This window comes from Hanamia caeni (assembly GCF_003721595.1).
In the GTDB taxonomy this organism is placed as follows: Bacteria; Bacteroidota; Bacteroidia; order Chitinophagales; family Chitinophagaceae; genus Ginsengibacter; species Ginsengibacter caeni.
Map to the genome: position 1 here is coordinate 288,358 of NZ_RJJR01000005.1, position 57,671 is coordinate 346,028.

Genomic DNA, 57,671 nt, shown 5'->3' on the forward strand with positions numbered 1-57,671 from the left:
TTTACCTGGCACAAGTTCCTATCTTTTTAAATTCTTTTTATGATTGTTGCGATCTTTATTTAGAAATTATTTTCTAAATAATATGATTAGTTTACTTCTAAACCATCCTTATCAGGCAAAGCCGGAAAAGTTCCGTGTGGCTCTGTCTGGTACCAAAAAACAGTGGAGGCGATATCGTCCTGCAATGGAAGATAGCGGCCACCGCTACGCCAGCCGAGTGCCTGTATAGTGACCTTTAAATCTTTGTCGAAGCGGATTGGATCGGTAATATGCCAGCGGTATAATCCAAATCTTTGCATCACCTGGTAATGTCCATCTCCTTTTATAACCTGCGGTAAACCGGAATAGGGGGTGCTAAATTCTGTATAATTCACTTCTTCAACGCCTGCCGCATTCCTCTTCCTGGTATCAAAATCGTAAGAGCCGCAGAAATAATCTTCAGTGCCGGTGCCATTGATGGTTGGATATTTTGTATCGCCATCTATATAAAACTTAATTTCGCCTTCGCCCCACCAGCCATTGTTGTGAACGCCCCATGCCATATATGTACCTACATACTGACCTTTTCCTTTTATACCATCTACTAAAGTATATACGCCTTTATATGGTAACGGATTTACACGGCGGAACTGCGCATGAAAGTAAGCTGCATCAGAAGGCACATCAGTTAAGGTGTAGTCCACCTGGTAATATAAAACCATGTCCTTGTCATCAATATTCTCCATGGTTATCCTGCATTTTTTTCTGAATGGCATCGGCCAGTAACAGTTGAATGCACTACCGGGATTTACGCATACGGCGAGCGATTGCAGGGCGGCATATTGGCCCCAGCCCATGCAGAAAAAATCTCCGACAGGTGCTTCCACTGAAGGTGTTTTTTCATCATCCCAATAAAATCGTAAAATGGAATTGCGCCACACCCCGGTCGGTGTCATCCAGATATGCTGGATTGAACCCGGACCATCAATTTCAGCGACAGTAAATGTGGTATGAGCTTTAATAACTACGCTTGGACTTACTTTCCAGCCCTGCCCCAAATCTCTTGAAGCGTTTTTGCCGGTTCCTTCAGTTGCCATTCCGCCTTGTCCTTTAGCACCATTAAAATTTTCGGGGCTGATGGAACGCGTCTTTGCATCAGACAACCTGTAAATATTGCTCATATTAGTTTCAAGACCATTGAATTTTTCCTGGGCGAGCGCCGCGGCGCAAATAAAAAAACTGATACAAAAGCATCCGAATAATTTTTTTTTCATGATGTTGATTTAGTTTGATGAAAATTATTGATTAGTATAAGCTTAAGCGATTAAACAAGTTAAATAAAAAATGATATCATTAGTATTTTGTTTTTACAGTTAATAACGATGCACGTCCAAAGAATAGCAATACATATGTTTCAATACAAAAATGAAGATCTTTACGAGTTTAAACGTTTAAGTCTCTTTGAATTAAAAATCACATAATCTGACTTTATTGAATTTCCTTCCGTTTTAATCGATTAAGCAATACCACCAATAAAAAGGAACTTTTGGAGTTCCTTGAAATTAAGCCTCACATGCCTTTTTTCACAAGTTTTTTTGGACTGCCAATTAAACGATTAAGCAACACGTAGACGAAAATAGAAACAATTTTCTAAAACAAAAAATTTTTTTTAAAAGCTTCGAGCGATGAAACTTTTGGGAGATATTGTAATTCTGTTTGATTTCAGATTTTCATCCAATCCGAGTTTTAAATTGCAAAGAAAATTGAATCTTAAATGTCGCGACTTTTCCTTTTACAGGATATAGCCTTTTTTTAATAATTTCAAGGTTTCTTAGAAATCACCCGTTACGAATTAATAATTTGAACGCAACATCTAAATAAACAATATGATATCATTCATTTTTGAGAAATTGATTTTCCGCAAAAAAACAAAGGCGTTGACAATTTTTCTTTTTTTTCTTTTAATTAATTCTATGTCGTCTGCACAAAAAATAATTTCTCTCTACGAAAGTATTCCGGGTAGTAAAACTGCAATTGATTATGTGGAAAAAGCAGATACTGGTGCTGATGGAGTTATCCGGATAAGCAAAGTGTATGTTCCTCAAATCGAAATTTTTAAGCCGGCAAAAACTGCATCAGAAACTCCGGCAGTAATTATTTGCCCGGGCGGCGGGTATGCTATTCTCGCTTATAACCTCGAAGGCACAACGGTTGCACATATATTGAATAATTGGGGAGTAACAGCAATCGTTTTGAAATATCGCCTGCCTAGCGATGAGATTATGGAAGACAAATCAATCGGGCCATTGCAGGATGCGCAACGAGCGATTCAGTATGTTAGGGAAAATGCCAGGCAATTGAATATTGACCCGCAAAAGATAGGAATAATGGGGTTTTCAGCGGGCGGACATTTGGCCTCAACAGCATCAACTCATTTTAACACAGAATACATTTCCAATCCAAAACACATTTCATTGCGTCCCGATTTTTCCATTCTCGGGTATCCCGTAATCAGTATGATTGACTCTGTTACTCACAAAGGCAGCCGTAATAATCTTTTAGGAACAAGGCCTTCACCAGAAATGGTCAATAATTTTTCAAACGAATTGCAGGTATCCGGAAATACCCCTCCCACTTTTCTTGTGCTTGCCAGCGACGACAACGGTGTTGAACCACGCAACAGCATCAGTTATTATGAAGCATTATTGAAACACCATGTGCCCGCAGAATTACATATTTATCAAAACGGCGGCCATGGCTTTGGAACACTTATTCTTGAAAAAAATGATAACTGGATGGATTTATTGCGAGTATGGATGTATCATAATGGAATTTTAAAATGATTTCTTCCAAAAGAAAAAAGCCGGATATTTTTTCGTTGACTGTTAACAACTTTTCGCAATGGATTTAAATTAATATTTTGCTTTATTTGCCAAACTTTTTTCGCAGAACATTTATCGCATCTTCTATCGAAGCACTTTCACTTACTGAGACTTTTTGTTGATGTGAAGATTTTGAAACGCCATTTCTTTGATCACGTTGTTTATGCTGACGTTTGTCCGACGCTTGCTGCGTTTGTTTTATCGACAAAGCAATTCGTTTTCTTGCCAGGTCAACTTCGGTTACTTTGACGAGCACTTTATCATTTAATTTTAAAACCTCTGCCGGATCGGAAATATATTTATGAGCAATTTCTGATACGTGAACAAGTCCGTCCTGTTTTACTCCAATATCTATAAATGCGCCAAAGCGGGTTAAATTAGTAACCTGGCCGGGCACTATCATCCCTTCTTTTACATCTTCAATAGAATAAATGTTGGCAAATTCAAATGCCTGTGCTTCTTCACGCGGGTCAATGCCAGGCTTTTTTAATTCCTTTAAGATATCATCAATTGTGTGTAAGCCTACATTTTCGTTTATATATGATCGTGAGTCTACTTGCTTTACCATTTTTTCATTGCCAATAATTTCCTTTATTTCAACGCCGGCATCCCGAGCCATTTGCTCAACGATTGTATAAGATTCAGGATGCACACCGCTTTCATCCAGCGGATTTTCTCCGTTTTTAATTCGCAAAAATCCTGCGCATTGCTCATAAGCTTTTTCTCCGAGCCTCGATACCTGTTTTAATTGTTGCCTGTTTGTGAAACGCCCTTTTTCTTTACGGTAATTAACAATATTCTCAGCTATAGACGGCCCAAGGCCGCTGACATAGCTCAACAGATATTTACTTGCTGTATTTAGATTTACACCTACTGCATTTACACAACTCACTACGGTTTGATCCAGCTTTTCCTTCAGCCTGGTTTGATTTACGTCGTGCTGATATTGGCCTACTCCAATACTTTTAGGATCAATTTTTACGAGTTCGGCAAGGGGATCCATTAACCGTCTTCCAATGCTTACTGCCCCGCGAACTGTAATGTCGTGGTCCGGAAATTCTTCTCTTCCTATTTCTGAAGCGGAATAAATAGATGCGCCATCTTCGTTCACTAAAAAGACAGGAAGGGCGGTGTTCAATCCTTTTATAAATTGTTCAGTTTCTCTTCCTGCAGTTCCATCGCCAATAGCAAAAGCTTCAACCGAAAATTCTTTTACGAAGTTTTCAATTGTATGTTTTGCCTCATCAATTTTATAATTTTTTTCATGTACAAAAATTACAGCAGTTTTTTGGAGTTCTCCTTTTTCATCAAGCACAACCACTTTGCAACCGGTGCGATAACCAGGATCGATAGCCAGAATTTTTTTGCTGCCCAATGGAGAGGAAAGCAGAAGCTGACGAAGGTTTTCGGCAAATACACTAATCGCTTCCTCATCGGCTTTTGTTTTTAATGCCAGCCTGAATTCGCTTTCAAGGCTTGGCTGTAGCAACCTCCGGTATGCATCTTTGATGGCTTTTTTTATTTGTTGAGAAGATTCGTTATCCGTTTTAATATATTGTTCCTCTATTTTTGCAAAGGCCAACTCTTCCTCTGGTGCAATGGCCATTTTCAAAAATCCTTCCGAAAAACCACGCATGATTGCGAGGATTCTGTGAGAGGGGATTTTATTGATAGGTTCATAAAAATCAAAATAATCTTTATACTTTATTCCTGCTTCCTGTTTATCAGTTAATATTTTACTTTGAATTGTGGCTGTTTGCTCGAACAACTTTCTCATTTTAGCACGTAATTCAACGTCTTCATTTATTATTTCAGCAATAATGTCCCTCGCGCCTTGCAATGCCATTTCTACATCAGTTATTTTTTCATTTAAATAAGATTGCGCTACTGTTTCAGCAATAATGATTTTTTGTTCAAGTAATAATAAAGCCAAAGGTTCCAATCCATTTTCCCTGGCTGTTTGTGCCTTCGTTTTTCTCTTAGGTTTATAAGGTAGATAAATATCTTCCAACTCATTTAAGGTAGTAGCTTCATTTATTTTTCCCTGTAAAAAATCTGTCATTTTTCCCTGCTCAGAAATTGTTTTTTCAATGAACAATTTTCTATCGGCAAATTCCTGTTGAAACTTTGCTTCTTCCTGTATTTTCTGAATCTGCACCTCATCCAGTGCACCGGTCTTGTCCTTTCGATACCGGGCGATAAATGGAATTGTAGCTCCTTCAGATAATAAATCAAGGACAACAATAACTTGCTTTTCAGGAATGGCCAATTTAGCTGCAACCGGTGCTGTATAGTTTTTCATAGTAAATAAAAGTTCAATTTTTTGAGGCGGCGAAGGTAGAAAATTATGCAGGGCATCTGAATTTTTTTAAAAAAAGTTATGGAAAATTTTAGTTTAAAAAAACGTCCGGCACCCGGTGCAGTAAACAAACAAATAATTATATTTTTTATTTTTTATTCTTCTCTTTCTCCACTCGAAAGATTTAATAATTTTCCCTTATTCCATGCTTTCAATTCTATATTGTAATTCTTTTTATTTTGTTGGGTAAGATGTGGATCATCCATAGAAATCAGGTTGGGACTACCTCCATTCACCCATGCCGTGTACCAATAAGAAGCCACGTTATAAATTGATAAGCGTAATTGATTTTCCACCATTCCTCCCAAAGCTTTATTAAATTCCTTTTCATATTCATAAGAAAAAACCGGCGAATTGTAAAACATTACCACGTTTCCTGCGCTGTCTTTCTTATACATATTTTCTTTCGAAAACCTGCTTCTTACTTCTTTTTCCTTTGCCAAAAGCGTATCTACCAAAGAATGAGATTGCTCAATCATTTTGAAAGTTTCCTCCGGAATATTTTTTATATATCTTGCCGGCTTCGTTTTAAAATTATAGGTGCTTCCAAAAGTTTCAGGCAAGGCCGATTCCCATAAAGAATGTATTCCATTTTGCCCGGTAAACTGCCCGTTGTAGTTGGCAGAAGTGTGCAAAGGCATGTGTGCATCGGCAATGTAATGTGATAATTCAGAAGAAAGAAAAAGTATCTCTGATTTATCTCTCCTTTTAAATGCAGAAGTTAATTTATCAGTAAGCTCCTCAATGTACCAGGGCAAATATCCATTCTTCTTCAAGAAGCTGCTGTCGTATTTTTTAAAAGCTTGCTTAGGATCTTTGGGCAAATCGTTCACCGCGGCTTTAAAGTTTTCTACATCAATAAAATGGCGGGGCGGCTCATTTTTATCATTAATCAGCGCTCTTCTTAAATCAGGAATTACCGCACTCTCTGTGATGAAATCAATGTGATTGTAATAAAATGTTTGCATAGGTTTTGGTAATGCAAATACCGCACTGCGGCTAATATGTTTATGCCCCCAGCGGCCCCATGCATACACCAGGGATATAGAAGCGGATACAAACAGAATTAAAAAGAAGCATTTTAAAATTTTGGATTTCATTGATTGTATTTAAAAATTAATATTGGATGTAAAATTAATTGCGAAAAAAGATATGCGTGAAAATGAGAGGTTAATGTTTTTAATAAAAGAGATAACTGAGCTCTAAAAATTTCCAGGCTTCCTTTGCTAACTTATTTCGGAAGAAATTGTTTCTGTTTTATTCAATTGTGTACGCGCAAACTGATTGAATTCTTTTTCATTTAAGTTTCCCGGTGGCTCTATTTCCGCCTGGAAGAGATGATTATTTTTGAAATCAAGGGTAAGCATATTGTCTTTGATAATAACATTATTAACAGAATTCCATTGATAACTCCGCTGCGGAAAATTAAGTTTTCTTATTTCTTTTGGTGTAAATAGAATTTGTAATTTTTGCAAAGCAAGATAATATAAAATTCCAATAACAAGCAATGCTGCCATCAGGTAATAATTTTGCAACCCAAGCCAGCAGCCTGCGAGCACGAATATCAAAATCTGGTCGAGATAATGGCCCTGGTGATTTTTTTTGGTGAAATAAATTCGCATAAAAATATAAATTCCCGTTAGCAAAATAGCTGAAGCTGCCTGATAGCGAAAAGTATCATAAAAAAGCATCAGAATAAAAGCCGAAATATTTATAAGCAACAGGATAAATGCAATCGTCCGGTATGATTTAATTTTTTCGTTTTTAATGACTATTTCAAACTGCATTGGTTTCGTTTGAAGCCAGCAAAAGATTGCATAATTTAAAAAGGACTCTTGCGCCAACATTTTCATCCCATTCGTTAGGACTAATTCCTACTTCGTTCAAATCAAATCCGATAAATTTTCTACCGCTTTCTATTATTTTTCTGATTAAGTAGTAAACCTGCTGCGTTTCAAAGCCGCCCGCAACAGGTGTTCCGGTATTAGGGCACAATTTCGGATCAAGGCCGTCTATATCAAAGCTCAAATAAACTTTTTGTGGAAGATAGCTTATTATTTCTTCTACAATTTTTTTCCAATTTTCTCCCTCGTATATTCTTTCCTTGATATTTTTATCGAAATAGGTAACTATGCGGCCATTGCTGTTTTTTATAAATTCCAATTCACCCGGGGAATAATCGCGTATGCCAGCCTGGACCAGCCTGGTAAGCTGTGGAATCTCTTTAAGCGCATTAAACATTATAGAAGCGTGGGAGTAAGTAAGATATTCATAGGCTTCCCTGAGATCACAATGAGCATCAATTTGTAATATGCCAAAATCTCCCTGCTTTTCAGCAAGGGCCTTATAATATCCCAAAGGTGCACTATGGTCGCCCCCGAGAATGGCAACCAGCTTTCCCCGGTCCAGCAATTCTTTCGTTTGTTCATACACCCAATTGTTCAAAAATTCGCTTCCCTCATTTATCTCACGTAGCACTTTTTGCATAAATTTATTATTGCAAAGCTCTTCGCCCTCAGTGATATAGTTAATATACAGTTCTGCTTCTTTCCGCAGATAATCACTTTTCATAAGAATATTTTTATCCGGGTCGCGTAAAAAAATTCCCTGCTTCCAACCGTCAGGGTAATCATCGTCCAACAAATCTACCTGCATACTTGCATGACAAATTTTTTCCGCAACCCTTGCTGTACCTGCTTTATAGCTTACGGTCACTTCCCAGGGAACCGGGAGAATAATTAACCTTGAATCGTTTTCTGAAAAAGGAAGCCCGAAAATTCCATTATTAGGATTAGCAACAGAATCTGTATCAAAATGAGTGAGGTCAATCATTTTTACTTACTTATTTTTTTTGGACGGCAAAGGTAACAAGTATATAATTAACAGCATCTCCGAGCAAAGGGTTCTCATTGAATTAACGGGATTTTGTTTTATAGTAAAGCAACAAAAAAACCTTTCTTTATTTCCTAAAAGTTAAAGATTTTTAAATAGTTCGCTGGGTTGTTTATTGAAATGAATTACGCTAACAGCTTCCTGATGTTTTCTCATTTAATAAATAACTCTTCACTTCATATTAGTTGTTTATATTTCTCAGAATGTTCAGACAAGTACACATATTATTGTTTTCTGTTTTTGGCAAATAGTTAGAAAGAAAATTAAAAATTGGATTTACTCTAATTTAAAATCAGGCAATAAATCGTTAGTAGGTTTGAGTGGTTTTTTCCAGTAACTCAAATGAGTAGGCAATAATTTCTTTCGTGGAATGCAGTATTGGCAAATGTTTTAGCCGGTTAATGGTTTAAATAAAATTCAATTAGAAATTCTTTTTTTTCCGCAAATTGGGTTATAAATGATTAAAAATTGAGTGCTCCTGTAGAAACAGGAGCACTTTACCAAAACTAACTGCTTATGAGTTGGGCCGAAAATTATAACTTTTTTGATTCATAAAATAATTTTGGAGACTATTTTTAGAAATTTTTTTCAAATTTAAATTTACCCTTAAGATAAATCGTTTAGATTTAATTTTAGTATCTTGATTTTTAATTTAATTCAGACAGTTTTATGAAAAAAATTGCAAGCTATTTTTATTGTTTTTTCTTTCTTATGTTTTTATCTATGACTACAGATGCAAAAGATTTACAATCAAATGTTTCGGACTCTGTCGCTATCCAGGGCAGATGGGATATAACGATTGATATGGATGGACAATCCCGGCCTTCCTGGCTTGAAATTCATCATTCAGGATTAAGAATGCTGGTTGGAAGTTTCGTTGGAGTAGTGGGAAGTGCCCGGCCAATATCAAGAATATTTTTAGAAAACGGAAAAATGAGCTTTTCAATTCCTCCTCAATGGGAAGATTTTCCTAATGATTTGAAGGTAGAAGGAATGCTCGGTGGCGATAGTCTTTCAGGAACGATGACAATGCCGGACGGGCATTCATTCAATTGGATCGGAAAACGTGCGCCCGATCTGAATCGTAATAAAGAACCTAAGTGGGGAAAACCAATTTCTCTTTTCGATGGAAAAAATATGGATGAATGGCATGCTATGGGAAAAAATCAATGGGTCGTGTCTAATGGAATTTTAAAAAGTCCTCATTCAGGTTCTAATCTTGTAACCAACAGGAAATTTGATGATTTTAAGTTGCATATAGAATTCCGGTATCCGGCTGAAAGTAATAGCGGTGTTTATCTGAGAGGAAGATATGAAGTGCAGGTGATGGATAGTAAAGGAATGCCACCGTCAAATGTTTTGCTGGGAGGAGTTTATGGATTCCTGACTCCCAGTGAGATGGTAGCAAAGAACCCCGGAGAATGGCAATCATTTGATATTACGTTAGTAGGCCGGATGGTAACCATATTTGTAAATGGGAAAAAAGTAATTTGTAACCAGGCTATCCCTGGAATCACTGGCGGAGCGATTGATAGTGACGAAGGCGCGCCGGGACCTATTTTATTACAAGGAGATCATGGCCCCATAGAGTATAGGAATATTTTAATTACACCGTCAATCTGAGGTTTGGTATAAAATACTTGTAAAGTGTTTCCAAACTGAAGACAATGCAATTATCATCCCGCAAATTTAAATTACGAGTAGGTTTAAACTAAAAGATCCTTCTTTTTTTAAAAGAAGGATCTTAAAATCAGCTATTTAAAAAAATCAATAATCTTTATTGTAGCCGCCGCTTCTTCCGCCACCATAGCCGCCACCGCTGCTTCTTCCGCCACCGTAGCCACCACCGCCGCTTCTTCCGCCGCCGTAGCCACCACCGCCGCTTCTTCCGCCACCGTAGCCACCACCGCCGCTTTTTTTGTAGCCGCTTCCTTCAGGACGTGGTTGCGATTCGTTGACGATTAATTTACGACCCTGTACTTCGCTTTCGTTTAATGTAGCGATAGCAGTTTTAGCTGCTTCTTCATCTTCCATTTCAACGAAGCCAAAGCCTTTGCTACGGCCCGTATTTTTTTCTTTAAGAATTTTTGCACTTGAAACAGTCCCGTATTGGCTGAATAAGTTACTTAAATCGTCATCAGTCATTGACCAACTTAGATTACCTACATAAATGTTCATTGTAAAAACTTTTGTTTTAAAAAATAGATTAAATAATTAATGATTCAGTAGCTACAATGAACTGAAGAAATCTTTGAGGAGAACATCAGCCAAAAGAAAAACAAACTAAACCCATTAACAGGGTATAAAGGTAAACTTTTATTTCAAATAACATTATTTTATAGGATTTTTTTTGTTTTCTCACTTTTAAAGTCTATCTGTCAATTCTGGGATATTATAAATACTTACATCAGCTATAATATATGTTCCCGCTCGGTAGTCTGGTTTAGAGCATTTTTATTTTACATTTGATGAAACAACCGATCTTGAAAAGCCTTTTTTTGTTTTTTATTCTATCCTTTCCTTTTTCAAAATCCTTTTGCCAGTCTATTTATTTTCAACAGTTTTTAAATTACAAAATTGATGTCACGCTGAACGATGCAGAGAATACTTTAGACGGCTTTGAGATTATAAAATATACCAATAACTCTTCTGACACGCTTCATTATATCTGGTTTCATCTTTGGCCAAATGCTTTCAAGAATGATCAAACGGCTTTTAGTGAGCAATTGTTAAAGTTGGGGAGGACGGATTTTTATTTCGCCGACGAATCAAAAAGAGGGTATATCAACAGGCTGGATTTTAAAGTAAATAATATTCCGGCGGTTTTGGAAGATGATTCACTATATATTGATATAGGCAAGCTTATTTTGCCATCGCCACTCCGCCCGGGGCAAACAATTTCAATTTCAACGCCTTTTCATGTAAAGATTCCTTTCAATTTTTCCAGAGGAGGGTTTATCGGCAAATCTTACCAGATTACTCAATGGTATCCAAAGCCTGCGGTGTATGATAAAAAAGGCTGGCATCCGATGCCTTATCTTGAACAGGGCGAATTTTATAGTGAATTCGGAAATTTTCAGGTATGCCTTACAGTTCCTGAAAATTATGTTGTAGCAGCCACAGGTGAACTGCAAAATAAAGATGAAGTAAAATGGTTGAAAGCAGAAAGCGTAAAGCCAAAAGCGGAAAGCAAAAAGCAGGAATCAGAAAATAATATTGAGCCGGCCTCCGGCGAAAAGAAAAAATTAAAAAAAAGATACCAGCCGAAAGCCCTTAATAAAAAAGATAAAACATCATTTTCTGAAATGAAATCGTCTGATATTTCGCAGGTATCTAAAAAAACAAAAACTCTTACTTACGTGCAGGATAGCGTTCATGATTTTGCATGGTTTGCAGATAAAAGTTTTCAAGTATTGCATGATACTTTGCAATTAAACTCAGGAAAAACCATAAATGCATGGTCGTTTTTTCTTCCTGGCGATTCAGCAGTTTGGAAAAATAGTATGAGGTTTATCAAAGAGGCCGTGCGTACCAGAAGCGAATGGCTAGGTATATACCCTTATTCTACTATTTCGGTTGTGGAAGCCAAAATGGGATTTGCAGGAGGCATGGAATATCCGACTATTACGAGCATTTCACCGATGGAAGATATGGAATCTTTGGATATGACGATTGAGCACGAAGTAGGCCACAACTGGCTTTACGGCATATTAGCTACCAACGAAAGAGAATTTCCCTGGATGGATGAAGGAATGAATTCTTACTACGACAACCGGTATTATGCATTAAGATATTCGAAAAATAATATCGAAACAGGTAATTTTTTCAGTAAAAGATTACCTGCTGATGAAGAAAAATTTTTATATAATATTCAAATTGCTGAAAAGAAAGATCAACCCATTGCAACCCGTTCAAAGGATTTTTCTGAAATAAATTATAATGCAATTGCTTATTACAAGACAAGCTTTTGGATGAAAAAGTTAGAAAATTTTTTAGGCAAAAAAATTTTCGATAGCTGTATGCAAAATTATTACGAACAATGGAAATTTAAACATCCTTATCCGGAAGATTTTAAAAATATTGTCAATGAGGTGAGTGGAAAAAATATGGATTCAATGTTTTCTTTATTATCTAAAAAAGGAAGGCTTGAACCGCCTCAAAAGAAACAATATAAAATCAGTTTTCTGTACGATTTAAACAAAACTGATAGATATAATTATATTTTTCTTTCACCCGCGGCGGGCTATAATTTTTATGACAAAATCATGCTTGGTGGATTGGTACATAATTATACTTTGCCGGGATATAAATTGCACTTTTTTCTTGCTCCACTGTATAGCCAAACTACCAATTCATTCAATATTATTGGAAGAATAGGATATAATATGATGAGCTATGGATGGATTCGAAAAGCTGAACTTTCATTGAGCGGAGAAAAGTTTTCTATGGATGAATTTACTGATTCAACCGCTCACAAAAATTATCTGAGATTTTATAAAATCGTCCCATCGCTTACACTCACTTTCCGAAATAAATATGCAACCAGCAAGGTGACGAAGTGGCTGCAATGGAAAACTTTTTTTATAAACGAAACTCAATTATCGTTTAACCGCGATACTATTTTGCAGCAAGATATTGTTAGTTATCCAGAAGTGAACCGTTATTTAAACCAACTGGATTTTGTATTTAGAAATGACCGTGCTCTGTATCCTTATTCTTCCGACGTTCAAATACAGCAAAGCAACAAATTTGTCCGTTTTTCATTTGAAGGAAAATATTTTTTTAATTATTCAACTGGAGGTGGAATGGCTGCAAGATTCTTTGCAGGAAAATTTATGTATCTCGGTTTCCCCACTATCTACAAACGCTTTGAAACAGATAGATATCATTTGAACATGACCGGAGCGAATGGTTATGAAGATTACACCTACAGCAATTATTTCGTGGGCCGCAATGAATTTGAGGGGGCCAGATCTCAGCAAATAATGATTAGGGACGGAGGCTTTAAAGTCAGGACTGATTTGCTTTCAAACAAAATTGGCAAAACTGATAATTGGTTAGCAGCACTTAATTTAAACTCTGATTTGCTTCCGGATATGAAATTGTTTTCAGATCAATCAGTCACAAATTCTTTAAAATTATTTCTTGACATCGGCACCTATGCAGAAGCGTGGAATAAAAATTCCTCGACAGGAAAATTTCTATATGATGCAGGCTTGCAAATTTCTATGCTGAAAAACCTGGTCAACATTTATATTCCTGTATTGTACAGTAAAATCTATCGTGATTATTATAAGTCAACTATTCCAAAGAACCGGTTCTTTAAAACCATTTCTTTCAGTATCAACATTCAGAATTTCCGGCTGAATAAATTTTTACATTTATCAGATTGAATTTTAAAAACTAAGATTCACTTGAAAATATATTATCTGCATCATAAAGATATTGACAAAAAAAAATGGGACGCGTGTATAGATAAAGCGGCCAACGGCTTGATATATCCGTATTCATTTTACCTGGATGCAATGAGTGAAAATTGGGATGCATTGGTAGCAGATGATTACGAAAAAGTGATGCCGCTGGCATGGAAGAAAAAGTATTCGATATTTTATTTGTATCAACCGAGGTTTACTGCATCACTGGGCGTTTTTGGAAATGATATATCTGCCGAAGTGGTAATATTATTTTTACAAAATATTCCGCGAAAATTTAAATATTGGGATTTTTATTTGAATAAAAGCAATTTGTTTTCCCTTCCTGAATTTCCGATGTATGAAAGACATAACTATATCCTGCCGCTCACAGAAAATTATGAAACGATAAGAAAGCATTATGCCACCAGCCACCAACGAAATATAAAACGCTCGGTTCAGTATGGAAACACAGTTAAAACGCAAATTAACATTCAAGAAATTATTGAACTTTCAAAAATACAGTCCAGGAATTTCTCGTCTCTACAAGACGACGATTTTTCAAATTTTAAGTCGCTTTTTAAATATTTAAAAGAACAAAATCAGGCCGTAACCTACGGCGTTTATTCTGCGCAAAATAAATTGGTAGCATCCTGTGTTTTTCTTTTTTCACATGGCAGAGCTTATTATATTCTGGTAGGAAATCATCCCGATGGAAAAACTTCCGGTGCTTCTCATTTATTAATTGATGCATTTATCAGAGATTACTCAGGGAGTGACACAGTGCTGGATTTTGAAGGCAGCAGCATTACAAGCCTGGCATTTTTTTATAAAAATTTTGGAGCTCAATTAGAAAAATATTCGGGAATAAAAATGAATAAATTGCCGGCTATTGCAAAATTATTCATTCAATAAAATTTTTGCCAGCTCCAGATCCTGTGGGGTAGTAATTTTAATGTTTGTTTGTTCTCCCTCCACTAAATTGATTACTATTCCGTAGGCTTCCACTACGCAAGCTTCATCCGTGAACTTTTCTTTATAATCAATAGAAAAGGCAGGCAACAAAATTTTACTGTGAAAGGTTTGGGGTGTTTGCACCAACTTCACTTTAGATCTGTCGAGAATTTTATTTCCATTTTTGGTGAGCATCCGAAGACTGTCAGCAGCATTTATTGTCGGCACGGCGGACCCTGATTCAACGGCAGTTTCGTAGCATCTTTGAATAAGATTTTTTGAAACAAGACACCTTACGCCATCGTGAACAAATACGATGCCCTCGTCCTCAATTAAGGAAATTCCGTTTTTTACAGAATGAAAACGTGTTCTTCCGCCGGCGGTTATTTTAATTTTTGAAGAATCAAAAAATCCATCAATTATTTCCTGCCCATTTGCAATATAATCTTCGGGTAGAACTAAAATAATGTTGATATCCTCAAAAGCATCAAAAAAGGCCTTGATAGAATAATATAATAATGGTTTATTATTAAGAATCAGGAATTGTTTGGGTATATCACTCTTCATCCGTGAACCGTTTCCTGCAGCAACGATTATGGCTGTTTTCTTCATGTTCTTTTAATTGATGAAATGGGGGCAAATCTAAATGAATTCATCGGCGATATTTGAAAATGATTGCCCCGCCATTATAATTTATTTATTTAATAATTTTTTGCATTCTTCCAGAAGCCTTTCTTTTTGAATGGCCACAGTTCCTACCTGTTCACAAACAATGCCACCGGCTATATTTGAAATTCTCGCCGACAGGTCAATGTTTTTTGTGGCAATATACACCAGCGCTGCTACAGCAATAACGGTATCGCCGGCTCCGCTTACATCTGCAATATTTCTCCGGTGAGATGGAATAATTTTTTTATCAGCATCCTGTTGATAAAAAACGCCCCTTTCAGAAAGTGTAATCAGCGATGCTGAATGATTTAACGCTGTATTTAGAAGCGCATGAATTCTGCACATTAGTTCCTCAGTAACCGCTTCGGGTATCAGGTTAAGCCCTGAGAAAACTTCAGCTAAGTTCGGCTTGAATAGAGTGGCATTTTTGAAGCTAAAAAAGTTCTTCCTTTTAGGATCTACTGCCGTCAAAACATTATTTTGATTGCAAATTTGAATTGTGTGCGTAATAATTTTTTCTGTAAGAATGCCTTTGTTATAGTCTTCCAATATTACCAAATCGGGCTTTTCATTCAGGATAAATTTTTCAATTTGATTGTTTAGTTTCTCTTCATCATTAAAATTCAGATCTTCCAGGGTTTCGGCATCAAGGCGCATCATTTGTTGGTTGCGGCTGATTATCCTGATTTTGTTGGTGGTGATCCTGTTTTTACTTTCCAGGATAAACCGTGTATCCACATTATTTTCGCGCAACAGATTTTTCAGTTGCAACCCATCTTCATCATCTCCCAAAATGGAAAGCAAAGCAACTGAAGCTCCCAACGCCTGCACATTGAGCGCAACATTACCGGCGCCACCAATTCTTTTTTCCTTTTCATTTACAAGTACAACCGGAACCGGGGCCTCGGGGGAAATTCTCTCAACATTTCCCCACCAGTAGGTGTCTAACATTACGTCGCCAATAATTGCAACCTTTAACCTGGAAATTTCTTCAAATAATTTATCAAAATCAAAACTCATTCGATCTGTGATTTGTTTTTCTGGCTTGAATTGTAATAAAATAGACAGGAATACCTGCCAGCACAATTCCCAATCCCCACAATGTATAAACAGGTTTAAAAATTATTAGAAAAATACAAAAAATGCATCCCATACATATATATAAAGCGGGAAGAAAAGGATATCCATAAGCTTTATATGGCCTGCTCATTTCCGGCCGTGTTTTTCGAAGCACAAAAATTCCTATAATAGTGAGTACATAAAAAATAACCACTACAAATGCAATCATATCAAGAAGATCATTGTATCCGCCACTTAAACAAAGGAGGGAAGCTACAATTGCCTGAGCCCAAAGGGCCCATTCAGGAACTGCTTTCTTATTTAATATTCCTGACTTTCTAAAAAATAGTCCATCTTTTGCCATTGTATAATAAACCCTTGCTCCCGCCAAAATAAGGCCATTGTTGCATCCAAAAGTTGAAACCATAATCATCGCAGCAATTATCACAGCACCCGCCTTTCCAAAAATCGCATTCGACGCAGCTACAGCCACTCTGTCGCCACCGGGGAAAGCTATTTCATGCAATGGAAGTACATATAAGTACATTAAATTGGTTACTATGTAAATAATACAAACCGTCAGCGTTCCGAAAAAGAGGCTAAGGCCAATATTTCGTTTGGGATTTTTTATTTCCGCAGCAATAAAAGTTACGTTATTCCACGCATCGCTGCTAAAAAGGGAGCCCACCATTGAAGCCGCGATGGCTCCTATTAAAATTGTACCACTGATGGGAAACCAGTTGCCATTTTTTACAAAAGATCCCGCTGATTTTTCCAACTGAACGGCATGGAATCCGGTTTGCCAGTTTTCATCCCAAAAATTATGCTTTACCACCAAAAAACCAAGCACTATGAGACCAAAAAGTGAAAATAATTTTACAGAAGTAAAAGTTGTCTGAATAATTTTTCCTCCCCTAATTCCCCTGGTATTAGTGTAAGTAAGAAAAATTATTAAGGCGATCGCCAAAATCTGCGCAGCAGAAATATGGAAATTTCCTAAGGAAAAAAGAAAAACGGTTTCACCAACTCCCGGGACTATGTAGGCTGTAAAACGACTAAATGCGACTGCCACTGCAGCTATTGTTGCAGTTTGAATTACCGTAAAAGAACTCCATCCATATAAAAATCCAAATAATGGATTGAATGCTTCTTTTAAGTATACATATTGTCCGCCTGCCCTGGGAAACATTCCGCTCATTTCACCGTAACTTATTGCTGCTACAACGGTCATAATTCCGCTAAGCACCCAAACTACAATAAGCCATCCAGCACTTCCAACATTTCTTACAATATCAGTGCTGACGATAAAAATTCCGGAACCAATCATAGAGCCTGCAACGATCATGGTTGCATCTATCAAACGTAAACTTGGCTTAAAGGCAGTGGCATGTTGATTCATAAAAAAATCCCGTTTTAAAATAAACGGGGTTGAAGATAAATATTTATTTCACATTCCTCATCTTCACTTTTTTTTGGAGGAATCCAGACTATTTAATCCCTGGATTACTTCCGGAGTAATATTAAGGGTTGAATCTTTATAAAACATAAAACCGGGCTCATAGGAAAATATGTAGGAATATTTGCCATCCTTATTAAAGTCTCTTAAAAAGTTTTGAATGCGGATCAAAATATCTTCTTTCATTTTTGAGTTGGCATTAAAAAGATCATTGTCAATATTTTGTTTTCTTTCCTGTAAATCCTGTTGCATTTTATTAATTTCCTGCATAGCGTCCTGCTGTTGTGCCTGGCTCATTGAGGCCGCTTTTTGCTGCAACTGCATTGCGCGGCTTTGATATCTTTTTTGCAGGGCCGTAATTTCATCATTAGCCCGGGTTTGCTTTTCCTCAAAGTCTTTTTTTAATTTTTTATAATAGCCATAATTATTTTGCAAAGAATCCAAATCTATATAGGCAACTTTCGCCTTTTCATTATGGCTTGGCTGCCCCGAGTCTGGTACCTTCTGATTAATTTGTGTTGAATGCGTACCTGTAAAATGTAAATAATAGAGATATCCGACAAGAATCAGCAATATGATATTGAAAATGAGTAAAAATTTTTTCATGCCTATTTATTTAGAGGCAAGATAAAAAAAACGGATGGTTGTGTAAATACTGTGTTTTGATTTATGATACGATTAACAGGCTCGAGTGTAATACAGCAAACAAAAAAATATAGCTGATTTATATTTTATTAAAGAAAAACTAATTCTGAATTATAATATGTCAGTTAAGTGTTGCTGACTGATAACACTTTGTAACATAATCCTTAGCTAAACGAAGCTAATTTTAGCTTTAAGAGAGCATGTTGGGTATTTTTCAATAACGAATGAGTAACAGCTTTTGCTTTTTGCAAATGTATCACCCTTGCAGATTCTGTAATAATATGGAGTTCATTCATTAACCGATTTACAACCTGGTCATCATGAACTTCAGCGATATGGCATGCTTTGTGAAAATTGGTATGCATTCCTAATCTATCGAGAATGGGAGAACCGTCCTTTACTTCAGGGTAAAAAATCAATTTTTTTACAAAATAAAAAGTCTTTCCGTTGATTTCCCGTGTATAAGCATTGTAAATATTTTCCATAACACCTGTTTGAATTTAAGAAATATCGAAGAATTCTTCCACCAGTGAGCATTTTATAAAGTATTAATAAAATTTGTGCCACTAAGTGTAACAGGTTATTCAGAGGTAGGGGTTATAGGTATTTTTAAAGGATTTGGGTGATAATAAGTTGTAGGTTGGTTTCATTCAACTGATTCCCATCTTTAGCAGATGGTGAAAAAAATCTACGCCGGGAGTTTCAAAGGAATTGAAGCAAAAATTCGTAAGAAGATGTAAATATAAAATGCGGATCCTGGGAATGCAAGTCTTTTTTTAAAAATTTATCCACATCGTTATTAAGGTTCATTCAAACCCCGCAGTTAATTGGCCTATCGGTTGGTAAATGATCCAGAATTTTGATTTCTGAAAACATTTGAACGTACTGCAAATTTTTTTAACCCAAAAATTTGGATATCACCGTTTAAACTATTAGGTTTGTGCCCGCAAAAGATAATTTTTATTATCCAACCCACAAGAAAGATCTGATTTTTACGTTATTACCCTGATCCCGTTCCTAACAAAAATCACTGATTATATCCACTGTGCTTTAAGTAATGATTACGGATAATAAATAGAATATGCCCAAAGTATTTTTACCTCTGATAATTTTTGTTTCGGCCTCCATTATGATTTCTTCCTGTGCCAACTCGAAGAAAATTGTGTATTTCAACAATGTACCTGATGCTACATTTAAAGACACTAAAGTGCCGAGGCAATCACCGATACAACCAAATGATATTTTAAGTATTACCATCAGCAGTGCAAACGCCGAAGCATCGCAACCTTTTAATTTGCAATCAAACAATGTAAGCCGCGCAACTACCGTTACCGGAAGCAATAATGAATCCGGAGGATATTTGGTAAATGCTAATGGCACAGTTGATTTGCCTATTTTGGGCGCTGTAGAAGCCGCAGGGCTTACAAAGGAAGAATTAAAAACAAAGATTACTGATATTATTTTAAACAAAAAGCTATTGGTAGATCCGATTGTAGACATAAGGTATTTAAACTATGAAGTTACTATCCTTGGAGAAGTAGCGAGGCCGACCGTAATAACGGTTCCAAATGAAAAAATCTCGTTGCTGAAGGCTCTGGGCCTGGCAGGTGACCTTACCATTTATGGAAAGCGCGATAATGTTTTGTTGATCAGGGAAGAAAACGGAGCGAAGATTACGCGGCACATTAATTTGAATTCCAGCGATTTTTTTAATTCTCCATATTATTATTTGAAGCCGAATGATGTTGTATATGTTCAACCCAATGCAACAAAAGCTGCCACAGCAACCAGGTCAACCCAATTTTTACCAATAATTTTTAGTGCGTTATCAGTGGTTGCAATTGTTTTAGATAGACTTTTAAGATATCCGTAGAATTTCAAATCATTGAAAATGCAGTTGAACAGAAATCACAATAGGGAAGAAAAGGAAACGAATTTTATGCAGCAATTTGCGTCAAAATATATTCCTTATTGGCCTCTTTTTCTCATTGCAATTTTGATCGGATTAGTAGCAGCCCACATTTACCTGAGGTATACCACGCCAATGTATCAGGCTGCAGCTACATTAATCATTAAAGACGAAAAGAAGGGCAATGAGGAATCAAAACTGGTGGAATCTCTCGATCAAATTTCATCTAAAAAAATTGTTGAAAACGAAATTGAAATTTTACAGAGCAGGAAACTAATGGAAAATGTGGTGAGAAAATTAGGTCTGTATGCTCCGGTGTATAAAAAAGGCGATGTGCATGATGTTTTAGCTTATACGCAATCCCCTGTGACTATCTTTGCTCTGTATCCAGATTCTCTCCGCAGTTATGACAAAATAGACATAAATTATGACCGGGTTCAAAACACGGTAACTCTTGACCACAAATATTCTTTCCCCATAGATAGCCTGGTTACCACGCCTTATGGAAGGCTTAAGTTTATGCCAAATAAGTATTTTAAAGAGGACACAGTCAAGAAACAATTATATTTTTCGCTGAATCGTCCGAAAGTGGTTGCCCCCTGGTTTTTACCGGGTTTATTCGTGCAGGCAGCAAATAAACTTTCCTCAATTGTTGAATTATATTACAGGGATGAAAATCCGTTGAGAGCTGAAAATATTTTGAATCAGCTTATTGAGTCATACCAGCAATCTGCTAACGAGGAGAAAGATATTCTTGCGAAAAATACACTTGAGTTTGTGAATAACAGGCTGGCGCTTGTAGAGCGCGACATGGACAGCATTGAAAGAAAGGTGCAGCAATATAAATCAGGGAATCAGGCAGTTGATATCAGTACGCAAGGCCAGTTATTTCTGCAAAATGTGAGTGCAAATGATCAGAAGTTGGGAGATTTGAACACACAGCTTGCAGTTTTGGAGAAAGTAGAAGATTTTGTGAAATCTAATAAAAACAGTAAAGGAGGTATTGTGCCTTCTACTTTAGGTGTTTCTGATCCGATGCTTAGTCAGTTAGTTGACAAATTATATGCTTCTGAACTTGAATATGATAATTTGAGGAAAACGGTAGGAGAAAATAATCCGAGTCTGGTAACAATCGCAGATAGAATTAATAAAATAAAACCCAGCATTTTAAGCAATATAAGCAGCCAAAGGCAAAGCCTTCTGGCAAGTAAACAAAATATCAACGCTACAAACCAGGCTTATAAATCAGTTCTCGAAACTGTTCCTAAAAAAGAGCGCGAACTACTGGATATCAGCAGAGAACAACAAATAAAAAGTGACCTTTATTCTTTTCTGCTTCAGAAAAAGGAGGAAAGTGAAATCGCTTATGCATCTGCGGTTTCCAATAGCAGGGTAGTTGATTATGCGCAAGCTTCTCCAAGCCCGGTTAGTCCAAAAAGAATGCTCATTTACTTAATTTCTGTTTTATTATTAGTTGGAATAGCCGCGGCATTTATTTTTATTAAAGAATTCCTCACCGGGAAGGTGCTTTATAGACATGAAATTGAGTCTTTAACTACGATTCCGATTATCGGTGAAGTCGCTTTTGATAAATCAAAAGACAAAATTGTAATTGAAAAAGGAAAAAGAAGTTTTGTGGCTGAAGAGTTTAGAAAATTAAGGATATCTCTTTCCTTTTTGGGTATCGATTCCTCTCACAAAAAAATATTGGTTACTTCGAGTATTTCCGGTGAAGGGAAAAGTTTTATATCAGCCAATTTAGCAATGAGCCTTGCTTTGACAGGGAAAAAAGCTGTTTTAATAGACATGGATTTGAACAATCCGACCTTGAATAAGATATTAGATGTAGATAGAGAAGCCGGGATCACTGAGTATCTTGAGGGGGAAAAAGACCCGGAGGATATTATAAAACAACTTGACCATCACGAAAATTTATTTTTTATTTCTGCAGGAGCATACCTTCCAAATGACCCTTCAGAACTGTTGTCAAACGGAAAAGTGGTTGATTTGCTTAATTACCTTGAAAATATATTTGATTTTATAGTTATTGATACCTCGCCGATCGTATTGGTAACGGATGGTTATGTGTTAACCAGTTTATGTGATGCAACCTTGTATGTGATAAGGCATAACTATACACCAAAAATGCTAATCAGGAGGATTGATGAGAACATCCATATTAATCCTATAAATAATCCTGCTATTATTTTTAATGGCGTGAAAATGAGGGGATTTTTTAAGAATAATTATGGCTATGGCTATGATTATGTGTACGGAAATAAAGACCGTAGGATTTTAGAAAAAAAGGAAGTTATCTAATAATAAATCTATACCAATGAAAAATTATTAAACTCAATTCACTGAATGTGACTGAGGACGGCGAAGCCGTGTGTCTTTTTAAAATATTAATCCTTTGAATTGCTGCAGTTTTAAATTTTAATAATTAAATTATGCAGACGAATTGGTACCTGATCTACACAAAAAATAATTGGGAGAAAAAAATAGCCTCCAAACTTTCAAAAAGGAAAATCGAAAATTATTATCCTTTGCATTCGGTAATAACTAACAAAAATGGAAAAGCGAAACTTCAGAAAGTTCCATTGTTCCCAAATTATCTCTTTGTAAAAACAGCAGAAAGCGATAAAGATTTTATTTTGTCCTTAAATAAGGTGATTAACTTTGTATACTGGAAGCAAAGACCAGCTTTAGTTTCAGAAAATGATATTTTGTTAATAAAAAATTTTACAAAAAATTTCTATGATATAAAAGTTCAAAAAATTCAAGTGAATGGGAGCAGTTTATCACACATGATAGATGGCGCAACCCAATCTTTCTCAGAAAATATTTTAAAAATTAGGAATACTGTTGCTAAAGTTAGTATTCCTGTGATTGGCCTTACTTTAAGTGCAGAAATTGATGGGCAGAAATCTTTGCAACCTCTTTTATCGCAGGAGGCAAGCTTACATCTTCTTCAATAAAAATAACAGTAAAAAACTTTTACTTCCTAATTATAATTTGTAGATATAGCTGCTAATTTTTAGCTCTCATGGAATGAAATCCGCTTAACTTTTAGAAACCCAGCTCATTTCCTCCAATTTTTTAATTCATTCCAAACCACAAATAAATGAAATCCGCACTTATCACTGGTATTACCGGGCAGGACGGTGCATACCTTGCCGAACTGCTTTTGTCTAAAGGATATCAGGTTCATGGTATCAAAAGAAGATCTTCTCTTATTAATACTTATAGAATTGATCATCTTTATGTAGATCCTCACGAGAAGCAGCCCAATTTCAAATTGCATTATGGTGATTTAACGGATAGCACAAATCTTATCCGGATCGTGCAGGAAACGCAGCCTGACGAAATTTATAATTTAGCGGCGATGAGTCATGTTAAAGTTAGTTTTGACAATCCGGAATATACTGCCAATGCAGATGGAATCGGAACTTTAAGACTTCTTGAAGCGGTGCGAATTTTAGGAATGGAAAAGAAGACGAAACTTTACCAGGCGTCCACTTCAGAATTATATGGCCTGGTTCAGGAAGTTCCCCAGAAAGAAACAACTCCGTTTTATCCAAGAAGCCCTTATGGGGTAGCAAAATTATATGCCTATTGGATAGTAGTAAATTACCGGGAAGCCTACAATATGTTTGCCTGCAATGGAATTTTGTTCAATCATGAAAGTCCTCTTCGGGGCGAAACGTTTGTAACAAGAAAAATTACCCGCGCGGTTGCCGCAATTGCGGAAGGACTGCAGGATACCTTATTTTTAGGAAATCTAAATGCACGAAGAGACTGGGGGCATGCCAAGGATTATGTAGACGCGATGTGGAGAATCTTGCAGCAAGATACACCCGAAGATTTTGTAATTGCAACTGGAATTACCACGACTGTAAGAGATATGGCAAAAATGGCGTTTTCAGAAGCAGGAATTGATATTGAGTTTGAAGGACAAGGGAAACTGGAAAGAGGAATAGTGACTGCATGCCACAATGATAAATACCAATTACCGCTGGGAAAGGAAGTGGTAGCGATAGATCCTAATTATTTTCGTCCCACCGAAGTGGATCTTTTGATAGGCGATGCTACAAAAGCAAAAGAAAAGCTCGGATGGGCACCAAAATATAGTTTACCTGAAATGATTCGGGAAATGGTGCATAGTGATTTGGAAACCTATAGGATGAGCTCTCAGAGGAAGTATTATATATAGGGAAAATAAGGGTTTAAAAAATAATAATAACAGTTAAAAAATCAACTGCAAGCTTTTGGAACCATTCAGCTTACCAATGAGAGCCAAAGATAAACTCTCCGCTACTCTCCATTTTATCAACCGTAAAATAAACAGAGGGCACGAACGTAGTGTAAAGGCTAAAAAAAATATTTTAGCTGCCTTCCTGATCAAAGGAGGAAGTATTATTATAAGCCTCTTTCTCGTTCCTCTGACAATCCATTATGTAACTTCGGATCAATATGGAATATGGATCACATTAAGTTCTATTATTGGTTGGTTTGGATTCTTTGACATCGGTTTTGGAAATGGCCTGAGAAATAAATTTGCAGAAAGTGTTGCCAAAGGCGAACATGAAAAAGCGAGAATTTACGTAAGCACCACTTACGCAATATTAACAATCATTGTAGCCATAATTCTTGCCATTTTTCTTTCTATCAATCCTTTTCTCAATTGGTCAAAGATTTTAAATGCTCCTTCAAAAATGGCGGGGGAACTAAGCACCCTTGCTTTGATTGTTTTTGTATTTTTTTGTTTACAATTTGTTTTACAATTAATAACTACCGTTTTAACTGCTGACCAGCAACCTGCAAAGGCTTCTCTTTTCAATTTTTATGGAAGCCTCTTTTCAATCCTCCTGATATTTATCCTAACCAAAACTACCTCTGGTAATTTAATTTATCTTGGCGCAGTATTAGGCTTTATTCCTTCAGCAGTTCTTATAGTGTCCAGTATTTGGTTTTACTCGCGTAAATATAAAATATATGCGCCTTCGCTTAAATATGTAAAATTCAGTTATGCCCGTGATCTAATGACATTAGGAGTCAAATTTTTTTTACTTCAGATTGCAGGAATAGTTTTATATCAAACGAGCAACATTATTATTGCCCAATTATTTGGTGCAGCAGAGGTTACTCCTTATAGCATTGCTTATAAGTATTTTAGTATTATTCCAATGGTGATGGGGATTATAATGTCGCCATTCTGGAGTGCCTATACTGAAGCATGGGTAAAAAAAGACATTGATTGGATAAAAAAAAGCTTAAAGAATCTTAGACTAATATGGGCATCATTAGCTATTCTTTCCCTAATAATGCTCGTTTTTTCTAATTTCGTTTACCGCGTATGGGTTGGAAAAGAAATAATCGTGCCCTTTTCAGTTTCCCTCGCTCTTTCAATCTATGTGGTAATGCTTTGTTGGACTAATATTTATTCACTTTTTTTAAATGGTGCGGGCAAAATTAAACTGCAATTATATATTAGTTTCCTGACCATGCTTTTTAATATTCCCCTTGCAATTTATTTAGGTAAGAAAATAGGAATTGCCGGTATTGTTTTGTCTACTATCATACTGTGTGCAATAAGTATAATTATTGAGCCAATTCAGGCAAACAAATTAATTAATAATAAAGCGAAAGGTATTTGGAATGAGTAAAAGGAAAATATCTTTTTATAAAAGAGGCAACTCATTCTTAAAAAGCAATCCAATCCATGACTACAGAACAAAAAATTTATAGAAAAGACGCGTGAAAAAGTTATATCCCTTTAAGCAAAAATTAGAAAAAAGCATAATATACTTAATTGAGAAAATAGGTTATATCATTAATCCTATTATTCTTAACTTTAAAAATCAAAAGAATAAATTATTAATATTCTATTTTCATGGCATTTATAGAAATGAGGCGGAAAAGAATTTAAACCATGTTGACCCTCAAAACAACCTTACTGTCAGACAGTTTACTGATTTCATAGAATATTTTCTCCGGAACAATTATCACTTTATTAAGCCAGAAGATTTATCAACGGGGCTCCCGGATAATAAGCCCTGCATTATGCTCACATTTGATGATGGATATTTTAATAATACACTTGCTATTGAAATACTGAATAAGTATAAAATACCTGCTACGTTCTTTATTACAACCAAAAACATTTTAGAGAATAAATCGTATTGGTGGGATGCTATTTATAAATTCAGGTCGAAAGAAGGTAAAAACCTGGATGAAATACGTAAAGAACAGAATTATCTCAAAGGTTTTAAGCATAGTTTTATTGAGAATTATATCAGCGAAAACTTTGGTATCGACTCGTTTGAGCCATGGTCGGACATTGACAGGCCTTTGAACATAAAAGAACTTAAAGAAATTTCCACAAACCCTTACGTTACCATCGGTAATCACACCGATAATCATAGTATTTTGACTAATTACAGTTCTGAAGAAATAAAAAAGGAACTTTCTTTGTCAAATAAAATACTTTTTGACCTAACCGGAATTAACCCTTCAACGGTAGCTTTTCCAAACGGAAATTTTAACAACGAGGTATTAGAGATTACCCAGGAATTAGGGTTTCAGTTTGCTTTTACGGTAATTAATAAATTGAATCCTCTGCCCAACATTAATATAGATCATCCACTTATTTGTTTAAACCGATTCATGGCGCAAACCGGGAACATCAAAAGATATGGCAGTTTAAACAGGCTGGGCTACACTCCGGATCTGTTGTATTCAGACATAAAAAAGAGGCTGCTGTTCAAAAGGAAAATGCAGGAGCTTGCACGCTGAAAATGATTAAAGTAGTCCAAATACAAGTCTTTTCTGAATCATCAGGACGTGCCCCTCTCAGGTTGCATCGGGCATTCTTAAAAAATGGTATAGGCTCAATTATGATCACTCTGCGTCATGCGACCAATGATGATGAAAAAATAATACAGAAAGGAAGGTTGTCATCGATTATTTCGCGTGTTGATCGTATACTTCAAGATCGGTTAATGAAGAATAATGTCAAAGAGCTAGGAGCTTTTTCTTACCCAATCTTAGGTTCTGACCTTTCGAAAATGGATGAGGTGAAGAATGCTGACATCATTTACATTCATTGGGCACTTGGTGGTTTTTTAAACATATCAGGTTTTGAGAAATTGGCAAAATTGGGGAAGCCGGTTTTATTTTTTATGCACGATATGTGGAGTATTACGGGTGGTTGCCATCATAGTTTTACGTGTGAGAAGTACAAGTCTCATTGCTTCGATTGCCCCATTCTTCCGAAACACAAGGTAAAGGACTTGTCTTTTAAAGAATTCGATAAAAAACTAAACTTTTATTCGAGATACAATAATATTTATTTTATTTCTCCAAGCAAATGGCTTTTTCAATGTGAAAAAGAATCGGCATTGACAAAAAACAAACCTTTATTTCATATACCTAATATCCTCGAAGACACTTTTTTTAAACCCTTTGATAAATCGATAGCGAAAAGAAATCTAAATATAGATCCGTCACATCTTGTAATAGCGTTTGGGGCTGTCGCTATTGACAGCCCTTATAAGGGTTGGAGCTATTTAATAAAAGCATTGAAAATCTTAGCTCTCGAAATTGCCTTTAAGAAAGTTTCCGTACTGGTCTTTGGAAGCGGGTATAAAAAGGAGATTGCTGATGAACTTCCTTTCCACGCTATATTCACTGGCTTTTTAAGGGACGAATATTCTCCAATGATGATTTATAATGCAGCCGATGTATTTATTGCTCCATCTTTAGCTGATAACTTACCCACTACAATTTTAGAAAGTTTAAGTTGTGGCACTCCGGTAGTTGGTTTTGATGTGGGTGGAATACCCGACATGATAAAACATAAAGAAAACGGATACCTTGCCAGGTACAAAAATGCAGAAGACATAGCTGAAGGGATAAAATTTTGCGTGGGTAATAAAATAAAGGGATATCTCTCACATGAGTTTGACACTTGCAAGATTTTAGAACAACACAAAAGCTTATTTAGACAAGTCTTGAACGTTGAGAATTTGAATAATTCTAATCATTAAAAGAAAGGATTTGGATAATCAAGTGGAAATAAGCAAAAATCAATTATTAAATTTAAATATTTTTTGGATAGGTTTTATTGCTTATAGCCTCGCATATTCTCTTTCCATTGTTTCTTCATCGAAACTCTTTCCAATAATCGAGCTTTTAAGCGTATGTATGATTTTTTGGGGCATGATTTCTCTCATTAGTTTAAAAATAGAAAATTCATACGTTAAGATACTATATATTTTATATGGACTTTGGTTCCTTTTTATACTTGTTTCCAGTATTGAAACCTTCTTCAGTAAAGAATCCTTGCTTTATTTTTTACTTAATCCTCTTTACGGAGGTATCTTATATATTGCTCCGGGAATTTTCCTTTTCCCTAAAAAGCCGATTTTTTATAAAAAAGCTTTCGATGCGGTCATAGTGTTTTGTTTTATCTACTTTTTTTATGACTTCATATCCATAAGCTATCTGATGAGTTCCGATCAGCATAACGTGGCAAACATCGACAGGGTTGAAACGTCTTTCGACCTGGGAATTTCGTGCGGCTTTATATTGCTTACTTATAAATATCACTCCACCAAAAGGAAACTAATTGCAATAGCGACCATTGTGCTTATTTTGCTTTTTGCTATTGTCCGGGCGCGACGAGGTTTGATCCTAATGACTTCGGGGGTGATACTTATGTCGTACGTGCAATATCTGGTTAATTCAAAAAAAAAGATTTTAATTTTTTACAGTACTATCCTACTTATTACCCTAGGATCGCTTTATGCTGCAAGCATATATAATATCAAATCAAATCGTATTTTTAGTTTTATCGCTGAAAGAGGAGATGAAGATACGAGGACGGGTGTTGAACTATACTTTTATGCAGACATGAAGCCACTGGATTGGACAATTGGAAGAGGTATTGCCGGAAAATATTATTGCCCTAATATTGAAGAAGATGCAGTTAGTAACTATAGGAGTGTGATTGAAACCGGCTATCTACAGATCGTTTTAAAAGGAGGATTAATCAGTTTATTATTATTACTCCTTATTACCATTCCGGCTATTTTTAAAGGAATCTTTTACTCAAAAAATATGCTTTCAAAAGCAGCAGGAATCTGGATTTTTCTGGCATTGACAAGTCTGTATCCGGCAACTGTAGATACTTTTTCAATGCGCTACCTCCTGGTGTGGATCTCCGTTGGAATCTGTTATTCTAAGGAAATACGTAACATTCCTGATAATGTTTTGAAAGAGTACTTTTTACAAAAATAAGTTCATAATAAGCAAAAGTCAGTAGAATTAATTAAGGGCAACAATCACAGTGGTTGGCAATAAATTTTTATAAGTTATAATGAAAAAAATTTTAATTTCAGGAGGAGCCGGGTTCATAGGTTCCAATTTGGCAATTGCCCTTATCAGAAAGGGATATTTCGTCACTGTTCTCGACAATTTATCTCCCCAGATACATAGTGACAATCCGGAAAATTCGTTTCTCTTTAATTCAATATCTGACAAGGTAAATTTTATCCAGGGAGACGTTAGAAATCGGGATAATTGGGAAAAATCTCTCTCAGGACAAGATGCAGTCATCCACCTGGCGGCAGAAACCGGGACCGGACAATCAATGTACCAAATCTATAAATATTGTGAAGTAAACACAGGGGGAACTGCTTTACTTTTGGATATTTTAGCCAATAAAAAAAATGCAATTCAAAAAGTCATTGTTGCATCTTCCAGGGCAATTTATGGAGAAGGAAGATATCATTGCCAATTGCATGGAGAAGTTTATCCGGATAGTAGAAATGAAGAAGATTTGGAGAAAGGAATTTTTGAATGTAAATGTCCAAAATGTGGAGGCAAAATTGAATTACTTTCCACTCATGAAGAGGCTAAAATTCAACCTCAATCTATTTACGGGATTTCTAAATACAACCAGGAAGAATTAATTTTAGTAGGAGGTAAATCATTAAATATTCCGGCAGTAGCTTTCAGATACCAGAATGTTTATGGTCCCGGCCAATCTTTATCAAATCCTTATACCGGGATATTATCCATTTTTTCCACCCAAATCAAGAATAATAATTCCATTAATATTTTTGAGGACGGAAAGGAAAGCAGGGATTTTGTTTACATTGATGATGTAGTAAACGCCACTATTCTTGGTTTAGAAAAGGAACAGGCTAACTACAATTCTTATAATGTCGGATCTGGTAACAACATAAGCGTTTTACAAATTGCTAATAAACTCGTTAAACTTTATAATTCCGGAGTAGCTATTAATGTAACAGGCAATTTCAGGATTGGGGATATCAGGCATAATTACGCCGATTTAAATAAAATTAAACAGGATCTTAATTTTGAACCCGAAACTCAATTTGATGAAGGGATTACGAATTTTGTAAAATGGGTAAATACTCAAAAGAAGTCAGAAGACTTATATTCAAACAGCATTTATGAACTTAAAGAAAGGGGATTATATAAATGAAGCGTGTTGATTTACAAAATAAAAGAATTTTTTATTTGGGACCAGTCTATTTCGACTATGATAAATACCTGATAAAGAAATTAAACCAATTAGGTGCTAATGTTACGCCATTTGAACTGCATTTGAATACAATAGGGTTAAAATTTATCCGGAAATTTAAACCGTCTGAGCTGGAAAGTTATAAAAAAAATTACTACGATAAAGCACTTTCAAAAAGTAATTATGATTATGTGTTAGTCCGGCATGGATTTCAGCTTCCTCCATCTTTTTATCAACAACTCAGAAAAACTAACCCGAACGCAAGATTTATAAATTTTCATTGGGATTCCCTTAAACCTAACTATGATTACCGGCCTATTTTATCGTGTTTTGATAAAGTTTTTTCATTTGATTACAAAGACTGTGCAACACATAAAGAGGTGCAATATCTTCCGTTATATTATATAGATGAATATTCCAAGGTTCAAAGTAATGGCAATAAGAATAAAAACGATATCTTATTCATTGGAGCATGGAGGAATACAGAAAGATATAACCTGGTTAAAAAGACGGAAAAAATTTGCGAGCAGGCAGATTTGAAATTTTCACATTATTTGTACCAACCATTGTGGACATACTTTGTGTCAATTAAGGAAGGAATTGTTCCGAAGGAGGTACGATTTAAAAAGCTGTCGCCCAGAGAAATTATCAGGCTATTTTCTATTTCAAATACAATAATTGATTTTCCCAGCTCATTCCAAACAGGACTAACGATAAGAACATTTGAAGCGCTCGCAGCGGGGAAAAAACTGATAACTACAAATAAAAATATTATAACTGAACCTTTCTATAATCCTGAGATGATTAATATAGTAGAGTTAGATAATTTCAAGCTGGATATAGATTTTATAAAAAGTAACCCAAAACTGTCACTAAAGGAAAAAATAAAAGATTATTCCCTTGAAAATTATATCTATAAGCTTTTAGATGAATAATAGAAGATTATGGAAGCAGTTGCATTCCTTAAAGTATATCTAAGTCACATGAATCTGTGCCCAATCGGTACCTGTTCCAACGGTTGATAACTTTTGACATTTAACAAAAAAAGGCGATGCACAATGACGTATAATTATACCAAAATCAAAATTCGGGAATAAACAGTGAAGCATAAAGTAAAAAAGGATGCTTTAGTAGTAATTGGTCGCCTCAGCTACCCAAGTGGTTCTGCTCCATCTAATCGTGTACATCTTTATTGTAAAGCACTGAAGCATGAAAAAGGTTTTCCTTTTGTAATTAATTTACACTCAACATTTACAAAACCGCAAAAATTTGACTATTTGGGAAGAAACGATGGCATTCCCTTTTATTATGCGCAGGCAACGATAATCCGTGAAAAGAGATTGTTGATTAGAAACTTCAATAAAATCAGAGGTCTGTTTAATACAGTTCGTATGGTGAGGAAAATCAAAAAGAAGCATCATCCGAAAGTGTTATTTTATACAACTGAAACTATAGATGAGTTTATTTTATTTATGTTCCTGAAACTGATGAACGTAGCAATCATCAAAGAATGTAGTGAAATTCCTTCCTTTATACAAGATGAAAAAAAGGGTTTGAAATTTCATAAGTTTTTTCTTAGGATGCGAGTAAAAATGTATAATGATATTATTGTTATTTCTGATTATTTAAACTGTTATTACTCAAAAATATTTCCTCAAAATAAGATATTTCAAATTCCAATCTTAGTTGACATGTCGCGGTTCGAAAATATTAAAATAAAAGCGCATAGCGGAAAAATTATCACATATATTGGTATGATGGGTGGAAATAAAGATGGGCTTGAAAATCTGATTGAAGCGATGGCAATAGTAAAAGAAACGAATACAACTACGCGGCTACATCTTGTTGGCTCTGCGCCCGCAGCAGACATGGCTCGCTTAAAAAATAAAGTGAAAAAACTGCAACTGGATGAAACGGTGGCTTTTTTGGGAAAGAAAAGCCCGGAAGAAATTCCTCCCATTTTATGCAATTCGGATATTTTGGTTTTAGCACGACCAGATACTATTCAGGCAAAAGCCGGTTTTCCTACTAAGCTGGGGGAATACCTGGCGTGCGCAAAACCAGTAGTTATCACAATAACTGGTGAAATACCAAAGTATCTAAAAGATAATGAATCTGCTTATCTCTCAAAGCCCGGAGATATTTATGATTTTGCTGAAAAAATCAAATTTGCCCTATCAGATCAAAATGCACAAGTTATTGGCAAAAATGGTTATGATATAGCAAATAATCACTTCAACTACCAATTATATGGTAAAAGAATTTTTGAAATATTACAAAGTGAAGAGTAGTAACGGTGAAAACTAAAGACCATCGAACTTGCGCAATAAAAGAATAGCTTTCTTTCGGATTATCACCTGAATGTCTGTTCGTGCCGAAAGTTCTTTCACAATACCAGACGAATTAATAAATGTATTAAGATCTAACCAAGCGTGAGATAATTATCCCTACATTATTTAGTTCTTTACAGTAAATAAACATTTATTGATGATTTTGATTTTTAGAGGCTTATGAAAATACTTTTCTTTATTGATAATTTAAGAGCCGGGGGCAAAGAAAGAAGATGTGTTGAGCTTATGAAGGCCTTGCAATATTCCCCCGATATTTCTTTCGAAATTGTTGTTATGGACGAAAGCATCCATTACACACAAGTTTTCTCTTTGAATAAGAAAATCCACTACATTATTAGAAAAACTAAAAAAGATTTATCGGTTTTTCGCAAATTTTACAATATTTGTAAAGAATATAAACCGGATATCGTACACTGTTGGAATGATATGACTGCCGTAATCGCTGTTCCCACCTGTAAATTGCTGAAAATAAAATTAGTAAATGGAATGGTAATAGACACGCCTATCCGGCAAAATATTATCAATAAAAGCTGGCTGCGCGCTAAACTGACTTTTGGTTTTTCAAATAAAATAATTGGAAATTCTAAAGCTGGATTAGCTGCTTATGGTGCACCAGCTAAAAAGTCACAGTGCGTATATAATGGCATGGATTTCAATCGTTTTAAAAATTTAAAAGACCTGGCTGTTGTAAGAAAAGAAGTCTTTGGAGATGATTTTTCTAAATATTTTGTATGTGGAATGGTAGCGGCATTTGAGCCGAGGAAAGATTACGAAACATTTATAAAAAGTGCGGTGTGTCTCATCGAATCGAACGAATCAATCCGGTTCATTTTAGTAGGCGATGGAGCTGATTTTCACAGAATTAAAGAAAGCGTGCCAACCCGATTTTCTAACAAAATCATTTTTTTAGGACAAAGAAACGATGTAGAGTCGATTGTAAATTTATTTGACATTGGTGTTTTGCTTACCAATTCAAAAGTCCACGGAGAAGGTATCTCAAATTCGATCATTGAATACATGGCTTTAGCTAAACCAGTGATTGCGACGCGTGGAGGAGGTACAAATGAAGTAGTAATAGATAATCAAAACGGTTTTCTTATCGACAACTACGATAGCGGACAATTGGTTCATTATATTGAAAAACTTATAGCAGATAAAGATTTGAGAAAAGAATTAGGTTCAAATGCTTATGAAATGGCACATTCTGTTTTTAATGTGAAACTGATGACCGAAAATTATATTAAAATTTATCAACAAGTCTTACAAGAAAATAAAAACTAATGAATATTTTAGTTACAGGAGCGGCAGGTTTTATAGGTTCACACACATGTGAATTCTTTCTCAAACTTGGTAATTCCGTTATTGGCGTGGATAATTTTGATGATTTTTATCCAGTTGAGTTCAAAGAATTGAATCTTATTGGATTAAGAAAAAATAGTCGATTTAGATTTTATAAAACTGATATACGCGACTCCAATGCTATAGAAGATATTTTTTCTGAAAATAACGTCGAGTTAGTTATTCATTTAGCAGCAAAAGCAGGCGTTCGTCCTTCTATTGAGTCGATTGAAGAATATTATGATGTAAATGTAAATGGCACCGTATCAGTACTGGAATCAATGAGAAAAAACGGAATAAGAAAAATGTTATTTGCTTCTTCGTCGTCGATCTATGGAAACAATCCTAAAGTGCCGTTTTCAGAGAAAGACCCAGTAGATAATCCTATCTCACCGTATGCCTCGACAAAAAAGAGCGGGGAACTTTTATGCCATGTTTACCATCACTTATATAACTTTGATATCTCCTGCTTACGCTTTTTTACTGTATATGGTCCAAGGCAAAGGCCGGACCTTGCTATTCATAAATTCACCAGGTTAATCGACGAAAATAAATCTATTCCATTTTTTGGTGATGGTACTACTTCACGAGATTACACTTATATTGATGATATAGTTGAGGGTATTAATTGTGCCCTAATCCATATGAATGGTTACCAAGTTTTTAATTTAGGAGAAGCAAAGGTTATTTCACTTGTTAAATTGGTAGATACCATCGAAAAAAGTTTACATAAGAAAGCTGTTCTAAATGTCCAGCCCATGCAGGCAGGTGATGTTACAAAAACTTATGCTGATATTTCAAAAGCCACTTCAGAAATAGGATATAATCCGAAATTTGATTTCGAAACGGGAATTAAAGAATTTGTGAAATGGTATCATGGTAACAAATCTGTTTTATATCAACCAATAGAAGCGAATCCTGAAGTTTGAGCATTACCTACAATTCTATACGTAATATATTTTCACAATATCATAATATAGAAATTAAAATTTCAACTTCTGTTTTTAATGCAATCATAAAATAAAACACTTTAGTGAATTTAGCCATATTAGGTATTTGCGATTTTGAGGAGTGGAATAATGCGGATTCTTTAAATCTGGGAGGCTCTTCAGGAGTGATTAAAAGTATTCTTCCATATTTGGAAGCAAATAAAATCTATTTGTTAGGAATTACTTCTAAAAAAAAGAATTTGAATAAGGAGATTAAAATCAATAAAAACATTATAATTTATCCTATAGTTTATATTCCGAAGAAATCTAAAATACCCGAAAGGATTCTTACCTTTTGGTACAGTAGAAAAATTAATAAGGTACTTGAGAAGTTTAATATCCATTCAATTTATTCTCACGCTGAAGAAATGTTATATTGGGTTAATCCTGGATACAACATTTTGTATCACATGCATGGAGCAAACAACGCATTATCTAAGGCAAAAAAAAGAATATTCAGAAATAAACTGTTCCTATATCTATGGTCTAAAGTTAGAAAAAGAAATATCAAGAACGCAAATAGGATTATTGTAATAGATTATTTAAGCATGGAAATAGTAAAAAAATATAAAAAATTAGAAAATGCCATATTAATTCCAAATTTTGTTGATACATCTATTTTTTACCAGGACAACAGCAGGTCTGAATTATTAAAAGATATTACTCAAAAGGTAGTTCTTTTCGTAGGAAGAATAGAGGAAGTAAAAGGGTTAAAATTATTCGTAGATATATTAAATATCTTGGATAAAAAAGAAAAAGACGTTTGGAAAGGAGTAATAGTGGGAAGAGGTACTTATAAAAAGACTATTGAAACTTATATTGAAAATGAATCAAATGAGAAGCTTTTTTTCTTTGCAGGCGCTGTATTTGATCAGCATGAATTAAGGAAAATTTATAACCAATCCACAGTATTAATTATTTCTTCGTTTTTTGAAGGAATACCTATGGTAATACTTGAAGCGCTTGCTTGTAACACATCTGTTGTTTCAACAAATGTAGGGGGTATTAAACGTTTAATTGCTGATGAAGAAAAATGTTTTGTGATTGATGAAAGAGTGCCATCCTTATTTGCTGAAAAGATTTTGCAGATACAGATTAACCAAAAAAAAATAACAAGTGAATTTAAATTTTCTGTAAAAAATTCTTCAGCAACTATAAATGAATTGCTTAAAAACAATGAAAAAGATATTATGCATAGTACAACTGCCTCCCCCAATTCATGGAGCTAGTTTAATGAACAGTTATTTGATAAAAAGTGACTTAATTAATAATAATTTTAATGTTCAGAGTGTTAATTTACAATTCGCTTCATCGAGTAAAGATTTAGAAAAATTTTCTCTACAAAAGATTTTTAAAGCGTTTCATTATGCAGTTGCAATTTTTAAAAAATGTACAACCTTTAAACCTGATCTAGTATATTTTACTCTTTCTCCGTCTGGGTTTGCGTTCTATAGAGATGTTATTTATGTTTTGATTTTAAAAATTTGCAATTGCAATATTTTATACCATTTACATGGTAAAGGAATTAAAAAGGCAGCCGAAAACAATTTTTTAAAAAAGAAACTTTATAAATTTGTTTTTAGAAATACAAATGTCATTTGTCTTGCTCACAATTTAACAGATGATATTCAATCAGTTTGTTCTTCTATACCATTTATTGTACCCTGTGGTATTCCTGTTCATTTAAAATCAAATGAAACTATTTATAAAACAAATGATGTTGTACAAATCCTTTATCTTTCAAATTACATGGAAAACAAAGGAATATTAAAGTTAATTGATGCGTTAAAAATTGTAAAGCAACAAGGTTTTAATTTCAATGCAAGATTAGTGGGAGCACCGACAGATTTATCAATAGAAGCTGTTCAAAATTATATAAAAAAAAAAGAGCTAGAAAAATACGTTTTTGCCATTGGTCCCAGATATGGAGAAGAAAAATATGATGAATTTCTTTTATCTGATATTTTTGCATTTCCGACTTTTTATCCTAAGGAAGCATTTCCATTAGTAAATTTGGAGGCAATGCAATTCTCATTGCCGGTGATTTCTTCAAATGAAGGTGGAATATCGGAAGCTCTCATAAATAATGAAACCGGTTTTTTAATTGACACAAAGAACGTTAATCAGTTAGCTGAAAAATTAAAGGACTTAATACAAAATAAGGATTTAAGAGAAGAAATGGGAAGAAGAGGAAAAAATCGATTTTGTAACCACTATACTTTAAAACATTTCGAACAAAATTTAAAAATGGTTTTTGATAATATATTAAATAGAGACTCGAAGAATTGCAATTGTGAATAATTGTTAATTGTTTTGTTCTCTGAATAAAAATTCTTCAACTAAAAATGTACTTCTAACCAATAAAGCATTGTTACTTAATTGTATTAAGAATAAAGCAAAATTTAGTTCAAATAAATAAAATAATAAGACTCAGAATGTGTGGAATTGCCGGGTTTACGGGATTTACAAACAATAATGCATTAGCAAAAAATGCCAATATGATTCAAAAACATCGGGGACCTGATCATTTTGAGATTTGGAGTGACGAAAATATTTCATTAGCTCATCGCAGGCTTTCAATTATTGATTTGTCTGAATGCGGAAATCAGCCTTTAATAAAAAACAATCTTATTATTGTCTTTAACGGAGAAATTTATAACTACAAAGAACTTAAGCAGAAGCTTGAAAAAGAAAAGAAGGTTACCTTTCTAAGTTCTTCAGATACAGAAGTCGTTCTTGAAATGTTTCAATCTTATGGTACAAAGTGCCTTGATTATTTTATTGGTATGTTTGCCTTTGCTATTTATGATAAAACCAGTAAAGCAACTTTTATTGCAAGAGACCATTTTGGAATCAAACCGCTTTTTTATACTAAGATAAACAATGGTTTTGCCTTCAGTTCAGAATTAAAGACCTTGATAAAAACTCCGGGCTTTGATAAAACCATTAATTCTAAATCCCTAGTGAGTTGTTTAAATTATCTGTGGGTTTCCGGAAATGAAACTATGTTTCAAAATTGCTATAAACTTCCTCCGGCTCATTATCTTCTATATACCACAGAAGGAGGTGTGCAAATAAATAAATATTGGGAACTCAATGATAAGGTTCAGGAAAAAAAAGATGAAAAAAAAATTGTTCATGAGCTGCAAAACACAATTGAATCTTCTGTTATTAGGCATATGGTAGCCGATGTTCCCGTTAGTAGTTTTCTCAGTGGTGGACTTGATTCTTCACTGATTTCCGTTATTGCAAAAAAGAAAAACAAAAATCTCTCTACTTACACAATTGGCACTTTGCAAAAAGACAAAAAGATAGAACAAATGCCAGATGACGAAAAATATGCTGACTTGGTTGCCAAAAAATTTAATCTTGATCATCATGTAATTCAAATTAGTCCGGATATATTAAAGGAATTTCCCAACATGGTAGGCATATTAGATGAGCCGATTGGAGACCCTGCTGCGATTAATACTTATTTAATTTGTAAAAGTGCGAGAGAAAAAGGTGTAAAAGTTCTTTTATCAGGAATGGGAGCCGATGAAATATTCTTTGGGTATAGAAGACAAAAAGCCACTTTAATTGCGGCAAGATATAATAAATTACCTGTTTTTATTAAAAATCAAATTTCAACAATTGTTCAAAAATTACCTGTAAAAATAGGAAACAGAGGATTCAAAATCGGAAGATGGGCTAAAAGGTTTATCAGCTTTGCTAATTTACCCATTGAAGAAGCTTATATGAGAAGCTATTCTTATTATTCTCCGGAAGAGTTAAAAGATTTATTAAATAAGGAACATTCACACGCTATTGATGAGTTGAGAGAAGAACATAAAGAATTATTTTATTCAAAATATAAGGAAGATGTTATTAATCAAATCTGTAATGTGGATATTCACATGTTTATGCTTGGTTTAAATTTAACTTACTCAGATCGGGCGTCTATGGCTGCTTCTGTTGAAGTTAGAGTTCCTTTTATAGATAAAGAAGTTATCACAAAAGCGATGCAAATACCCGGCAGTCTTAAAATCAAACAAAATATTTCTAAGTATATTTTGAAAAAAGCAGCTGAAAAATTTTTACCAAATACAATAATATACAGGCCAAAAGCGTCATTTGGCGCACCGCTCCGTTCCTGGATTTCTACTGATTTAAAAGAGATGGTGGACGATTTACTTTCTGAAGAAAGTATTAATAAAAGAGGCTTTTTAAATTATTCATTTGTAAAAAACCTGATTCAAAAAGACAGAAATGGGGATGCTGACTATGCTTATCAGATTTACCAGCTTTTAACACTTGAATTATGGTGTCGGGAATATTTAGATTCAGAATCAAAATTAAAAATAAAGTAAGTTATAGTGAATCAACTCATACAGAATTTTAAGACAGGTAAATTATACGTAGATGAAGTTCCACTTCCATCCATTTCCGAAGGAATGGTATTAGTAGAAAACCACTATTCATTAATTAGTTCAGGAACAGAAAAAGGAACTGTAAAAGTGGCAAAGGCTAACCTATTGGGAAAGGCAAAACAACGTCCTGACCTGGTAGCTCAAGTTCTTCAAAATATTAAAAAAGAAGGTCTTTCCGCAACTATTAATAAGGTTAAAACTAAATTAGATTCTTTAAAGGCATTGGGATATAGCTCAGCGGGAACCGTATTGGCGTCTCTAGATACCAAGGGAAGTTTTCAACCAGGAGATAGGGTTGCTTGTGCGGGCCAGGATTATGCATCCCACGCTGAAATTGTAGCTATTCCTCAAAACCTATGCGTTAAGATTCCGGATAACGTTTCATTTGAGCAAGCAGCTTTTACAACACTTGGGGCCATAGCTCTTCAGGGAGTTAGACAAGCATCACCTTTAGTTGGGGAAAAAGTATGTGTCATTGGTCTTGGATTATTAGGCCAGCTGACGGGCCAACTGTTAAAAGCAAATGGATGTGATGTTTTTGGGATTGATTTATCCGAAAGCATGATAACACTTGCAAATCAAATAAGTGTTCATAAAGCATTGAATAGAAATGATCCTAATCTTTTAAGTGTTTGTGAAAATTTTACAAACGGACAAGGTTTTGACAGCATTATTATCACAGCAGCAGCGCCAACTAATGATCCTATTATCCTCTCTACCGAATTATGCCGAAAAAAAGGAAAAATTATAGTGGTTGGGGCCGTAAAAATGGATGTTCCAAGAGATCCCTATTTTTATAGAAAGGAATTGGAATTAAAAATTTCATGTTCCTATGGACCAGGAAGATATGACGTCCATTATGAAGAATTCGGAAATGATTACCCTTTCGCATATGTAAGGTGGACAGAGCAGAGAAATATGGAAGCATTTTTAGGAATGATTTCTAAGGGGCTTATAAATGTAAATCCTTTAATTTCTCATATTTTCGGAATCGAGCAAGCTGAGCAAGCTTATGATATTGTATTGGGGATAAACCTTCAGCCCCATATAGGAATTCTTTTGAGGTATGAGGATAATGCAAATAAAATAAATTCTTCAATACAAATCAAAAATGAACCAATTAAGAAATTAAACGTTGGATTCATTGGTGCAGGAAGTTTTGCTCAAAGCTATCTTATTCCTAATGTTAAATCATTCGGAGCATCATTAGATACCGTTGTTACATCCAAAGGCATTACTTCTAAAAATGTAGCAGACAAATTTGGATTTAATATTTGTTCTGCTAATGTAAAAGATGTGATTGGAAAAAACGATATTAATACTGTTTTTATAGCAACGCCTCATTCCTCCCATGCAGAGTTGGTTATTAAATCTTTGGGAGCAAATAAAAACGTTTTTGTTGAAAAGCCTCTTGCTGTTTCTGAAGAAGAATTAAGAAATATTATAGAGGAAAAGAAAAAACATAATTTTCCTGTAATGGTTGGTTTCAACCGGAGATTCGCTGCCGTTTCACAAGAAATAAAGAGACAATTAGGTGAAACAGGTGAGCCAAAAGTGATTAATATCAGAGTTAATGCCGGGTTTATTCCAAAAGATCACTGGACGCAGATCCCTGAAATCGGAGCCGGAAGAATTATTGGCGAAATGTGTCATTTTATTGACTTAATGCAATATTTCACTAATTCCATCCCCGTAAAAGTTTTTGCAGAACGCATCAGCAGCAGCAATGAGCAAATAAAACAAGAGGATAATATTGGCGTTCTAATTAAATTCAAAGACGGTTCAATTGGTAACCTTATTTATATTGCAAATGGTGATAAAGGTTTACCTAAAGAGCTTATTGAAGTTTTTAGTGCGGGGAAAACGGCCGTTATCAATGATTTTCACAATGGAACTTTTTATAGTAATAATAAATCTAAAACTTTGAAGCTGCCAGGCAAAGGTCACCAACAGGAGGTTCAAGCCTTCTTAGAATCATTAAATGATGGAAAGGATTCTCCAATCAATTTTCACTCAATATGCTTAACTACGCTTACTACCTTTAAAATTATTGATAGTTTAAAAACGGGATTGCCCCAGGTAATTGAAATTGATGCGTGAAACAGTTTTAAAATCGCTTTGCCAATTACAGAAGTATTGTGAAATGGTTGAATTCAAAGGTTGGGACCCTTATGATGGACTGAATAGCAGAATTTTTCAATCAATTCCCTTGATTTCCAAAAACCGTTTGGCAAAATTGTTCTGGATTCAATTTTTCAAGAGATCACCATTAAATTTTAGAAAGTTAGCTGGTGTAGAAAAGGGTTACAATCCAAAAGGGCTGGGTCTGTTTTTAGCCAGTTACTGTAATCTTTATTCGATAAGTCCTCAAAAAGAATATCTGGAAAAAATCAATTTATTGGCGGACCAGATTTTGGCATTGAAAAACGAAAAATATAGTGGCTCATGTTGGGGATATAATTTCGACTGGCAGGCTCGTGCTTTCTTTCAGCCTAAAGATACGCCTACCGTGGTTGCTACCGTGTTCATTTCAAATGCATTTTTAGATGCATATGAAATAACAGGAAATCAAGAATTTTTGCATATTGCAAGAAGCTCCTGTGATTTTATTTTATCTGATTTAAAAAGAACATATGATAGCAAAGGCAATTTTTGTTTCTCATATTCACCATTGGATAATAGTGTCGTATTTAATGCATCACTCCTGGGAAGTCGGTTGTTATCGAGAGTATATAATTATACAAAAGAGAGTTTGCTAATAGCAAACGCAAAAAAATCTGTGGAATTTTGCTGCAATTACCAACATAATAATGGTTCATGGACTTATGGAACCTTGCCATTTCATCAATGGGTTGACAATTTTCACACTGGTTATAATTTGGAATGCATTTCGGATTATATGGAATACTCTGTTGATTATGTATATGCGGAAAATTTGGACAAAGGATTTGAGTATTACATCAAGACATTCTTTACAGATGAGGGAATTCCAAAATATTATAACAATTCGATATACCCTATTGACATTCATTCGCCAGCACAATTTATTATTACTCTTGTAAAACTTGGTAAATTTTGTGAACAAAAAGAGCTTGCAAATAGCGTTCTTAGCTGGACAATTAAAAATATGCAATCAAACAAAGGTTATTTTTATTACCAGAAAAATAAATTTTTCTCATCGCGCATCCCCTATATTAGATGGGCTCAATCATGGATGTTTTATTCTCTCTCAACTTATTTAAAAGCGGATGCTCATGAATAGAATAACTATTGGCAATATCCCTGTAGATGTACTAACGATGAAACAAACAATTGATTTGGTGGATAATGCCATCAGGGATAAAAGGTCAATTCATCATGTTGTTATTAATGCAGTAAAGGTAGTAAACGCACGAAAAGATCGTAAACTTAAAGAATCTATTATTAATTGTGATATTATTAATGCGGATGGGCAGGGTATTATTTGGGCATCCAGGATATTAAATAAACCACTCCCCGAAAGAGTAGCAGGAATAGATTTAATGGAAAATTTAGTGGCTGTTGCAGGTAAAAAAAAATACAGGATTTTTTTTCTCGGAGCAAAAGAAGATATTCTTTTAAAAGTGGTAAAGATATATTCAGACAAATATGGAAAAGATATCATTGCTGGATATTCGAATGGTTATTTCAATGCCACGGAGGAAGAGAAGGTTGCTCTTAAAATCGCACAATCAAAAGCGGATATTTTATTTGTAGCTATGAGTTCTCCCAAAAAAGAAATTTTTTTAAATACGTATAAACATTTAATTCAAGCTCCTTTTATCATGGGAGTAGGTGGAAGTTTTGATGTAATAGCAGGAATAGTTAAACGTGCTCCAAAATGGATGCAGAAAAATGGCCTAGAATGGTTATATCGGACATTGCAGGAACCAAGAAGAATGTGGAAACGATATTTATTCGGGAATTCATCTTTTATCTATCTTGTAATTAAAGAAAAGCTCGGATTTCTAAAAAAAGATAATGGTTCTTTTTAATTACAAATGTTTAAAAGAAAACGCAAATAGTACCCGGTTGAAATTTTTTAATTGCAAACTGACATTTGGGTTTTAAAATCTAATAATAATAAAAAAATTGAACCGCCAATTTGAACGATATTTGAAAATAACTATGCTCGTCCTTGATTTCCTGGCATTAAACATAGTCTTTTTTATTTTCCAAATCATATTCACTAAAAGTATTCATTTCCAATCCACAGATTCGTATTTCAGGTATGTTTTGGCAGCCAATGCAGCTTGGATTTTCTTGGCCTTCTTTCTAAGAACATATTCAATAAATATACTATTTAATTTCGAAGATTTTACAAAAAGAACAATCCGGGTTTTTTTATTATGGATAATTGTTATTCTTTTTTACCTGTATTTCTCAAGAGAATATACTGTCTCAAGATTTTTTATTATCACATCAACCACAGCGTTCGGGTTTGGACTGTTATTAAATAAATTTATTTATTTGGGTATTTTTAAATATTTCAAAAGCAGTGAATTTTTAGTTAAGAAAATTCTAATTCTTGGGTATAATGATACCGCAAAAAAATTAGCGACTCATTTTGAATTGGACGCTTTAAATACCCAAATTATTGGATATGTTGAAGAGGAAGAAAATATACATGAATTATCACATTATCCCGTTTTTTCAAATATCGGTGACACACTACGCGTGGCCAAAGAGCAAAATGTTCAGGAAATTTTTTCTACAATTACTCCCGAACAGAATCATTTTATTTATGACTTAATGTACCAATCAGAAAAAGAATGTATAAGATTTAGAATTGTTCCTAATCTTTCTTTATTTATTACCAGGGAAGTACATATAGAATATTTTGGAGAGCTTCCAATCCTTTCTCTAAGAAAAGAACCATTGGATGATGTAGGAAACCGGATAAAAAAAAGAGCTCTCGATATAGCTATTAGTCTATTTGTTACCATTTTTATTCTTTCATGGCTCATGCCCCTCATCGGACTTTTGATTTTATTAGAATCCGGAAGACCTATTTTATTTAAACAGCTCCGGACAGGAAAAGATAAAAAAGCTTTTTATTGTTGGAAGTTTAGAAGTATGAAAGCAAATAAAGATGCCGATCTTAAACAAGCATCCCGTGACGACAATCGAATTACGACCCTAGGTAAATTTCTCCGCAAAACCAGTCTCGACGAATTTCCGCAATTTATAAACGTACTTCGGGGCGAAATGAGTTTAGTAGGACCAAGACCTCACATGCTTAAACATACTTCAGATTACTCAAAAGTAGTTAACGATTATATGGTGCGGCAGTTTATTAAGCCGGGAATTACGGGTTGGGCTCAAATCAATGGTTATAGGGGGGAAATTTCTAATCCTGAGCAAATAAAAATGAGAGTAAATAAAGATTTATGGTATTTGGAAAACTGGACTTTATGGTTAGATCTCAGAATTCTTTTTCTAACCATTTACTATATCTTTAAGGGAGACTCAAAAGCATATTGAAAATTTCTTCACTTTCGCAACTTATTTCATTATAGGACATTATTAATAATAAACCTTTTCTCTAGCTATGGATGAAAATATAATACTCAGCGAGGTAAATTCGATATTTATCGAAGTGTTTGAAGATAAGTCAATAATTCTAAATGGTAATACCACATCTGATGATGTGCCTGCCTGGGATTCACTTAATCACATTCAAATGATAAACGCAGTTGAAAAGCATTTCAAAATCAGGTTTGAACTTAATGATTTATTAAATTTCACGGATGTTGGAGGCTTATGCAGAGGGATTCTTAAGAAAATGAATTGATGCTATTCTTTTTCAACTAAAAGACGCCTAAAATATTTAATTCGGCGAGTTACCTTGCGTAACCTTATTGGAAAACCCAAATGAAATGTTATTCAGTTCAATAGTATATTTTATTTTCCTTGGATGTTCACTTTTATTATATTATGCAGTTGTTGCGAAGTGGCGCAATTATTTTCTAACAGTAATAAGTGCGCTCTTTTATATGTATGTGGACATTTCTTATATATTTATAATTTTCTTGATAATTTTTGTTAATTATTACATTAGTATTAAAATTGAAAACGCGTATAATAAAAGAAAACGAAAATTATTTCTTCATCTAAGTTTATTTGTAAATCTTGGAATTCTAGTTTTTTTCAAATACTGGAATTTTTTAATTTGGAATTTGTTTCAATTTTTCGACTTATTTCATTTTAAAAGAACCATTAATATTCCCTTAATAGAATTAATATTACCCCTAGGATTATCATACTATGTTTTTCAAACGATTGGTTATACATTGGATGTTTATCGAGGCAGCAGTAAGGCTGAAAAAAATTTTTCTCAATTTACTTTGTTTACACTTTTTTTTCCTAAATTACTTGTGGGGCCAATCGAACGGGCAAATCATCTAATTCCTCAGCTAAAAAGAAAGATTTATTACAATAATGAAAATATCATTGAAGGTTCTAAACGGATAGCGTGGGGATTATTTAAAAAATTAGTAGTTGCTGACAGAATTTCTATTTACCATGCATCAGTAATTGGATCCTCACAATTCCAAAGCGGAGGGACGATTTTATTAGCTTGTGTTTTATACACTTTCCAGGTATATGCAGATTTCTCGGGTTATACAGATATAGCTATAGGTTCTGCCCGGATGTTTGGCTTTGATTTAATGGAAAACTTTAAACGCCCTCTTTTGGCTAAAAGTGTGAGTGAATTTTGGAGGAGGTGGCATATATCACTTTCCTCATGGGTTAACGATTATATCTTTAATCCTTTGGTTTTTAAAAATAGAGATTGGGGGATTTGGGGCATATTTTATGGCTTAATAATTAGTTTTGTAGTAATTGGAATATGGCATGGAGCTGCCTGGAATTATGTGATATTTGGTTTATTACAGGCAATTGCTTTAATATATGAAGTTATTACAAGAAAAGCAAGAAAAAGAATTTCACATAAATTAAATACCATTTTATACAACACAATCAGCATCCTTGTTACCTTCTCTTTTGTTACTTTTTCGCTAATTATATTTCAATCCACTACTTTTAATGAAGCAATAAATATTGTAGAAAGAATTTTTATAAATAATGGCCCGCTATTCTATGATAAGCCATCTACCCTTTTGTTTATGTCAATAGGCTGTGCGATCTTGATTTTAGTTGATAGTGACAGAGAATTCTCAATTTTAAAATTTTCCTTATTTTCAAATAACAACTGGCTAATTCAACAAGTCTCATATGCCCTTTTATTAATTTATATTTTGCTGGCAGGCGTATTTGATGGAGGACAATTTATCTATTTTTCATTCTGAAAATTTTTAGATTGAAATATCATGAAAGTATTTAATAAATTCAAAGTAAAAGTAGGTTCGCCATCTTTTATAGTAAAGTCAATTATATTTTTACTTGTTTTGTTTACACTTGATTTATCAATTGGAAGTTTATTAAATTACTTATATTTTAAACAAGATTCGGGTTTACTTTACAGAACTACTTACTCTTTAGATAGCACAAAAGCAGACTTTTTAATATTTGGATCTTCAACTGCAAATCATCATTATGATCCATCTATCTTTGAAAAACGTATGCATATGTCGGTTTATAACACAGGCAGAGATGCAAATACTATATTTTATAATTATGCTGTTTTTCAAAGTATAATTAAAAGATATACGCCTAAAATAGCAATTTTAGACTTTAATGTTGGAGAATTTAAGGTTTTTCCCCAGAATTATGATCGTTTGTCATCTCTTTTACCTTATTACAAAACTAACCCTGAATTGGATCAAATCATCCAGTTAAAAAGTCCTTTCGAAAAATTGAAGCTGATCTCCAAAATATATCCATTTAATTCTTTACTTTTCACTATTCTAATAGGCAATACAGGGTTCAATAAAAGCAGAGATTATATTAGTGATGAAAAAGGATATATTCCTTTAGATCGTATTTTGAAAAGAAAGATTACAATAGATACTTCAGGAGGAAATTATAAAATCGACAGTACTAAAATTAGACTGTTAAAGTCCTTCGTTCGTGAATGTAAAAACTATGATATACAACTTTATATATGCATTTCTCCCTGCTTCAAAAAATATTACTATCCAGATCCTTCAGTTATCGTTATAAATAAAATCGCAAATGAATTAAACGTTCCTTTTTATAATTTTTCTGATGATACCTTATTTTGGGATCATCCCGAATATTTCGCGGATGAAGTACATCTTAATGAAACAGGAGCAAAAATTTTCTCAAATAAAGTAGTAGATAAAATTAAAGAAAATCAGAAACAGAAACCGATAAATAGTCAGCAAACTCTTTCTGTAGAGGTAAAATAAGAGTAATTTCAAATAACTTCCCAATAAATTAAGAAGAGAAAAATGGTGCAGGAGAAATCAACAAAGTTCTCGAAAAATATAATTTCCATCAATAATATCGAATTAAAAATATCTTCGATTACTCAAAAACTAAAAGAAGAAATTTTACAAAATCTAAAACGAAAAGGCGCTATAGTAGGAATAAGCGGAGGAATTGATTCTTCTGTTACTTTCGCCTTAGCAGTAAAAGCTTTAGGCGCTAAAAATGTAATTGGCGTGATGCTGCCTGAAAAAGATTCCAACAGCGAAAGTAAAGAACTTGCTTTGCTGCTCGCCAATCAATTGGGTGTACAAACAATTGAAGAAAATATAACAAACGCCTTGGAAGGATTTGGATGTTATCGCCGAAGAGATCAATCAGTGGCTGCCATATTTCCTGAATATAATTCTTCGGATTATACAATGAAGATTGGGATTAACCCGAAAGCGATAAGCCAACATTTACCTCCCATATTTTCTCTTACTATCGTTGACAAAAATGGACAATCTAAAAGCAGATTGCTTCCTGCAAAAGAATATCTTCAAATAGTTGCAGCTTCTAATTTTAAACAAAGATGCCGCATGTCTATGCTTTATTATCATGCCGAAAGAATGTATTATGCAGTAGTGGGAACACCCAATAAACATGAAGTAGAGCAAGGTTTTTTTGTAAAACATGGAGATGGAGGTGCCGACATTCTGCCGATCGCCCATTTATATAAAACGCAAGTGTATCAAATGGCTGAGTATCTAAATATTCCAAAAGAAATCATTCAACGGACGCCAACCTCTGATACATATTCTGCAGAACAAACACAGGAAGAATTTTTCTTTCAATTGCCTTTTAAGGAGATGGATTTGATATGGTATGGATTTGAAAACGGGTATGATCCTTCTGAAGTATGTAAAGAGCTGAACAGATCCGAAGACGAGATTAAGGCAATCTATAATAATTTTATACGCAAACAGAAGACCACCGAATATCTAAGAATGTCCCCGATTAAAAATTTCTAAGTCCACTTGAAAAAACTATCTGATTTTAATAAAAGTTAATTGCATCATTCGACGCATACTTAAATAATAATAAACATTCTCGTTTTTTACTGCTTCTCTTTCTTAGTTTTCTTTGAAAGAAAATCGCAACATTTAATTCAAAGAATTAAAATATAATGCTTTTTAATTCATTCCCTTTCTTAATTTTTTTTCCCCTAGTCACTCTCATCTACTATGTTTTGCCACATAAATATAGGTGGATTCATTTACTGATTTCGAGTTGTGTTTTCTATATGTTTTTTATACCGGTTTATATTTTTATATTAGTTATCACTATACTTATTGATTATTTTGCTGGAATACAAATTGAAAAAAGAAAAGATAAATCCAAAAAAAACTGGCTTATTTTAAGTATAATTTCTACTTGTCTTGTATTATTTATCTTTAAATACTTTAATTTTTTCAATACTAATTTTAAGGAGATGGCGACGTTGTTTCATCTCAATTACCCTGTCGCATTCATTAACATAATTTTACCGGTCGGCTTATCTTTCCATACATTTCAGAGTTTGAGTTATGTAATAGAAGTGTACCGGGGACATCAAAAAGCGGAAAAACATTTTGGAATATATTCTTTATATGTAATGTTCTATCCTCAGTTAGTTGCTGGTCCAATAGAACGTCCTCAAAATATGCTTCATCAGTTTTATGAAAAGCATGAATTTAGATATGAGAATATGACTGAAGGGCTAAAATTGATGCTTTGGGGCTTTTTTAAAAAGGTAGTAGTAGCCGATAGGTTGTCAATTTATGTTAATGCTGTTTATAATAATCCGGAGCATCATACAGGAACAAGTCTTGCATTGGCAACCGTCTTTTTTGCCTTCCAGATTTATTTGGATTTTTCTGGTTATTCGGACATTGCAATTGGATGTGCTCGAACTATGGGGTTCAAATTAATGACGAATTTTAGAACACCTTATTTTTCAAAATCCATAGCTGAATTTTGGAAACGATGGCATATTTCACTCTCCACCTGGTTTAGAGATTACCTTTATATATCCATGGGAGGCAATAGGGTTTCAAAGCCAAGATGGCTTTTCAATTTATTTGTAACTTTTGTAGTGAGTGGATTCTGGCATGGCGCTAATTGGACATACGTAATTTGGGGCGCTTTAAATGGTGGTTATCTTATAGCCCCTAACTTGTTCAATATTGAAAAAAAGAAATATGTTATTCAAAATAGCTTAACTAATATTTTTCATACTGCTACCAAGATAGGAATTACTTTTCTACTTACTTGTTTTGCGTGGATTTTTTTCAGGGCTAACTCGTTAACAGATTCTTTTGAAATCGTTCACCGGATTTTTTACAACCATGGAGGCTTATTTATTGGAGATGGGAGAACTATATCTTATGGTATCACTTTCCTTTTTATCGTATTGTGTGTTGAAGCTTGCGAGGAATACCATCTTTTTAAAGGTTTTTCTTTATTCCATAATCCAAACTATCTTGTTCGCCTTGTTTCTTATGTATCTTTAATCTTTATAATTATGTTATTTGGGGTGTTTGATGGTGGGCAATTTATTTATTTCCAGTTTTAAAATACCTGCATGAACCATCAACTTTTACAAGTTAGGAAGTTTGTACTAAGATTTGTCTTTCTACTGTTTATACTAGTTATAGTAGATTTTATTATAGGAGCAACGTTGAAATATTATTATTTTAAGATTAAATCCGGAACGTTATCAGATATAACTTTTGCAATAGATAGCACGAAGGCGGAAACATTGGTATTTGGATCATCGCATGCTAATCACGATTATGTTCCAGATGTTTTCCGAAACAGGTTACATACCAGTTTTTATAATTGTGGAAGTGATGCCACCGGCCTTGTTTATGAAGCTGCCCTGCTTAACGCCATAACAGCTAGGTATAAGCCTAAAAGAATATTACTTGATATTTTACCTTATGAATTCTCTCTTGACGAATCAGATAGATTATCAAAACTGTTACCTTATAAGGACAATCCAAGAATTTATCCATATTTAGCTCAAATATCGCCATATGAACACATCAAATTGCTATCCCAATCATATCCGTTTAACTCTTTAGTTACTTCTGTTATTATACGTAATTTAAGAAATAATAAACAGGAGGCAAGCCCCGCCGGATATTCACCATTAACCGGAACAATAGATTACCCCGACACATCCGTATTACAAGAGAAAAGCAAAATTATTTACAAAAAAGTAGCTATTTTCGATAATCTTTTAAAGCGTCTTGATCAATTAGAAATACCGGTATATGTGATAATTTCCCCTCTTTACATTCGCAGTGCCCAAACTGAATCTGAAAAAATTACAAGTAAATTTTGTGAACGATATAAAAACATTCATTTTGTTTCGTTTATTAATGATCCAAAATATTTACAAAATGATGAATGGTTTAAAGACTTTGGCCATCTCAATAACGACGGCGCTACGAAATTTAGTCATGAATTGAGCAGCTACATTATTAACGAGGAGACAAATAATAAATAGTAACATTCAAATTTTTATCGAAAACGTAAACTCCTTTCAAGTTGATAAGATCGGTTTGCGTATTTTAATAGTAAATGAAATAACCGGAATAAGAATTGCGATTATTTGTTTGTTGACCGCTTCGTACCTTCCTCTTTTAAAAGCATTAATTTAAAACTTTCTAAAATAAAATATACATTTAATTTAATTTAATCCAAATTAAATTATCATTTCCGTGATATCAATACCCCAAAGGCTGCTGGGCGAAGCCTTGCTTCTTTCAGCAAAAAATAATCCATCAAAGACTGCCGTCATAGTAAAAGAGCAGGAATATTCATTTAGTCAATTGAAGGAAAATGTTGAAAACCTTGCTGGCTATTTAATCAATGCAGGAATAAAAAAAGGCGATCGTATTGCCATTTATATGGACAATTCCTGGCAAAGTATCGTTTCAATTTATGGCATTACGCTTTCAGGAGGTGTATTTTTAGTCATCAATCCACAGACAAAAGCTGATAAATTGAAATATATTTTAAATGACTGTGAAGCTAAAATTCTTATATCAACAAGTGCTTTAAAAAATGAACTAAGCCGTTCACTGGAAGGAACAAAATATCTACAGGAATTAATAATTACGGGCGAAATAAACCTGATAAAAGAATTTTCTCATTGTAAATTAACCAGTTTTGAAGACAGCATTCAAAGTGATTTTCAGGATGTCATCTTTCCGAATATTATTCCAAATGACCTCGCTGCCTTAATTTATACATCTGGAAGCACGGGCTTTCCAAAAGGGGTAATGATGACTCACCAAGCCATGGTATTTACTTCCTGGAGCCTGATTGAATATCTCAGATTATCAGAAGACGACCGTATTATGCTGATACTTCCGTTGGCATTCGATTATGGTTTGTATCAATTATTACTGTCAATCACTATCGGTGGAACTTTGATAGTTGAACAATCATTTATTTTCACCGCATCTATTTATAAAAATATCAGAAAATACAAACCAACTGTATTTCCTGGTGTCCCAACAATTTATGCGATGATGATAACAGCCAATAAAGAAAATGGATTGTCATTTGATTGTATTGAAAAGGTTACTAATACTGCTGCATTATTACCTGCAGAATTTATTCCGGATTTGAAAAAAATATTTCCAAATGCCCTTATTTTTAAAATGTATGGTTTGACAGAATGCAAGAGAGTTTGTTATCTCGAACCAGAATTAATAGATGAAAAACCGGGGTCTGTTGGCAAAGCAATTCCGGGAACGGAAGTTTCTTTGTTGTCTGCCGATGGAAAACCAGTCGCTGCCGGAGAGCCAGGAATTTTGCACGTTCGTGGTCCACATGTCATGTTAGGATATCTCAATAAGAAAGAATTAAGCGAGGAAATGCTAAAGGAAGGAAAATTGCCGGGTGAAAAAATATTATGTTCCAATGATTGGTTTAAAATGGATGAAGATGGTTTCCTATATTTCCAGGGAAGAAATGATGATATCATTAAAACAAGAGGTGAAAAAGTAAGTCCGGTAGAAATCGAAAATATTATCTATAAAATGACGGGAATCAAAGAAGTAGCTGTGTTAGGGATTCCGGATATGATCATGGGTGAATCTATCCTTGTTTATATAACCCTGCATGAAAAGGCAGAAATAACTGAAAAGGAAATTCAGAGAGAATGCATGATGCACCTGGAACCATTTATGATTCCACAAAAGGTCATATTTCTATCTGAAATGCCAAAAAGCACTAATGGTAAGATTGATAAAAAAGAGCTTAAAAAAATGAGCCTTCTATGAATTTGTCAAGAACTGAAATGTCAAATCGTTTTGAAGAATGGCTTAAAGCATGGAACGATTACAATTTGGATGGTGTAATGAAGTTTATTCATGATGAAATTATTTTTGATAACTGGAATGGGCGAATTATTTCAGGAAAAATAAACCTGGAAGAATCATGGGCCATATGGTTTGCTCATCACGGCAATTTTAAATTCACTAAGGACGATATTTCTATCGATGAGGAGGAGCAAAAAATGACTTTCAGCTGGGAGTTAAAGTGGCCATCTTTTGAAAAAAAATTTGCAGGCAAGCCAGAAAAAAGAAGAGGTGTTGACATTCTATATTTAAAGGAAGGGAAAATCTATAAAAAAAATACGTATTCTAAAACCGTTATTGACATTGACGGCAAAAAGGTTTTACTTAATGCGGTTTAATCAGTAAACGAACTTTTACTGGTAAAAATTATTTTCATTATTGAGAAGCAGGAAGAAGATGGATACTGAAATACTTTTTAGCAAGATAAAACAAGAACTAGATACAAAACTGCATTTTCTCGAAGATAAACCCGAGGAAACCAGTGATTCAACTTTGAGAGCCTGCTGGCATACAGCTTCAGGATCACCAAGATCTGCTGAAGAAGCCAATAAAATTCCACTGGCGGAATTAACGAAAAAACAAATCGATATTTTATATAATTTGGTAGAAAAAAGGTTGAACAATATTCCTCTTGCATACATAACGGGGCGCCAAAGTTTTATGGGGATAGAAATGTTGGCTGACAAAAGAGCGCTCATTCCTCGCAAGGAAACAGAAATTTTGGGAAGAAAAGCACTTGATGTCTCTATCGGTTTAGCAAAAGAAAAAAAATGGGTTCGCGTGATGGATATTTGTGCAGGATCGGGAAACCTGGGATTGGCTATTGCTTATCACAATCCAAAAACCGTAGTTTTCGCTACCGATCTTTCACACGAGGCAGTTGAACATTCGAAAGATAATATTTCATTTTTAAATCTTCATGGCCGGGTACAAGTGGAACAGGGAGATTTATTCGCGGCTTTTGAAAAGGAACAGCATTATAGAAAAGCAGATATTATTGTTTGCAATCCACCCTACATATCCACAGGAAAAGTAGCAAAAATGAATTGGGAGATTTCCGGTCATGAGCCGGTTATGGCTTTTGATGGTGGAATGTTTGGAACTAAAATAATTCAAAAACTCTTGGCAGAAGCTCCCAAATTTCTGTCACCAAATGGATGGCTACTATTTGAGGTAGGATTAGGCCAGGGTCCATTTATTATGGATATATGTGAAAGAACAGGAAATTATCGCCAGATTCAGTCAATAAATGATGCAAATAATAATATACGGGTGATTATGGCCCAGGAAAAATCTTAAATCATTTTTTGAAAAAAAATCTTAGAATCTCATGTAATAAAATACGTTCACTACTCCGGAATACATGAGGAAAATAAGGGCAATACAAATAATATAACCTGCCCATCGAGTGAAGATGGGCAGGTTCAAAAATTTTGATTGTAAATTTTTTCCTTTTTCATTGAAGATTTGAATAATCAAAATAACGATAAAGAAAAAGATGGCTAATGAAAATTTCGGTTTATTCTCAATGAAACTAAATTCTGACCTATCAAAATGAATTCCCTGAAACAAATGAGTAATCAGGTAAAAAGCATCAGAAACAGAGTTGGAAAAGAAAAAAACCATGGAAAAAGCCATAAAGAAAAATACGATAATCCTGCTTAATGTGTTTGATGTGCTTTTAGAAAACCGGGAAGCAATTTTTAACCTGTAACGTTTTGTGCGAAATTCATAAACAATGGCTACACCCTGCAATAGGCCCAGTATTACAAAAGTGAAATTTGCTCCATGCCATATTCCAACAATGAAGAAAGTCAGAAAAATCGCAAAAATTACAGCTTTATTTCCAAACCTTCTATATTTAACAATGAAAGGGTTGTATATAAAATCATTGCACCAGGAAGAAAGAGAAATATGCCATCTACGCCAAAATTCTGATACATTTCTGGCCAGGAAAGGGCGGTTAAAATTATCCATAAGATTAAGCCCGAAGCACTTTGCTATACCTAAGGCCATATCTGTATAACCTGAAAAATCGCAATAGATATAAATGGATTGCACAATTAAAACAATGAGAAGGCTTGTTCCATTGAAGCTGTGAATATCTCTGTAAACATTGGAAACAGCACTATATAAATTATCAGCAATTGCCACTTTTTTAAATAATCCCCATAAAAATAATCTTGAACCAAGCTCAATGTTAGATCTGTGAAAACCGATAGGTTTTTTTAATTGTGGTAAAAAAAGATTTGACCGTTCCACTGGCCCCGATAAAAACTTTGGAAAAAACAAAAGATAAGTGGCAAATGACGAAAAGCTACGTTCAGCTTTTTCACTGCCCCGGTCAATCCGGATAAGATAACCAAGCGACTGAAATGTGTAATAAGAAATCCCCATTGGAATCATGATGGAGTTGTAAGGGGCATTAGAATAAATTCCGTCAGAAAACAATGAAGAATTAAATCCTTCTAAAAACGGATTTACGTATTTAAAAAAGGCCAAAATACAAATATTCAATATAATACAAACCCAAAATAACCGCTCTTTTATTCTTTTGCTTTTATGATTTTTTCCCAGTAGAATACCAAGGTAAAAATTTAAAAGAGTAAATAATAAAGCGAAAATCGCCACGCTTAATGACAAAACTGAAATAAAAATTATACTTGAAATAAATAAAACGGAAATCTTCAGCCCACTTGAAACACTATAATAAATTAATAATATAGTTATTAAAATAACCAGGCACCAAAAAAAAGTCATAATGGATTTTTTAGAAATGTTTCCACTTTAGGGATTACTTATCACGCAAAGGAATATATTTTTATCACAAATAGATCAGTCTGAACAAAGATTTTAAAAATAGCAGAAAATAAATTGACACTTAGATATCATAAATTCTTTATTTAGCAGTTCAGTCCAAATAAATTAAAATTTAGAGAATAATGGAAACAATAGCCGATATCAAAAACAAAATCCGCGAATATGTTATCGAAACAACCTATGCTTCGCCAGACCAGGTAAAAGATGATTCACTCATTTTTACGGAAGGTATTTTTGATTCAATGGGATTTGTAATGCTTATCAATTTTATTGAAGAAACGTTTCACTTCAAAGCACAAGATTCAGAACTTCTTGAAGATAATTTTGAATCGATTGATGCAATAGCAAGATTTGTAGAAAGTAAATTAAATTAATTCCTGTCAATGTGTGGAATAGCGGGCATATATAATTATCGTTCACCAAAGCAACCTTCGATGGAATTGAACATTACCAAAATGCTTTCAGTTATCCGGCATCGCGGTCCTGATGAAACCGGAATGTACGTCGGACAAAATGTAGGTTTGGGAAGTGCCAGGTTGAGTATTGTCGATGTTGAAGGCGGGCAGCAACCTTTGAGTGATGAATCCGGAAATTATTGGATCGTTTATAATGGCGAAGTATTTAATTACAAAGAGTTAAGGAAGGGCCTGGAAGAAAAAGGAATTAGCTTCAAAACACATTCTGACACAGAAGTGGTAGTGCAGATGTATGCAACTTATGGCTCTGATTGCCTCAATAAATTCAATGGCCAGTTTGCATTTTGCATCTGGAATAAAAAAGAAAAAGAATTCTTTCTTGCGCGCGACAGAGTAGGAATTCGTCCATTGTATTATTGGCACAAAGATGAAGCGTTTGCATTTTGTTCAGAGATCAAAGGATTATTTACCCTCGATAATATTGAAAGATCAATCTCTGCTGAAAGCCTTGCGCAGATCTTTACTTTTTGGACTACCACTTCACCAAGTACACCTTTTGAAAAAATTTATGAATTACCTCCAGGACATCAAATGACCGTAAAGGGTTCGGATATTCAAATTAAAAAATACTGGAGCCTTGATTTTCCGAAAAGAGGAGCATTCTATTCAGGAAGTTTAAATGATGCGGCAGAGGAACTGGGGTATTTATTGAAAGATGCAGTAAAGATAAGGTTGAAAGCGGATGTTCCAGTGGCAGCATATCTAAGCGGTGGGTTGGATTCTACCTTTACCACTTCTTTAATTAAGGA

The 57,671-nt window shown here is 34.3% G+C and carries 47 protein-coding genes (1 of these 47 running past the window's edge); 35 read left to right on the plus strand and 12 right to left on the minus strand.

The genetic code is table 11. The features are described from left to right. Window positions 1-86: 86 nt before the first annotated feature. Window positions 87-1,253, minus strand: coding sequence for a glycoside hydrolase family 172 protein (locus tag EFY79_RS08670; protein WP_123120298.1), 1,167 nt, complete (start codon window positions 1,251-1,253; stop codon window positions 87-89). Between the two features lie 699 nt (window positions 1,254-1,952). On the opposite strand from EFY79_RS08670, the gene EFY79_RS08675 reads away from it, so the two are divergent. Continuing rightward, window positions 1,953-2,822 carry an alpha/beta hydrolase gene (locus EFY79_RS08675; protein ID WP_123120366.1) on the plus strand — a complete coding sequence of 290 codons (870 nt, stop codon included), beginning with the start codon at window positions 1,953-1,955 and terminating at the stop codon, window positions 2,820-2,822. Window positions 2,823-2,904: 82 nt separating this feature from the next. On the opposite strand, the gene EFY79_RS08680 is transcribed toward EFY79_RS08675, so the two are convergent. From EFY79_RS08680 to EFY79_RS08695, 4 genes are all read right to left on the minus strand, one after another. Then, on the minus strand, window positions 2,905-5,163 hold the full coding sequence (locus tag EFY79_RS08680; RefSeq protein ID WP_123120299.1) for a Tex family protein: 2,259 nt from the start codon (window positions 5,161-5,163) through the stop codon (window positions 2,905-2,907). A 152-nt stretch (window positions 5,164-5,315) separates the two neighbouring features. After that, on the minus strand, window positions 5,316-6,320 hold the full coding sequence (locus tag EFY79_RS08685) for a zinc dependent phospholipase C family protein (protein ID WP_123120300.1): 1,005 nt from the start codon (window positions 6,318-6,320) through the stop codon (window positions 5,316-5,318). A gap of 126 nt (window positions 6,321-6,446) precedes the next feature. Then, window positions 6,447-7,007: a hypothetical protein gene (locus EFY79_RS08690; RefSeq protein ID WP_123120301.1), complete on the minus strand. Its 561-nt coding sequence runs from the start codon at window positions 7,005-7,007 to the stop codon at window positions 6,447-6,449. Further along, on the minus strand, window positions 6,997-8,052 hold the full coding sequence (locus tag EFY79_RS08695; RefSeq protein WP_123120302.1) for an agmatinase family protein: 1,056 nt from the start codon (window positions 8,050-8,052) through the stop codon (window positions 6,997-6,999). Before EFY79_RS08695 ends, EFY79_RS08690 begins: the two co-directional genes overlap by 11 nt. Window positions 8,053-8,781: 729 nt before the next feature. Between EFY79_RS08695 and EFY79_RS08700 the strand changes: the two genes are divergently transcribed. Further along, window positions 8,782-9,735 carry a 3-keto-disaccharide hydrolase gene (locus tag EFY79_RS08700; RefSeq protein ID WP_123120303.1) on the plus strand — a complete coding sequence of 318 codons (954 nt, stop codon included), beginning with the start codon at window positions 8,782-8,784 and terminating at the stop codon, window positions 9,733-9,735. 144 nt (window positions 9,736-9,879) lie between these two features. Here EFY79_RS08700 and EFY79_RS08705 read toward each other — a convergent pair whose 3' ends face one another. Then, window positions 9,880-10,290, minus strand: a complete 411-nt coding sequence (locus EFY79_RS08705) for an RNA recognition motif domain-containing protein (protein ID WP_123120304.1) — start codon at window positions 10,288-10,290, stop codon at window positions 9,880-9,882. A gap of 305 nt (window positions 10,291-10,595) precedes the next feature. Between EFY79_RS08705 and EFY79_RS21420 the strand changes: the two genes are divergently transcribed. Beyond that, window positions 10,596-13,505 carry a M1 family metallopeptidase gene (locus EFY79_RS21420; RefSeq protein WP_158605183.1) on the plus strand — a complete coding sequence of 970 codons (2,910 nt, stop codon included), beginning with the start codon at window positions 10,596-10,598 and terminating at the stop codon, window positions 13,503-13,505. A 21-nt stretch (window positions 13,506-13,526) separates the two neighbouring features. After that, on the plus strand, window positions 13,527-14,438 hold the full coding sequence (locus EFY79_RS08720; protein WP_123120307.1) for a hypothetical protein: 912 nt from the start codon (window positions 13,527-13,529) through the stop codon (window positions 14,436-14,438). Here EFY79_RS08720 and EFY79_RS08725 read toward each other — a convergent pair. The 5 genes from EFY79_RS08725 to EFY79_RS08745 form a co-directional block, all read right to left on the minus strand. Beyond that, on the minus strand, window positions 14,424-15,089 hold the full coding sequence (locus EFY79_RS08725) for a 2-C-methyl-D-erythritol 4-phosphate cytidylyltransferase (protein ID WP_123120308.1): 666 nt from the start codon (window positions 15,087-15,089) through the stop codon (window positions 14,424-14,426). The genes EFY79_RS08720 and EFY79_RS08725 overlap by 15 nt on opposite strands. An 81-nt stretch (window positions 15,090-15,170) precedes the next feature. Further along, window positions 15,171-16,166, minus strand: coding sequence for a bifunctional heptose 7-phosphate kinase/heptose 1-phosphate adenyltransferase (locus EFY79_RS08730; RefSeq protein ID WP_123120309.1), 996 nt, complete (start codon window positions 16,164-16,166; stop codon window positions 15,171-15,173). Further along, window positions 16,156-17,604, minus strand: coding sequence for an APC family permease (locus EFY79_RS08735; protein WP_123120310.1), 1,449 nt, complete (start codon window positions 17,602-17,604; stop codon window positions 16,156-16,158). Before EFY79_RS08735 ends, EFY79_RS08730 begins: the two co-directional genes overlap by 11 nt. A 63-nt stretch (window positions 17,605-17,667) precedes the next feature. Continuing rightward, window positions 17,668-18,267, minus strand: a complete 600-nt coding sequence (locus EFY79_RS08740) for an OmpH family outer membrane protein (RefSeq protein WP_123120311.1) — start codon at window positions 18,265-18,267, stop codon at window positions 17,668-17,670. A gap of 203 nt (window positions 18,268-18,470) precedes the next feature. Next, a complete protein-coding gene (locus tag EFY79_RS08745) occupies window positions 18,471-18,791 on the minus strand; it encodes a hypothetical protein (RefSeq protein WP_123120312.1) in 321 nt (106 codons plus the stop codon). A 596-nt stretch (window positions 18,792-19,387) separates the two neighbouring features. Here EFY79_RS08745 and EFY79_RS08750 point away from each other — a divergent pair. The 29 genes from EFY79_RS08750 to prmC all read left to right on the plus strand — a co-directional run bounded on the left by EFY79_RS08750 (window position 19,388) and on the right by prmC (window position 54,925). After that, on the plus strand, window positions 19,388-20,179 hold the full coding sequence (locus tag EFY79_RS08750) for a polysaccharide biosynthesis/export family protein (RefSeq protein ID WP_123120313.1): 792 nt from the start codon (window positions 19,388-19,390) through the stop codon (window positions 20,177-20,179). Window positions 20,180-20,197: 18 nt separating this feature from the next. Next, window positions 20,198-22,534 (plus strand): GumC family protein, encoded by a 2,337-nt coding sequence (locus tag EFY79_RS08755; protein WP_123120314.1) that lies wholly within the window; start codon window positions 20,198-20,200, stop codon window positions 22,532-22,534. Between the two features lie 131 nt (window positions 22,535-22,665). Beyond that, the gene (locus EFY79_RS08760) at window positions 22,666-23,193 is read left to right on the plus strand and encodes a UpxY family transcription antiterminator (RefSeq protein WP_123120315.1); all 528 of its coding nucleotides are present in this window, start codon (window positions 22,666-22,668) and stop codon (window positions 23,191-23,193) included. A 146-nt stretch (window positions 23,194-23,339) separates the two neighbouring features. After that, window positions 23,340-24,428, plus strand: a complete 1,089-nt coding sequence (gene gmd / locus EFY79_RS08765) for a GDP-mannose 4,6-dehydratase (protein ID WP_123120316.1) — start codon at window positions 23,340-23,342, stop codon at window positions 24,426-24,428. A gap of 55 nt (window positions 24,429-24,483) precedes the next feature. After that, entirely contained in the window at window positions 24,484-25,881 is a 1,398-nt protein-coding gene (locus tag EFY79_RS08770) for a lipopolysaccharide biosynthesis protein (protein ID WP_148041884.1), read from the plus strand. A 91-nt stretch (window positions 25,882-25,972) separates the two neighbouring features. Next, window positions 25,973-27,010: a polysaccharide deacetylase family protein gene (locus tag EFY79_RS21730; protein WP_123120318.1), complete on the plus strand. Its 1,038-nt coding sequence runs from the start codon at window positions 25,973-25,975 to the stop codon at window positions 27,008-27,010. 395 nt (window positions 27,011-27,405) lie between these two features. Then, entirely contained in the window at window positions 27,406-28,263 is an 858-nt protein-coding gene (locus EFY79_RS21735; protein ID WP_233577960.1) for a glycosyltransferase, read from the plus strand. 460 nt (window positions 28,264-28,723) lie between these two features. Then, on the plus strand, window positions 28,724-29,515 hold the full coding sequence (locus EFY79_RS21285) for a hypothetical protein (protein ID WP_148041886.1): 792 nt from the start codon (window positions 28,724-28,726) through the stop codon (window positions 29,513-29,515). A gap of 79 nt (window positions 29,516-29,594) precedes the next feature. After that, window positions 29,595-30,728: an NAD-dependent epimerase/dehydratase family protein gene (locus EFY79_RS08790; RefSeq protein WP_123120321.1), complete on the plus strand. Its 1,134-nt coding sequence runs from the start codon at window positions 29,595-29,597 to the stop codon at window positions 30,726-30,728. Then, window positions 30,725-31,702: a CgeB family protein gene (locus EFY79_RS08795; RefSeq protein ID WP_123120322.1), complete on the plus strand. Its 978-nt coding sequence runs from the start codon at window positions 30,725-30,727 to the stop codon at window positions 31,700-31,702. The genes EFY79_RS08790 and EFY79_RS08795 overlap by 4 nt, the downstream gene beginning before the upstream one ends. 165 nt (window positions 31,703-31,867) lie before the next feature. After that, window positions 31,868-33,058 carry a glycosyltransferase gene (locus EFY79_RS08800; RefSeq protein WP_123120323.1) on the plus strand — a complete coding sequence of 397 codons (1,191 nt, stop codon included), beginning with the start codon at window positions 31,868-31,870 and terminating at the stop codon, window positions 33,056-33,058. A 219-nt stretch (window positions 33,059-33,277) separates the two neighbouring features. Continuing rightward, entirely contained in the window at window positions 33,278-34,399 is a 1,122-nt protein-coding gene (locus EFY79_RS08805; RefSeq protein ID WP_123120324.1) for a glycosyltransferase family 4 protein, read from the plus strand. Next, window positions 34,399-35,385: an SDR family NAD(P)-dependent oxidoreductase gene (locus EFY79_RS08810; RefSeq protein ID WP_123120325.1), complete on the plus strand. Its 987-nt coding sequence runs from the start codon at window positions 34,399-34,401 to the stop codon at window positions 35,383-35,385. Before EFY79_RS08805 ends, EFY79_RS08810 begins: the two co-directional genes overlap by 1 nt. Window positions 35,386-35,489: 104 nt before the next feature. Then, entirely contained in the window at window positions 35,490-36,674 is a 1,185-nt protein-coding gene (locus EFY79_RS08815; RefSeq protein WP_123120326.1) for a glycosyltransferase family 4 protein, read from the plus strand. Next, complete coding sequence (locus EFY79_RS08820) at window positions 36,622-37,746, plus strand: glycosyltransferase (protein WP_158605184.1); 1,125 nt, start codon at window positions 36,622-36,624, stop codon at window positions 37,744-37,746. The genes EFY79_RS08815 and EFY79_RS08820 overlap by 53 nt, the downstream gene beginning before the upstream one ends. Window positions 37,747-37,880: 134 nt before the next feature. Further along, entirely contained in the window at window positions 37,881-39,794 is a 1,914-nt protein-coding gene (asnB, locus tag EFY79_RS08825) for an asparagine synthase (glutamine-hydrolyzing) (protein WP_123120328.1), read from the plus strand. Window positions 39,795-39,800: 6 nt separating this feature from the next. Beyond that, window positions 39,801-41,954 (plus strand): bi-domain-containing oxidoreductase, encoded by a 2,154-nt coding sequence (locus EFY79_RS08830; protein WP_123120329.1) that lies wholly within the window; start codon window positions 39,801-39,803, stop codon window positions 41,952-41,954. Next, a complete protein-coding gene (locus tag EFY79_RS08835) occupies window positions 41,947-43,116 on the plus strand; it encodes a delta-aminolevulinic acid dehydratase (RefSeq protein ID WP_123120330.1) in 1,170 nt (389 codons plus the stop codon). The genes EFY79_RS08830 and EFY79_RS08835 overlap by 8 nt, the downstream gene beginning before the upstream one ends. Then, the gene (locus EFY79_RS08840) at window positions 43,109-43,867 is read left to right on the plus strand and encodes a WecB/TagA/CpsF family glycosyltransferase (protein WP_123120331.1); all 759 of its coding nucleotides are present in this window, start codon (window positions 43,109-43,111) and stop codon (window positions 43,865-43,867) included. Before EFY79_RS08835 ends, EFY79_RS08840 begins: the two co-directional genes overlap by 8 nt. A 133-nt stretch (window positions 43,868-44,000) precedes the next feature. After that, on the plus strand, window positions 44,001-45,356 hold the full coding sequence (locus tag EFY79_RS08845; protein ID WP_233577957.1) for an undecaprenyl-phosphate glucose phosphotransferase: 1,356 nt from the start codon (window positions 44,001-44,003) through the stop codon (window positions 45,354-45,356). Window positions 45,357-45,423: 67 nt separating this feature from the next. After that, window positions 45,424-45,666, plus strand: coding sequence for an acyl carrier protein (locus EFY79_RS08850; protein WP_123120333.1), 243 nt, complete (start codon window positions 45,424-45,426; stop codon window positions 45,664-45,666). A gap of 385 nt (window positions 45,667-46,051) precedes the next feature. Then, complete coding sequence (locus EFY79_RS08855) at window positions 46,052-47,185, plus strand: MBOAT family O-acyltransferase (protein ID WP_158605185.1); 1,134 nt, start codon at window positions 46,052-46,054, stop codon at window positions 47,183-47,185. A 21-nt stretch (window positions 47,186-47,206) separates the two neighbouring features. Further along, complete coding sequence (locus EFY79_RS08860; protein ID WP_123120335.1) at window positions 47,207-48,208, plus strand: SGNH/GDSL hydrolase family protein; 1,002 nt, start codon at window positions 47,207-47,209, stop codon at window positions 48,206-48,208. A 42-nt stretch (window positions 48,209-48,250) separates the two neighbouring features. Beyond that, window positions 48,251-49,240, plus strand: coding sequence for an NAD(+) synthase (gene nadE / locus EFY79_RS08865; protein WP_123120336.1), 990 nt, complete (start codon window positions 48,251-48,253; stop codon window positions 49,238-49,240). A 155-nt stretch (window positions 49,241-49,395) separates the two neighbouring features. Further along, window positions 49,396-50,823 carry an MBOAT family O-acyltransferase gene (locus EFY79_RS08870; protein ID WP_123120337.1) on the plus strand — a complete coding sequence of 476 codons (1,428 nt, stop codon included), beginning with the start codon at window positions 49,396-49,398 and terminating at the stop codon, window positions 50,821-50,823. A gap of 9 nt (window positions 50,824-50,832) precedes the next feature. Further along, on the plus strand, window positions 50,833-51,762 hold the full coding sequence (locus EFY79_RS08875; protein WP_148041888.1) for a hypothetical protein: 930 nt from the start codon (window positions 50,833-50,835) through the stop codon (window positions 51,760-51,762). Between the two features lie 214 nt (window positions 51,763-51,976). Further along, window positions 51,977-53,548, plus strand: a complete 1,572-nt coding sequence (locus EFY79_RS08880) for a class I adenylate-forming enzyme family protein (RefSeq protein ID WP_123120339.1) — start codon at window positions 51,977-51,979, stop codon at window positions 53,546-53,548. Then, on the plus strand, window positions 53,545-53,964 hold the full coding sequence (locus EFY79_RS08885) for a YybH family protein (protein WP_123120340.1): 420 nt from the start codon (window positions 53,545-53,547) through the stop codon (window positions 53,962-53,964). Before EFY79_RS08880 ends, EFY79_RS08885 begins: the two co-directional genes overlap by 4 nt. A gap of 58 nt (window positions 53,965-54,022) precedes the next feature. Then, on the plus strand, window positions 54,023-54,925 hold the full coding sequence (gene prmC, locus EFY79_RS08890; protein WP_123120341.1) for a peptide chain release factor N(5)-glutamine methyltransferase: 903 nt from the start codon (window positions 54,023-54,025) through the stop codon (window positions 54,923-54,925). Between the two features lie 21 nt (window positions 54,926-54,946). Here the strand turns inward: prmC and EFY79_RS08895 are convergent, their stop codons facing one another. Next, the gene (locus EFY79_RS08895) at window positions 54,947-56,128 is read right to left on the minus strand and encodes an MBOAT family O-acyltransferase (RefSeq protein WP_158605186.1); all 1,182 of its coding nucleotides are present in this window, start codon (window positions 56,126-56,128) and stop codon (window positions 54,947-54,949) included. 440 nt (window positions 56,129-56,568) lie between these two features. Here EFY79_RS08895 and EFY79_RS08900 point away from each other — a divergent pair, with 440 nt between their 5' ends. After that, window positions 56,569-56,820, plus strand: a complete 252-nt coding sequence (locus EFY79_RS08900) for an acyl carrier protein (protein ID WP_123120343.1) — start codon at window positions 56,569-56,571, stop codon at window positions 56,818-56,820. Window positions 56,821-56,829: 9 nt separating this feature from the next. Then, a protein-coding gene (asnB, locus tag EFY79_RS08905; RefSeq protein ID WP_123120344.1) for an asparagine synthase (glutamine-hydrolyzing) crosses the window boundary here: on the plus strand, window positions 56,830-57,671 show its beginning. 1,132 nt of this gene lie beyond the right edge of the window; the window shows 842 of its 1,974 coding nt (coding positions 1-842); the start codon lies at window positions 56,830-56,832; its stop codon lies beyond the right edge, outside the window.

What these genes read in the sequence shown, in the direction of transcription:
- EFY79_RS08670 (WP_123120298.1), bottom strand. Translation starts at nt 1,253, where the DNA reads ATGAAAAAAAAATTATTCGGATGCTTTTGTATCAGTTTTTTTATTTGC.
- EFY79_RS08675 (WP_123120366.1), top strand. Translation starts at nt 1,953, where the DNA reads ATGTCGTCTGCACAAAAAATAATTTCTCTCTACGAAAGTATTCCGGGT.
- EFY79_RS08680 (WP_123120299.1), bottom strand. Translation starts at nt 5,163, where the DNA reads ATGAAAAACTATACAGCACCGGTTGCAGCTAAATTGGCCATTCCTGAA.
- EFY79_RS08685 (WP_123120300.1), bottom strand. Translation starts at nt 6,320, where the DNA reads ATGAAATCCAAAATTTTAAAATGCTTCTTTTTAATTCTGTTTGTATCC.
- EFY79_RS08690 (WP_123120301.1), bottom strand. Translation starts at nt 7,007, where the DNA reads ATGCAGTTTGAAATAGTCATTAAAAACGAAAAAATTAAATCATACCGG.
- EFY79_RS08695 (WP_123120302.1), bottom strand. Translation starts at nt 8,052, where the DNA reads ATGATTGACCTCACTCATTTTGATACAGATTCTGTTGCTAATCCTAAT.
- EFY79_RS08700 (WP_123120303.1), top strand. Translation starts at nt 8,782, where the DNA reads ATGAAAAAAATTGCAAGCTATTTTTATTGTTTTTTCTTTCTTATGTTT.
- EFY79_RS08705 (WP_123120304.1), bottom strand. Translation starts at nt 10,290, where the DNA reads ATGAACATTTATGTAGGTAATCTAAGTTGGTCAATGACTGATGACGAT.
- EFY79_RS08725 (WP_123120308.1), bottom strand. Translation starts at nt 15,089, where the DNA reads ATGAAGAAAACAGCCATAATCGTTGCTGCAGGAAACGGTTCACGGATG.
- EFY79_RS08730 (WP_123120309.1), bottom strand. Translation starts at nt 16,166, where the DNA reads ATGAGTTTTGATTTTGATAAATTATTTGAAGAAATTTCCAGGTTAAAG.
- EFY79_RS08735 (WP_123120310.1), bottom strand. Translation starts at nt 17,604, where the DNA reads ATGAATCAACATGCCACTGCCTTTAAGCCAAGTTTACGTTTGATAGAT.
- EFY79_RS08740 (WP_123120311.1), bottom strand. Translation starts at nt 18,267, where the DNA reads ATGAAAAAATTTTTACTCATTTTCAATATCATATTGCTGATTCTTGTC.
- EFY79_RS08745 (WP_123120312.1), bottom strand. Translation starts at nt 18,791, where the DNA reads ATGGAAAATATTTACAATGCTTATACACGGGAAATCAACGGAAAGACT.
- EFY79_RS08750 (WP_123120313.1), top strand. Translation starts at nt 19,388, where the DNA reads ATGCCCAAAGTATTTTTACCTCTGATAATTTTTGTTTCGGCCTCCATT.
- EFY79_RS08755 (WP_123120314.1), top strand. Translation starts at nt 20,198, where the DNA reads ATGCAGTTGAACAGAAATCACAATAGGGAAGAAAAGGAAACGAATTTT.
- EFY79_RS08760 (WP_123120315.1), top strand. Translation starts at nt 22,666, where the DNA reads ATGCAGACGAATTGGTACCTGATCTACACAAAAAATAATTGGGAGAAA.
- gmd (WP_123120316.1), top strand. Translation starts at nt 23,340, where the DNA reads ATGAAATCCGCACTTATCACTGGTATTACCGGGCAGGACGGTGCATAC.
- EFY79_RS21735 (WP_233577960.1), top strand. Translation starts at nt 27,406, where the DNA reads ATGTGGAGTATTACGGGTGGTTGCCATCATAGTTTTACGTGTGAGAAG.
- EFY79_RS21285 (WP_148041886.1), top strand. Translation starts at nt 28,724, where the DNA reads ATGAGTTCCGATCAGCATAACGTGGCAAACATCGACAGGGTTGAAACG.
- EFY79_RS08790 (WP_123120321.1), top strand. Translation starts at nt 29,595, where the DNA reads ATGAAAAAAATTTTAATTTCAGGAGGAGCCGGGTTCATAGGTTCCAAT.
- EFY79_RS08795 (WP_123120322.1), top strand. Translation starts at nt 30,725, where the DNA reads ATGAAGCGTGTTGATTTACAAAATAAAAGAATTTTTTATTTGGGACCA.
- EFY79_RS08805 (WP_123120324.1), top strand. Translation starts at nt 33,278, where the DNA reads ATGAAAATACTTTTCTTTATTGATAATTTAAGAGCCGGGGGCAAAGAA.
- EFY79_RS08810 (WP_123120325.1), top strand. Translation starts at nt 34,399, where the DNA reads ATGAATATTTTAGTTACAGGAGCGGCAGGTTTTATAGGTTCACACACA.
- EFY79_RS08820 (WP_158605184.1), top strand. Translation starts at nt 36,622, where the DNA reads ATGAAAAAGATATTATGCATAGTACAACTGCCTCCCCCAATTCATGGA.
- asnB (WP_123120328.1), top strand. Translation starts at nt 37,881, where the DNA reads ATGTGTGGAATTGCCGGGTTTACGGGATTTACAAACAATAATGCATTA.
- EFY79_RS08835 (WP_123120330.1), top strand. Translation starts at nt 41,947, where the DNA reads ATGCGTGAAACAGTTTTAAAATCGCTTTGCCAATTACAGAAGTATTGT.
- EFY79_RS08840 (WP_123120331.1), top strand. Translation starts at nt 43,109, where the DNA reads ATGAATAGAATAACTATTGGCAATATCCCTGTAGATGTACTAACGATG.
- EFY79_RS08845 (WP_233577957.1), top strand. Translation starts at nt 44,001, where the DNA reads ATGCTCGTCCTTGATTTCCTGGCATTAAACATAGTCTTTTTTATTTTC.
- EFY79_RS08850 (WP_123120333.1), top strand. Translation starts at nt 45,424, where the DNA reads ATGGATGAAAATATAATACTCAGCGAGGTAAATTCGATATTTATCGAA.
- EFY79_RS08860 (WP_123120335.1), top strand. Translation starts at nt 47,207, where the DNA reads ATGAAAGTATTTAATAAATTCAAAGTAAAAGTAGGTTCGCCATCTTTT.
- nadE (WP_123120336.1), top strand. Translation starts at nt 48,251, where the DNA reads ATGGTGCAGGAGAAATCAACAAAGTTCTCGAAAAATATAATTTCCATC.
- EFY79_RS08870 (WP_123120337.1), top strand. Translation starts at nt 49,396, where the DNA reads ATGCTTTTTAATTCATTCCCTTTCTTAATTTTTTTTCCCCTAGTCACT.
- EFY79_RS08875 (WP_148041888.1), top strand. Translation starts at nt 50,833, where the DNA reads ATGAACCATCAACTTTTACAAGTTAGGAAGTTTGTACTAAGATTTGTC.
- EFY79_RS08885 (WP_123120340.1), top strand. Translation starts at nt 53,545, where the DNA reads ATGAATTTGTCAAGAACTGAAATGTCAAATCGTTTTGAAGAATGGCTT.
- prmC (WP_123120341.1), top strand. Translation starts at nt 54,023, where the DNA reads ATGGATACTGAAATACTTTTTAGCAAGATAAAACAAGAACTAGATACA.
- EFY79_RS08900 (WP_123120343.1), top strand. Translation starts at nt 56,569, where the DNA reads ATGGAAACAATAGCCGATATCAAAAACAAAATCCGCGAATATGTTATC.